This window comes from Streptomyces ziwulingensis (genome assembly GCF_039542605.1).
Classification (GTDB): domain Bacteria; phylum Actinomycetota; class Actinomycetes; order Streptomycetales; family Streptomycetaceae; genus Streptomyces; species Streptomyces ziwulingensis.
The window spans coordinates 1-56,958 of sequence record NZ_BAABIG010000019.1 but is presented as its reverse complement, the minus strand read 5'-3'; the positions used below and the strand labels follow the sequence as shown (position 1 = coordinate 56,958).

Sequence of the window (56,958 nt, the reverse complement as noted above, 5' to 3'; positions counted from 1 at the left end):
CCTGGACGGCGCCGTCGAGACCGCCATCGAGCTTGGTGTCGCCGAGGTCATCGCGGACGTGGTCGAGACCGGCACCTCCCTGCGCAACGCGGGCCTGGAGGTGTTCGGCGAGCCGATCATGAAGTCCGAGGCCATCGTGATCCGCCGGACCGGCGCCGAGCCGGACGCGACCACCGAGCCCAAGGTGCAGCAGTTCCTGCGCCGCCTCCAGGGCGTCCTGGTGGCCCGGACGTACGTGATGATGGACTACGACTGCCGGGTCGAGCAGCTCGAGAAGGCCGTCGCGCTCACGCCGGGCCTGGAGTCCCCGACCGTCTCCCCGCTGCACAACGAGGGCTGGGTCGCCGTCCGCGCGATGGTCCCCGCCAAGGAGGCCCAGCGGATCATGGACGACCTGTACGAGATCGGCGCCCGCGCCATCCTCACCACCGCCATCCACGCCTGCCGCCTCTGACCGGGAGCCGGAGCCACACCATGCCGGACGCCACACCGGGGGCCCAGCCGGAGCCGCCCGCCCTGCCCGTCACCTTCCGGCCGGGCCGTACCCGCGCCGTCCTGGTCGCCGCCGCCGTCGCCATCCTCGTGGTCATCACGGCGGTCGCGCTGGCCCTGCCCGGCCTCGGTCCGGGGGAGCGCCTCAGCTTCGTCCTCACCGCCCTCGTCCTGGACGGCGTGCTGCTCCTGCTGGCCCGGCCCAAGGTCGTCGCCGAGGAGTCCGGGGTCACCGTCGTCAACCTCACCCGCACCCGCCGCCTGGAGTGGGCGGAGATCGTCCGGGTCAACCTCCGCTCCGGCGACCCGTGGGTCTTCCTCGACCTCGGCGACGGCACCAGCCTGCCCGCCCTGGGCATCCAGCCGGGCATCGCCAAGCAGCGCGCCCTCGCCGACGCCCGCGCCCTGCGCGCCCTCGCCGAGGACCGGTCCGCGCCCGGGGCCGGGTCCCGGCAGCACTGATTCCGGGCGCCCCGGGGCACCCCCTGGGGCACTCCGGGGTGTGATCGGGGACTGCCACCCTGCCGCATCCGGCCCGGTCGTGATTAACCTGGTGGACCAGAGGCGCGACCAGAGCGCCTCACACTCCTGTGGCTCCGCCCGGTGCACAGGAGTCCCAGCTATCCGAGGAGTGACTCCCTCCGGCGATGGACGGATCGTCCTGCAGTACCTGCGCCGCCCCCGGTCGTGACACGACACAGTCGGCGGCATCATGACCCTCCCCCTGCTGCTCCTGGCAGCCGCTCTCCTGCTCATCCTCGCCAACGGCTTCTTCGTGGCGGCCGAGTTCGGCCTCGTGACCGTCGAACGCGCGGACGCCGAGCGGGCCGCCGCGGCCGGCGACCGGCGCGCGCGCCGCGTCGTCGAGTCCCTGCGGGAGCTGTCCTTCCAGCTCTCCGGCACCCAGCTCGGCATCACCCTCACCTCCCTCGTCGTCGGCATGCTCGCCGAACCGGCGCTCGCCGAACTGCTCGGCGCCCCCTTCACCGCGATCGGCGTCCCCGACGGCGCGGTCCCCACCCTCGCCGTCGTCGTCGGCATGCTGCTGGCCTCGGCCGTGCAGATGGTGATCGGCGAACTGGTGCCGAAGAACTGGGCGGTCTCCCGGCCGCTCCAGGTGGCCCGGTTCGTGGCCGGCCCGCAGCACGTCTTCGCCCGGCTGTTCCGCCCGGTGATCGCCGCGCTGAACGCCGTCGCCAACCATCTGGTGCGCGCCCTGGGCGTCGAACCCGCCGAGGAGCTGGCCTCCGCCCGCACCCCCGGCGAACTGGTCTCGCTGGCCCGGCACTCCGCCCTGGCCGGCACCCTCGAACAGGACACCGCCGACCTGTTCGTACGGACCCTCTCCCTGGGCGACCTGACCGCGCAGGCCGTCATGACCCCCCGGGTGAAGGTCAGCGCGCTGCACTCCGCGGCCACCGCGGAGGACGTCGTCAACCTGACCCGTGCCACCGGCCTGTCCCGTTTCCCCGTCTACCGGGAGCGGATCGACGAGGTCGTCGGCATGGTCCACCTCAAGGACGCGCTCGCCGTCCGGGCGCACGAACGGCTGCGCACCCCGGTCGCGGGCATCGCCCGCCCGGCGCTGCTCGTCCCCGAGACCCTGCCGGTGCGGCCGCTCCTGGCCCGCCTGCGCAGCGAGCAGCCGATCGCGGTCGTCGTCGACGAGTACGGCGGCACCGCCGGTGTGGTCACCCTGGAGGACATCGTCGAGGAGATCGTCGGTGAGGTCCGCGACGAGCACGACGGTCAGGACCTGCCCGAACTCGCCGCCGCCCCGCCCGAGGACGGCCGCCCCGCCTGGGACGCCGACGGGAGCTGCCGCGTCGACGCCCTGCGCCGCATCGGCCTCCAGGCGCCCGAGGGGCCCTACGAGACCGTCGCCGGGCTCGTCGCCGACCTGCTCGGCCGCATCCCGGCCGTCGGCGACCGGGCGGAGCTGCCCGACTGGCGGCTCTCCGTGCGCCGGGTCGGCCACAACCGCGCCGAGCGCGTCCGGCTGGTGCGGACGGCACCCGCCGCCGTACGGGAGGGTCTTCGATGAATGTGCTCCAACTTCTCCTCGCCGCGCTGCTCGTGCTCGCCAACGGCTTCTTCGTCGGCGCCGAGTTCGCGCTCGTCTCCGTACGCCGCAGCCAGATCGAGCCGCTCGGCACCGCCCGGGCCCGCCAGGTGCTGCACGGACTGGAGCATCTGCCGCAGATGATGGCCGCCGCCCAGTTCGGCATCACCGTCTGCTCGCTGACGCTCGGCGCCGTCGCGGAGCCGACCGTCGCCCGGGTGCTGGAGCCGGTCTTCACCTGGATGCACCTGCCGCACGGGGTGATCCACCCGCTCGGTTTCGTCATCGCGCTGGCCGTCGTCGTCTTCTGCCACCTCGTCATCGGAGAGATGGTCCCGAAGAACCTCGCGATGGCGGCGCCGGAGAAGGCCGCGCTCTGGCTGAGTCCGGGCCTGGTCGCCTTCGCCCGCCTGTGCCGGCCGATCACGGTCGCCCTCGGGGCCTGCGCCCGGGGCATCCTGCGGCTGTTCCGGGTGGAGCCCAAGGACGAGGTCGAGGCCGTCTTCACAAGTGAGCAGCTCAACCAACTGGTCGAGGACGCCGGTCAGGCCGGACTCCTCGACCCCGAGGAGCAGGAGCGCCTGGAGGACGCGCTGGAACTGGGCTCGCGCCCGGTGACGGACGTCCTCCTCGGCCGGGAGTCCTGGGTCACGGTCAGCCCCTCGGTCACCCCGGGTGAGATCGTGGCGCTGACGGCGCGCACCGGTTACTCGCGTTTCCCGGTCGCCGCCGACAACGGGCCCTTCATGGGCTATCTGCACGTGAAGGACGTCCTGGACCTGGAGGACTCCGACCGGGCGGTGCCGCAGCAGGTGTGGCGGCCCATGACGACGCTCCGGCCCGAGCTGCCGCTCGACGACGCGCTCACCGTGATGCGGCGGGCCGCCACCCACCTCGCCCAGGTCGCCGACGCGGGCGGCAGGGTGCTCGGGCTGGTCGCGCTGGAGGACGTCCTGGAACTGCTCGTCGGCGAGGTCCGGGACCCGGCCCACCGCGAGGCGCCGCGGCCGGCCGGGGCCACGGCGGCGGAGCCGAGGGTGAGCGGGTCACCCGAGGGAGTCCTCGCCTGACTCTCTCCGGGCGGCGGGGCGGGGTGCCTACAGGGCCGACGGGTCCTGCGGTCCCCGCCCGGAGAGCACCTCGCCGTACGCCTGCATCAGGTCCGGCAGTCGCAGGGTCGCCAGGTCGTCGCGGGAGAGCGTGCCGGGGTAGCCGGAGAGCCGCAGATCCCGGTACGCGCAGCTCTTCTCGTACAGCGTCCGCAGGAACCGTCCGTTGCCCAGCTCGTCGATCCACCCCTGGTCGACCACGTGCCCGGCGATCGAGCCCAGCTCGTCCAGGGACTCCTCGTCCCACCGGTCGCCGTTCTCGGCGGCCAGCACGCGCCCGATCGCGGTCAGCTCCGAGGGCCGGTACGACGGGAAGTCGACGCGGGAGGTGAACCGGGAGGAGAGCCCGGGGTTGGCGGCGAGCAGGCGGTCCATGCCCTCCGGATAGCCGGCCAGGATCACCACGAGGTGGTCGCGGTTGTCCTCCGCCCGCTTCAGCAGCACCTGGAGGGCCTCGTCGCCGTAGGCGTCGCCCTTGCCGTAGCCCGCGTTGGAGAGCGCGTACGCCTCGTCGACGAAGAGCACGCCGCCGAGCGCGGAGTCGATCAGCTCGTTGGCCTTCACGGCGGTCTGCCCGAGGTACTCGCCGACCAGGTCGGCCCGTTGCGCCTCCACCAGATGGTCGCCGCCGAGCAGGCCCAGGGCGTAGAAGACGCGGCCCAGGATGCGGGCCACGGTGGTCTTGCCGGTGCCGGACGGCCCCGAGAAGACGAAGTGCCGTTTGGGCGGCTGGACCGGCAGCCCCTGCCCGGCCCGCAGCCGGGCCATGTTCAACTGCGCCGACAACGCCTTGACCTGCCGTTTCACCGGTTCCAGCCCGACCATGCGCTCCAGTTCGGCGAGCGCCTCCGCCAGCAGGGCCGGGTCGGTCGGGCCGGTGAGGCCCGCGGGGAGGGCCGGGTCGGCGGGGCCCGGCGCGGCGGTCTTCTCGCGCACCGACCGGTCGCCGGCCGTCGGCAGGGGAGGGGAGGCGGGCTCGGGGTCGGACAGTTTCAGGTCCCGCTCCTCGGTGCCGAAGAGCGGGTCGAGGCCGTCCGGGCCGTCCATGGCGTCCGGTCCGGCGCCGGTCAGGGTCAGCGCGGCGAGGTCGGCGGCGTCCTCGTAGCCGTCCCCCTGGGCGATGGCGGTCAGCCGGGCCGCGGTGTCCATGAACGCCGGGTCGACCCGGTGCACGGCCCGGTACAGCGGCAGGGCGGCGGCGCTGCGTCCGGTGCCCTCGTGCGCCCGCGCCAGCCAGTACCGCAGCTCCTTGCGCTGCGGCTGTTCGCTGCGGCACCGCATCAGCGCCGCCGACAGCAGCGGCTCCGCCTGCCCGTACATCTCCAGCCGGACCCGGGCCATACCGCCGAACAGACCGGCCTCGACGCCCAGCAGCGGATCGCCGAGCAGGGAGTCGGTGTAGCGGACGAGCTGCTCCCAGTCCTTGACGAGATAGGCCCGGCAGGCGTGCAGGAACCGGACCTGCGGGTCGGTGTCGACCGGCGGCAGCCCGGCCAGCGCCCGGTCCAGCTCCGGCACATGGCGTCCGTCCAGCCAGTGCGAGGCGTGCGCGAGCAGCAGGTCGCGGGAGCTCTCCAGCACGGGCTGCACCCACCAGCCCAGCCAGTACCAGGAGTTGAGGGTACGGCGGTGGCGGGAGCGCTGTTCCCCGAAGCGGTCGCGGTGGCGGAACATCCGCAGCAGCGCGGCCGTGGTGTCGATGCGCAGCGCGTGCAGTCCGAGCCAGCCGTCGGCCATCCCGGGATCGATGCGCACCGCGGTGCGGAACTCCTCCTCCGCCTGCGGGTAGGCACCCATCGTGTAGGCGTCCACGCCTCTGAGCCAGGCGAGGTCGGCCGGGGCCGGCGGGCCCTGCGTGCCGAAGTCCATCACGTCCCCCACAAACCGTGCCCCCGTCGGTATGCCGCCGGGCGTCGCCCGCCGGCCGCCTTGGTCGACCGCCGAACCGCCGTGCGGCGGCCCGGAGTTGCCAGGTGCGCGAAGCAGTCGTGAGCAGGCCGCACCGAAGGCATCGTACCCGCGCCCGACTTCCCGCCGAAGGGTGCCGTGACAGGCGGTTTTCGGGGCGTGGAAGCAGACGGGGCGCACGCGGGGCGGTGACCGTAAGTGAGTGTTCCACGGCGGAAAGCGCCCGAAAAAGGGGGCGTGGACAGAACGAAGCCCCCGATCACGGGGGAACAACCGGGGGCTTCGCGTCTGCCGGCGGCGCTCGAAAGGCCGCACCTTGAGAACGTAAGACCTGTACGGCCTTTGGGTCAAGCCGAGTTGGGACGCCCTCGAACGTGCGTGGCAGTGATCTTCACTAGTTCAGCACAACGCGGACAGTTGCTCACTGAGCGTGAGCATCAGGCCCGGTCCTTCCCTCCCCGGCGGGCCCGTCGACCACCTCGTAACCCTCCTGTCGCCTGTGCACCAGGAGGTCTGCATGGGGGCGCGAGGGATCGCGTCCGAAGTGCTCGCGCTCGGCCGGGACCCACCCGTCCCAGAACTCCCGTTGCTCCGCGCCGTCCCGGGCCCGGCCCTGCGCCCACGCCGCCTCGGGAGGTGACTCCATCCACAGCAGCGCCGCCAGCCACGGGCGCACCGCCCGGCGGCCCGCGCCGACCCCCTCCACCAGGATCACCGGAGCGGGCGGCAGGGCGCGCGGCGGTCCGAAGGCGCGGGTCCGCCAGTCGTAAGGGGTGTAGTGGGCCGTCTCGCCCCGGCCGAGCGGCTCGATCACCTGTTCCCGCAGCCGGCCGGTCCAGTCGAACAGTTCGTCGTGGCTGGCGATGTCGTCCAGATGCAGCACCTCCGCCTCCCCGAGCGCCGCGGCCAGCCGGCCGGCGAAGGTGGACTTCCCGGAGCCCGCGTGCCCGTCGACGCCGATCAGCCGGACGGGCCCGCAGGAAGGGGGCAGCCGGCGGAGCCGGGAGGCGAGCGCGCGCATAGGGGTCCTGGGTGTGGTGGTCCGGGAAGGTGAGGGTCGTGCGGGGTCGTGTGAGGGCGTGTGAGGGTGTGTGAGGTGGTGACAGGTAGCGAGAGGTGGTGCGGGGCGTGAGAGGTGGTGCGGAGGGTGAGGGGTGTCGAGGGTTCGCCCAGCACTGTAACCGCGTAACCGTCCCGACCTGCGGCTCCGGGCGGCGCACGCGGGTGCCGCCGGTGGCCGGGACCCATATTGGTCGCCGCGGCGCGGGCCGAATTGCTGGCAGGAGTGCGCGGCTGCGGCCATAGTTGGCGGACAGCCGTGCAACGGACCTGCCCCGAACCCGGACCACCTGGGGGTCTCCCGCCCATGAGCAGAGCCGAACAGCCGTCCCGTAGAACCGTCCTGGCCGCCGCCGTCGCGGTGGCCGTCGCCGGCGGCGCGGCCCCGGCCGCGGCCGACGCCGCGACCGGCGCCGACCCCGAGGACACCGACCCCGTGCCCGCCCGCCAGGTCGACCACCGGTCCTGGACCACCCACCGCGACTGGAGCGGCGGCACCGCGCGCGGTACCCGCGCCGTCGCCGGGGAGCGGCCCGGCGTGGTGATCGGCACACCGCTCGGCACCACCGAGTACACCGACCCGCACACCGGCACCAAGGCCGCCTGGGCCTACGCGACCTGGACCTCGCCCGTGCACCGCCTGGCCGTCCCCGCGACCGAGGTGATCGCCTCTTGGAACGCCGACACCCCGCAGGGCACCTGGATCCAGATCGAGCTGAAGGGCACCTACTCCGACGGCACGGACACGCCCTGGTACGTCATGGGCCGCTGGGCCGCCGGCGACCAGGACATCAAGCGCACCTCCGTCGACGACCAGGGCGACGGCAGGAGCAGCGTCTGGACGGACACCTTCGCCATCGACGACGCCACCACGGGCCTGCGCCTGGCCTCCTGCCGGCTCCGGCTCACCCTCTACCGCCGCCCCGGCGCCCGCACCACCCCGACCGTGCGGCGGCTCGACGTGATGGGCTCCGACGTCCCCGACCGCTTCACCGTCCCCGCCTCGACCCCCGGCCTCGCCCGGGAACTCGCCGTCCCGCGCTACTCGCAGGAGATCCACAAGGGCCAGTACCCGGAGTACGACAACGGCGGTGAGGCGTGGTGCAGCCCCACCTCCTCGCAGATGGTCATCGAGTACCTGGGCGGCCGGCTCACCGAGGAGCAACTCGCCTGGGTCGACCCGTCCTACGCCGACCCGCAGGTGTGCCACGCGGCCCGGTACACGTACGACCACCAGTACTCCGGCTGCGGCAACTGGCCCTTCAACGCCGCCTACGCGGCCACCTTCGAGGGGATCCGGAGTGTGGTGACGCGGCTCGGCTCGCTCACCGACCTGGAGCGGCTCGTCGCGGTCGGTATCCCGGCCATCACGTCGCAGTCGTTCCTGGCGGAGGAGCTGACCGGCGCGGGATACGGCACCGCGGGCCACCTGATGGCCGTGATCGGCTTCACCGCCGACGGCGACGTCATCGCCAACGACCCGGCCTCGGACAGCGACGAGGAGGTGCGGCGCGTCTACAAGCGGCGCGAATGGGAGAACATCTGGCTGCGTACGAAGCGCTACAACGCCGCGGGCAAGGTCGCCTCCGGCACCGGCGGCGTCTGCTACCTGTACTTCCCGGCCGGCCCGGCACCGGGTCAGCGACGGGTTCTGACGTCGCTCGGCCTGCTCTGAGCAGGGGCGGCGTCTCGACCGCCCTCCTCGGGGACCTGTGACCGACCTCTCTGCCGCGACGGCCGCAATCAGTGGCAAAGTGGACGGATCGACGGGGGCCGGGGATCGGGAGATCCGGGGATCGGCGGGGGAGACCAGCCATGACGTCCGAGACCGATGGGTGAGAAACCATGACCGCGCAGAGCGCCGCCACCGCCACCGCCGCCGCCCGGGCCCGCACCGGTGGCCCCCGGGAGGACGGGCCGAAGATCCTGGAACACGTCGTGGGCTGGGCGCTGGTCGTGGTGCTCGCCATGTTCGTGGTCCAGCTCGGCCTGCTGTGACCTGAAACCCCTGTGACCCGGCCCGCCCCGGGCGGGCTGACGGCGGGACGCGGACGGGGCGCGGGCCCTGATCGCCCCCGCCCCGCCCGCCCTGTAAGCCGCGGGTGACTCCGGCCGTCCCGTCGGTCAGTTGATCGCCCGGATCAGCTCACCGCCCGTGGTGTCCCCGCTCAGCTCCCAGAAGAACGTGCCGCCCAGCCCCTGCTGGTTCTTGTACGTCATCTTGGTCGCGATGGTCGCGGGGGTGTCGTAACTCCACCAGTCGCTGCCGCACTTGGCGTACGCGGTGCCGGCCACCGTGCCGTTCGCCGGGCACTTGGCCTTGAGCACCTTGTAGTCCTCGAAGCCGTCCTCGTACGTCCCCTTGGCCGGGCCGGTCGCGCTGCCGCCCGGTGCCGCCTGGGTGACGCCGGTCCAGCCCCGGCCGTAGAAGCCGAGGCCGAGCAGCAGTTTCGCGGACGGGACGCCGAGGCCCTTGAGCTTCGCGATCGTCGCCGAGGTGTGGTTGTCCGCCTTCGGGATGCCGGAGTAGGACGTCAGCGGCGAGTGCGGCGCCGTCGGACCCGTCGCGTCCCAGGCCCCGAAGAAGTCGTACGTCATCGGGTTGTACCAGTCGACGTACTGGGCGGCGCCCGCGTAGTCGGCCGCGTCGATCCTGCCGCCGGCCGAGGCGTCGGCGGTGATCGCCGCCGTGACCAGGCTGCCGGTGCCGAACTTGGCGCGCAGCGCCGACATCAGCTTCTTGAAGGAGTCCCGGCCGCTGGTGTCGCAGGTGAGCCCGCAGGCGTTCGGGTACTCCCAGTCGATGTCGATGCCGTCGAAGACGGCCGCCCACTTGGAGTTCTCGACCAGGTCGTAGCAGGACTGGGCGAACGCGGCCGGGTTCTTCGCGGCCTCGGCGAACCCGCCGGACCAGGTCCAGCCGCCGAAGGACCACAGGATCTTCAGGTTCGGGTGCTTCTTCTTCAGCTTGAGCAACTGGTTGAAGTTGCCCCGCAGCGGCTGGTCCCAGGTGTCGGCGACGCCGTCGACGGACTCGGCCGCCGTGTACGCCCGGTCGGTGGCCGCGTAGGCGTCGCCCATCGCGCACTTGCCGCCGGTGACGTTGCCGAAGGCGTAGTTGATGTGGGTGAGCTTCGCACCGGAGCCGGAGGTCTCGATGTTCTTGACGTAGTACTTCCGGTCGTAGGTGCCCCACTCGGTGAAGTAACCGACGACCTTGGAGCCGGCGGCGGCCTGTTCGGCCGCGGGGGCGGACCGGGGAGCGGTTCCGGCGCTCGCGGTGCCCGCGCCGGCGAGCACTCCGGCGCCGAGGGCGGCGGCACAGAGCGCGGACAGGACGCCCCGCAGACGGGGACGGAGGGGAAGGTGCATCGGAGTGGCTCCTCGTGGGGGGAGAGAGAACGCGCCGATTGGCATGAACGCGGTAATCCGCTGGGCGCTCACCGTAGGAGGACTAGACCAGTCGGGTCAATGGTTCGGACCAATTTTCCGTAGCCGTCACCTCCGGTTGCGCCCCTCGGTGGGGGCCTTCGGCATTTCTTGAAGTAAGCGGTCGTTAACTGGTGACTGGCTGTCTCCGATCGGGCATACTCACTGCGCACAGCCGCTGGTCAGCAGCTTCCGGGACCCGGGAGACCGCTCGGCCCGGGGCTGGAACGACTCGGTGGGGCCGCTCACCCAAGGCGGCGCCCGCCGGTGTGCCCGACAGGGAGGAGAGCGTCGCCATGCCCGACCGCGCCCCGCAGCCGGTGGACCGACAACTGCCCACGGAAGAGGCCCGGGACCTCGTCTCCCTCGTCCGCGACATCGCACAGCGCGAGATCGCCCCGCACGCGGCGGCGGAGGAGGAGGCCGGACGCTTCCCGCGCGAGGTCTTCGCCCTGCTGTCGCGGGCCGGCCTGCTCGGCCTGCCGTACGCCGCGGAGCACGGTGGCGGCGACCAGCCCTACGAGGTCTACCTCCAGGTCCTGGAGGAACTGGCCGCGGTGCGGCTCACCGTCGGCCTCGGTGTCAGCGTCCACACCCTCGCCTGCTACGCGCTCGCCGCCCATGGCACCAAGGAGCAGCGGGTCGAGCACCTGCCCGCGATGCTCGGCGGCGGCCTGCTGGGCGCCTACTGCCTCTCCGAACCCTCCTCCGGGTCGGACGCCGCCTCACTGCGCACGAGGGCGGTGCGCGACGGCGACGACTGGGTGATCAACGGGACCAAGGCGTGGATCACGCACGGCGGCGTCGCCGACTTCCTCACGGTCATGGCGCGCACCGGAGAGGAGGGCCCGCGCGGCATCACCGCCTTCCTGGTCCCCGGCGACGCCGGGGGGCTGAGCGCGGCGGTGCCCGAGCGGAAGATGGGGCTGAAGGGCTCACCCACCGCCCAGCTCCACTTCGACGGCGTGCGGGTCCCCGACAGCCGGCGGCTCGGCGAGCCGGGTCAGGGCTTCGCGATCGCACTGTCCTCGCTCGACTCCGGGCGGCTCGGCATAGCCGCGTGCGCGGTCGGCGTGGCCCAGGCCGCGCTCGACGAGGCGGTCGCCTACGCGCGCGAGCGGCGGCAGTTCGGCCGGGCGATCGCCGACTTCCAGGGGCTGCGCTTCATGCTCGCCGACATGGCCACCCAGATCGAGGCCGGCCGCGCGCTCTACCTGTCGGCGGCGAAGCTGCGGGACGCGGGCCGGCCGTTCGCGCGGCAGGCCGCGATGGCCAAGCTGCACTGCACCGACACGGCGATGCGGGTGACCACCGACGCCGTGCAGATCCTCGGCGGCTACGGCTACACCGCGGACTTCCCGGCCGAGCGGTACATGCGCGAGGCCAAGGTGCTCCAGATCGTGGAGGGCACCAATCAGATCCAGCGGATGGTCATCGCCCGTCACCTCGCGGGACCGGAGGCACGCTGAAGTCGTTCAGCGACCGCGGCGGCGTGGCGAGCCTGATCCACTCGGGGTCGTGGCGCCCCGGCAGGGCGCGGCCGCGGTCGGCCCAGGTCCGCATCAGCTCGCGGTAGATCGGCGGATCCGGCGGCGGCACCGGCGGCAGCGGTCCGTACGGCGCCGGGACGAACACGCGCCGCCGACGCCCGGCCGCCGGGTACGTAGGGGTCATGGCCGGGCAACGCGGAGGAGTGCGGACAGGACACCGGCGTACGCAATCGCGCGTCAGTTCAGCGGGTGCCGTGCGCGCGGGGCGGACGACGTGCGGTGCGGTCCCACACGGCTGTGGAACAACCCTGTTCGGCGTGGCGGGGACCGCGCGCCGGACCGCCTCGCGGGCGGACATGCCGGACCGCACCGCGGCCCGGTACCGAAGGCCGCGGTGCGGTGCGGTTCACGAACGGGACGGCCGGGGCGCGCTCAGGCGGCGTGCCGGCGCATCGTCGGCACCCGCATCGGGCGCGAGCCCGGACCGCCGACGTGGGAGAACGGCTGCGTCCGCCAGTCCAGGCCCTGGGGGAGCGTCAGCAGCAGGGCCGTCTGCTGCTCCTGCGGCTCGAACGACTCGTCGGCGGGGCGGGCCTCGGTGGCCCGGCGACCGGTGCCGGCGCAGACCGTGAGGCCGAACGGGTTCCACGGGGAGGCGCACAGCGCGTGCTCCGGAAGGACCTCCTCGTCGGCCAGCAGCGCGATGGGCTGCGCGCAGTCCGGGCAGATCACCCGGTACATCTCGAAGGTGTCGTAGGCGTCGAGTTCCTCGTCGTCGAAGGCGTCGGGTTCGACGCCCTCCGGCATGAGATCGACCACCAACTGCGGGCGCTTGGCAGCGGTGCGACCGGCGCGCTTAAGACTCTGCATGGGATTCTCCCCCTCGGGCTGGGCCGTGAAGGCACTGCGGCCTCGACCACAGCAAGCACTTCCCTCCGCCCCCGGGCGGTAATCACGAGAACATCACGGAGAGCGTTCGAGTGATGTGGTCTTCGTCACACACCCCTCACGGGTGCCCGCGGCGGCCGGTCCGCGCCCGCCGGGGCCGGCCGCCATCGCGGCACGTCACGAACGGGTCATGACCCACCGCACAGGTGTCCCAGGAGGTCAGACGCACTGTAGGTTCTTGCGCCATGGAGGAGCTGGACAGACAGATCGTGCGGCTGCTCGTCGGGGACGGGCGGATGAGCTACACAGACCTGGGCAGGGCCACGGGGCTGTCCACCTCGGCCGTGCACCAGCGGGTGCGGCGGCTGGAGCAGCGTGGCGTCATCCGCGGGTACGCCGCCGTCGTCGACCCGGAGGCCGTCGGGCTGCCGATGACCGCCTTCATCTCGGTCAAACCCTTCGACCCGAGCGCCCCGGACGACATCGCGGACCGGCTGGCCGACGTCCCCGAGATCGAGGCGTGCCACAGCGTCGCCGGCGACGAGAACTACATCCTCAAGGTCCGGGTCTCCACCCCGCACGAGCTGGAGGAACTGCTCGCCCGGCTGCGGTCCCTGGCCGGCGTGTCGACCCGCACGACCGTCGTCCTCTCCACGCCGTACGAGGCGCGTCCGCCGCGCATCTGAGCGGCCCGGCCGGGCGGCCCGTCAGGTGACGGCAAGCCCCGGTGCGAAACGCCCCGGCCCAGGGGTGAGACTGGTGCCCATGAGTGAGTCCAGCGTGCCGTCCGAGACCGTCCTGCTGCGCCGCGGCGAGGTCCACAGTCCCGCCGACCCCTTCGCCACGGCCATGGTGGTCGAACGCGGCCAGGTCGCCTGGGTCGGCTCCGAGGGCGCCGCGGACGCCTTCGCGGACGGCGTGGACCGAGTGGTCGACCTGGACGGCGCGCTGGTCACCCCGGCGTTCACGGACGCACATGTGCACACCACGGCCACCGGCCTCGCCCTGACCGGCCTCGACCTGTCCGACGCCCCCACACTCCCGGCCGCCCTCGCCCGGGTCCGCGACTTCGCCGCCGCCCGCCCCGCCGACCGGGTCCTGCTGGGCCACGGCTGGGACGCCTCGGCGTGGCCCGAGGGCCGCCCGCCCACCCGGGCCGAACTCGACCGGGCCACCGGCGGCCGCCCCCTCTACCTCAGCCGGATCGACGTCCACTCCGCCGTCGCCACGACCGCGCTGCTCGACCTGGCCCCCGGCGCCGCCGGCCGCGGCGACGGCCCGCTCGTCGACGACGCCCACCACGCGGTGCGCGCCACCGCCCTCGGAGCCCTCACCGTCGCCCAGCGCACCGAGGCCCAGCGCGCCGCCCTCGCCCGGGCCGCCTCCCTCGGTATCGGGACCGTTCACGAATGCGCAGGACCGGAGATCTCCTCCGAGGACGACCTGACCGGCCTGCTGCGACTGGCGGCCGGTCAGGACGGACCGCGCGTCCTCGGCTACTGGGCCGAACAGGATGTCGACAAGGCGACAGAACTGGGCGCGATCGGCGCGGCCGGGGACCTCTTCGTGGACGGCGCCCTCGGCTCGCACACCGCCTGCCTGCACCACCCGTACGCCGACGCGGGCCACACCGGCACCGCCCACCTGGACGCCGGCGCGGTCGCCACCCACGTCGTCGCCTGCACCGAGGCCGGACTCCAGGCGGGCTTCCACGCCATCGGTGACGCCGCGGTGACCACGGTCGTCGCCGGGGTGCGCGCCGCCGCCGAGAAGCTCGGCCTGGCCCGGATCCGCGCCGCCCGGCACCGCGTCGAACACGCCGAGATGCTCACCGCCGAGACGATCGGCGCCTTCGCGGAACTCGGCCTGACCGCCTCCGTGCAGCCCGCCTTCGACGCGGTGTGGGGCGGGGCGGACGGCATGTACGCCCACCGCCTGGGCGCCGAGCGGGCCCGCGCCCTGAACCCCTTCGCCGCCCTGCTGCGAGCCGGTGTGCCGCTCGCCTTCGGCTCGGACAGCCCGGTCACCCCGCTCGACCCGTGGGGCACCGTGCGCGCCGCCGCCTTCCACCGCACACCGGAGCACCGCGTCTCCGTGCGCGCCGCCTTCACCGCGCACACGCGTGGCGGCTGGCGCGCGGTGGGCCGCGACGACGCCGGCGTCCTGGTGCCGGGCGCCCCCGCGGACTACGCGGTGTGGCACACCGGGGAGCTGGTGGTCCAGGCCCCCGACGACCGGGTCGCGCGCTGGTCCACCGATCCCCGCTCCGGCACCCCCGGACTGCCCGACCTCGCCCCGGGCCGTGACCTGCCCGTCTGCCTGCGCACCGTCGTCGGCGGACGGACGATCTTCGTACGGCCGGGCGAGTGATCTCGGCGGCCGACGGGGCGACGATCTTCGCTTGTCCCTGTGTCGCACCACCTGCGTCTCCTCGCCGCTGACCAGCACGTTGATCACAAAACCGCAGGTCGAACGAGTGTTGACAGGCGACGGCGGGGGGCCGGTAGGTTCGGCGGAGTCCACCACCGGACGCCCGACCGGGGAACTCCACGACCCGGCGCGGCGCTGCTGGGTCAGGGACGGTGCGCCGCGATCGGGCACCGCCACTGGGAGCCAGGCTCAGCGCTCGCGTCGAGGCGCGGGATCGTTCCGGCCGGTCGGGAGGTGTGACCCGGATGGGGCCCGAGCGCTCAGTAGACAACGGCTCTCGGTCGACCCGCAGCCAGCGGGCCCCAGGTCGGCCCGAAGGGCGCCGGGCCCCCATCCGTAGTCGATTCCGGGCCGAAACGGTCCCGAAAGGGTAGTAAAAAAGCACTCCTGCCCAACTCTTGTTCAAACGACGCCATCAGACGAACGGCCTGTCACGTCATCGCAGGCCGTGGCCACTATGGTGGTGCCCTGCGTACGGACACGAAGGGGCAGCAGTGAACGACGGCGACGGGACGCGTGCGGCTTCGGACCGGGAGAGACGGTTCGGCCCTCTCGGCACGGCCCTGGTGATCATCCCGACCTATGACGAGGCGGAGAACATCAAGGCGATCGTCGGCCGCGTGCGGGAGGCGGTCCCCGATGCCCACGTGCTCGTGGCCGACGACAACAGCCCCGACGGCACCGGGAAGCTCGCCGACGAACTCGCCGCCGAGGACGACCGGGTCCACGTCCTGCACCGCAAGGGCAAGGAGGGGCTGGGCGCCGCCTACCTCGCGGGCTTCCGCTGGGGGATGGAGCACGACTTCGGCGTGCTGGTCGAGATGGACGCCGACGGCTCCCATCAGCCGGAGGAACTGCCGCGCCTGCTGACCGCCCTGAAGGGCGCCGACCTGGTCCTCGGCTCGCGCTGGGTGCCGGGCGGCCGGGTGGTGAACTGGCCCAAGTCCCGGGAGGTCATCTCCCGCGGCGGCAGCCTCTACTCGCGGCTGGCGCTGGACCTGCCGCTGCGCGACATCACCGGCGGCTACCGCGCCTTCCGGCGGGAGACCCTGGAGGGCCTGGGCCTGGCCGAGGTGGCCTCCCAGGGGTACTGCTTCCAGGTCGACCTGGCCCGCCGGGCGGTCAAGGCCGGCTACCACGTCGTGGAGGTGCCCATCACCTTCGTCGAACGCGAGCTGGGTGACTCCAAGATGAGCCGCGACATCCTGGTGGAGGCCCTGTGGCGGGTCACGTCCTGGGGGGTGGGGGAGCGGGTCGGCAAGATCATGGACCGCGGCAGGCCGGCCAAGCCGCCCGGGCGGACCTCCGGGACTTCCTGAGCCCCTTATCCCGCGCTGAGCCGGGTCCAGGCACACTGGGAGTATGACGACTGGCGCTCATACCTCCGCCTCCCCCGCCCGGCCCCGGCGTTCCCGGCTGCGTACGTTCCTGCCGTTGGGCGTCGCCGTGTGGTTCGTGCTGGAGATCTGGCTGCTGACCCTGGTGGCGGGGGCGTCGGGTGGCCTCGTGGTCCTCCTGGTCCTGCTGGCGGGCCTCGTCCTCGGCTCCGTGGTCATCAAGCGCGCGGGCCGCCGCGCCTTCCGGAACCTGACGCGCACGCTGCAACAGCGGCAGGCCGGCGAGACACCCCCGGACCGGCCGAACAGCGAGGGTAACGGCCTGATGATGCTGGGCGGCCTGCTCCTGATCATCCCCGGTGTGCTGTCGGACGCGCTGGGCCTGCTCCTGCTGCTGCCCCCGGTCCAGAAGGCCGTCAGCCGCTCCGCCGAGCGCACCGTCGAGCGCAGGCTGCGCGAGGCCGGCCCCGGCACTCTGGGTGACGCCTTCCGGCAGGCCCGCATGCGCCGTCCCGACGGCAGGGTGGTCCAGGGCGAGGTCATCAGGGAGGACGGCCACGCCGCCGACGCTCCCCGGGACCCGCGCCCGCCCCTGACGCGCTGAGCCGCACCGGGCCACCGGGGCCCATCGGGTCCACCGGAACGGAGAAAACCGCGGGCGCCGTACTCACGTACGGCGCCCGCGGTTACTCTCGCTGTTCGCTACTTGTCGCTCTCGTGCGCTGAATGCTCGCTCAAGACCCCGCAGGGACTACGCACTCTTACGGCTGTCCCGCGGGTGTACCGCGATGTTCATCGCGCCGGAGCGCAGAACGGCCAGCCGCTCCGCCAGGACCTCTTCGAGTTCCTCGCGGGTGCGTCGCTCCATCAGCATGTCCCAGTGCGTACGCGCGGGCTTGGCCTTCTTTTCCTCAGGGCCGTCGCCGTCCACCAGGAGTGCCTGCGCCCCGCAGACCTTGCACTCCCACTCCGGCGGGATCTCCGCCTCGACCGAGAAGGGCATCTCGAACCGATGCCCCTTCTCGCATGCGTACTCCACGGCCTGGCGCGGGGCCAGGTCGATGCCGCGGTCCGTCTCGTAGCTGGTCACCACGAGGCGCGTGCCGCGAAGAGCTCGCTCACTCATGAATCGTGCCTCCCGGGCTTGTAGCCCACAGGACATGTGTCGCTGTCGTCGTCATCCGGTCAACGTCCGGTCGGCGGTAAAGATTCCCGTACCGGATGTCGTTACGGGGTCGTGCGTCGCCGTCGTATCCGCAGCCTTGTCAAGCAGTGCAGTACCCACCGGCGCCCGGTTTGTCACACCTGGTTCGCAGATGTGACACTGCGTTCCGGCACCTTTGACGCGCAGTAACGGTACGCCTGGCAGGCCAAAGGCGTACACTACCGCCCTTTCGCTCCGAGCGCTAAATCCTTTCGGGTACCGGGTTACCCGCGTCGCGGATCGCACGCCTCACCGGTACCCGCGCCAGGAGCAGGAAGCCCAGGACGAAGAAGACCACCAGCGAGACGATCGCGTCCCGGTAGCTCCCGGTGAGCTGGTAGGTGAGGCCGAAAAGCAGCGGCCCCAGCCAGCTCATGCCGCGGTCGCTGATCTCGTACGCCGAGAAGTACTCGGCTTCCTTGCCCGGCGGGACGAGGTGGGAGAAGAGGGAGCGGGAGAGGGCCTGGCTGCCGCCGAGGACCAGCCCGATCCCGGCGGCCAGGACGAAGAACCACCCGGGCGCGCCGGCCGGCAGGAAGTACCCCGCCGCCAGTGTGACCGTCCACGCGGCCAGCGAGCCGAGGATCGTGCGCTTGGCGCCGTACGCCCGGGCCAGCCGGCCCAGCAGCAGTGCGCCCGCCACCGCCAGCACCTGCACCAGCAGGACGGCGACGATGAGCGTGGACTGTCCGAGGCCCAGTTCCTCGGAGCCGTAGACGGACGCCTGGGAGATCACGGTCTGGATGCCGTCGTTGTAGACGAGGTAGGCCAGCAGGAAGGCCAGGGTCAGCGGGTGGCGCCGCATGTCGCGCAGCGTCGCCGCCACCTGGCGCGGACCGGGGGCGGCCGCCGCCCGCGCGGCGGTGCGGCGGTCGCGCAGCCGCCGCAGGGGGATGAGCGCGAAGGCGCCCCACCACAGGCCGGCCGAGGCCAGGCAGACCCGGACCGCCGCGCTCTCGGTGAGGCCGAAGGAGCCGTGCGCGGTGTACAGCACCAGGTCGGCCACGAGGACCAGCGCGCCCGCCGCGTAGCCGAAGGCCCAGCCCCGGGAGGAGGCCGCGTCGCGCTCCTCGGGCGGGGCGATCTGCGGCAGATAGGAGTTGTAGAGCATCATCGCCACGGACTGCGCCGCGTTGGCGATCACCAGGAGCAGGCCGCCCAGGAGGTACCGGTCGCCGTCCAGGAAGAACATGGCGGCCGTCGCCGCGGCCCCGGTGTAGGCCGCGGCGGCCAGCAAGGGCTTCTTGCGCCCCGTACGGTCGGCCGCGGCGCCCACCAGGGGCATCACCAGCACCGCCACGATCACCGACAGGGAGACCGAGTACGCGAAGAACGACCCGGCGCGCACGGGTAGGCCCAGCGGGTGGACGTACCCGTCCGCGCCCGCGGCGGACTCGGCGACCGAGGTCAGATAGGGGCCGAGGAACACGGTGAGCACGCTCGTCGAGTAGACCGAGCACGCCCAGTCGTACATGTACCAGCCACGCTGCTCGCGCCGGCGCCCGGCGGCTCCGCCGACCGCCTCCGTCCGCACGGTGTCGATGCCCACGCGTGCCCCGCCTCCCCAGAACGCGCGCCGCCCCGGACCCGGCGCGCCGGGCTCAGACCCAGACGCCGCGCTCCTCCATGACCTTGCGCAACGTGTCGATGTGATCGGTCATGATGCCATCCACGCCGAGGTCGAGGAGCCGGTGCATGCGGTCGGGTTCGTTCACGGTCCACACGTGCACCTGGAGTCCGCGCGTGTGGGCGGCGCGCACGAAACGGCGGTCCACCACGGGGACGCCCGCGTGCGACTCGGGCACCTGGGCGGCCACCGCCCCGGCGCTCACCGAGGCCGGCAGACCCCAGGAACGCAGCCGCAGACCGAGGACGCCCCGGGTGCCGTAGGAGGTGGCCAGGCGCGGCCCGGCCAGCCGCCGCGCACGCGCGAGACGTGCCTCGGAGAACGAGCCGAGGCAGATCCGGTCCCAGGAGGCGGTGCGCTCCACGAGGTCCAGGAAAGGCAGGAGGGCCGGTTCCGCCTTGACGTCGACGTTCCAGCGGGTTTCGGGGAACGTCTCCAGCAGTTCCTCGAGGAGCGGCAGCGGCTCGGCGGCCGCCACGCGCGCGTGGCGCACCTCTTCCCACGGCAGGTCCGCGATCCGGCCGTGCCCGTCCGTGACCCGGTCCAGCGTCGCGTCGTGGAAGGCGACGAGACGGCCGTCCCGGGTGGCGTGCACATCGGTCTCCAGATACCGGTACCCCGCCCCGACCGCCCGCCGGAACTGGCGGAGCGTGTTCTCCAGGCCGTCCGCCGCGCCGCCCCGGTGGGCGAAGGCGAGCGGACCGGGGTGGTCGAGGTAGGGGTGGCGTATCGGCGTGGTCACGGGCGCAGTATCGCCGGGCCGGATCGACCGGCGGCGACCACCGTGCTTCCGGCGGATGCCGGCGGGACGGCGAACATCCGCAGGAACATCTGGGCGAGCGGGCCGATGGCCAGCGCGTAGAGCACGGTGCCGACGCCGACCGTGCCGCCGAGGACGAAGCCCGTCGCCACCACCGCGACCTCCAGCGTCGTACGCACCAGGCGCACCGACAGCCCCGTGCGCCGGTTCAGCCCCGTCATCAGTCCGTCGCGCGGACCCGGGCCGAACCGCGCCGCGAGGTACAGGCCGGTCGCCGCGCCGTTCAGGACGATCCCCGCGACCAGCAGTGTCACGCGCGGCGCCGGGCCGTGGGCGTCCGGCAGCACCGTCAGCGTCGCGTCCATCGCCGCCCCGATCACCAGGACGTTGGAGACGGTGCCCAGGCCGGGCCGCTGGCGCAGCGGGATCCAGAGCAGCAGGACGGCCGCGCCGACCAGGGTCAGCACCACACCCATCGACAGGCCGGTCAGCTCCGCCAGGCCCTGGTGCAGCACGTTCCACGGCTCCAGGCCGAGGCCGGAGCGGACCAGCAGCGCGGAGCTGAACCCGTAGAGCGCGAGACCGCCGTAGAGCTGCAGGAGGCGCCGGGTGAGGTGGTCGGTCCGTGGGGTGGGGCGGTCCGTGCGCAGGGTGGGGCCCGTGCGGTGGGTGGGGCGGTCGGGTTCCGGAAGAAGTTCCGGCGTGGACTGCTGTCGCGCGGACAAGTTGGGTCCCCTTGTGGTCATAGTGGCCTGACACATGACACCCTGTGGCGTGGCAGGAGGAGCCATCCATGGCCAATTCCGAGAAGGTGGACCGATTTCAGTGACGCAGTGGACCTCGGCCGTGGGGGCCGCGCAACTCGCCCGGCTGCTGGGCTCCCAGCAGGACCGCCCCGCCGGACCCGGCACCCGCCGTCCGCCGGCCTATCGCGCGCTCGCCGACGGCGTCCGGCTGCTCGTGCTCGAAGGGCGCGTACCGGTCGCCGCCCGGCTGCCCGCCGAACGGGAGCTGGCCCTCGCCCTGTCCGTCAGCCGCACCACGGTCGCCGCCGCCTACGAGGCACTGCGCGCCGAGGGATTCCTGGAGTCCCGGCGCGGCGCGGGAAGCTGGACCGCCGTCCCGGCCGGCAACCCGGTCCCGGCCCGCGGTCTGGAGCCGCTCCCGCCCGAGGCGCTCGGCTCGGTGATCGACCTGGGCTGTGCGGCGCTCCCGGCCCCCGAGCCGTGGCTGACCCGCGCGGTGCGAGGGGCCCTGGAGGAGCTGCCGCCGTACGCGCACACGCACGGCGACTACCCGGCCGGCCTGACCGCGCTGCGCGCGACGATCGCCGACCGCTACACCGCGCGTGGCATCCCGACCATGCCCGAGCAGATCATGGTGACCACCGGCGCGATGGGCGCGATCGACGCGATCTGTCACCTGTTCTCAGGCCGCGGCGAGCGCATCGCCGTCGAGTCGCCCTCGTACGCCAACATCCTGCAGCTCATGCGCGAGGCGGGGGCCCGGCTGGTGCCCGTGGCCATGGCCGACGGGCTGACCGGCTGGGACGTGGAGCGCTGGCGGCAGGTGCTGCGGGAGGCCGCGCCCCGCCTCGCCTACGTCGTCGCCGACTTCCACAACCCCACGGGCGCGCTCGCCGACGAGGACCAGCGGCGGCGGCTGGTCGAGGCGGCCCGGTCGGCCGGGACGGTGGTCGTGGCCGACGAGACGATGAGCGAGCTGTGGCTGGACGAGGACGTGGCGATGCCGCCCCCCGTGTGCGCGTTCGACCCGGCCGGGTCGACCGTCGTCACCGTCGGCTCGGCGAGCAAGGCGTTCTGGGCGGGGATGCGCATCGGCTGGGTCCGGGCGGCGCCCGATGTGATCCGCAGCCTGGTCGCCGCGCGTGCCTACGCCGACCTGGGCACCCCGGTGCTGGAGCAACTGGCGGTGAACTGGCTGTTCGGCACCGGCGGCTGGGAACACGCCGTCGAGCTGCGGCGCGGGCAGGCGCGGGAGAACCGGGACGCGCTGGTGGCCGCGGTGCGGCGGGAGCTGCCCGACTGGGAGTTCGAGGTGCCGCGGGGCGGGCTCACCCTCTGGGTGCGCACCGGTGGCCTGTCGGGGTCCCGGCTCGCCGAGGCGGGGGAGCGCGTGGGGGTGCGGGTGCCGTCCGGTCCCCGGTTCGGGGTGGACGGGGCCTTCGAGGGCTATGTGCGGCTGCCGTTCACGGTCGGCGGCGCGGTGGCCCAGGAGGCCGCGGTGCGGCTGGCCGCGGCGGCGCGGCTGGTCGAGAGCGGACGCGTAGGCTCCGGTCCGGCCGAGGGGCTGCGGACGTTCGTGGCGTGAGACGCCCGTCCCGGGGCGAGGGGTGTGATGGACGGCGCCCCGCTCCGGTGCAGGGAGCGCCGTCGACCGGGGCTGCTGGTCGGTGGTCGGCCGAGGCTACGGTTTGATCAGCGTGGGGACCGATTTCTTGTGCTTCGGCTGCGGTCCGTCCAGCGTCGGGACCGGCTCCCGGGGCGTGGGCCGCGGCCCGTCGAGGGTGGGGACGGGCGCGGAGACCGCGGCCGTCGGCGCGGCCGGAACCGCCTCGGGCACCGTCGCCGCCAAAACGGTCTCCTCCCCCGCGGGGGAGGGCTCGTCCAGGTCCAGGTCCCGGTCCGAGGGGCCCGCCGGGGCGTCCCCACCGCCCGGTTCGCTCGGATCGCCAGGATCACCCGGGACGTGTTCCCCGTCCGCCGGGGTGGTGCGGGGCGGCAGCAGCTCCAGGACCTTCTGCCGCAGCGCGTCGGTCGTGGCGTCGTCGTAGGGGTCCGGGGTGGCCGGCACCTGGAGGCGGAGCACCGGGCCCGTGCCCAGCCGGGCATGACCGCGGCCGGGCGGGAGCTGGTCGCCGGGCGTGGTGGACGGGGGAGCGCCGAGCACGCCGGCCAGTTCGTCCGCACCGGCCGGTCCGAGCACCACACGCGCGCGCGTGTGCTGCCGTACGGCCTCGCTGAGGGCGTCGACGGCGTCGAGCTGTTCGGCGACGACCACCGTGACGAGCGCCGCGCGTCCGTGCCGCAGCGGAATCTGCAGCAGGGCCTGCGGGTCCTTGCGGCCGTCCGCGTCCGCCAGGTGGGTGAAGGCGGTCGGCCGGTCCAGGAGGACCCACAGGGGACGCCGGGTGTCGTCCGGCGGCGGCCGGCCCTCCTGCCGGGCGTGGTTCACGGCGATCAGCCGCCGTTCCGTCTCCTGGGCGGCCCACTCCAGGCCGGCCACCGCCCCGGAGAGCCCGCACTCGACCGCCAGGACGCCGTCGCGTCCGGTCAGACAGGCGTACTCGCCGGTGCCGCCGCCGTCGACGACCACCAGGTCGCCGCCGTGGTGCAGGGCCTGGAGGGCGATCGAGCGCAGCAGCGTCGAGGTGCCGGTGCCCGGCCGGCCGAGGACCAGCAGGTGCGGCTCGGTGGAGCGGACGCCGGTGCGCCAGACGACCGGCGGCACGTCCCGCCGCTCCTCGCCGTGGGTCAGCGGAAGAGTGCGCTGCACCTGCGTGGGGTCGGTCAGGCCGAGGACCGTCTCACCGGGCGCCGTGACGAACCGCTGGGCGGCGACGTCCGTGGGCAGCGGCGCGAGGACGGTCAGGGTGAGGTGGTTGGCCTCCCCGTCCCACCCGAAGTGGTACTCGCGGCCCCGGCCCGCCTTGGCCGTGAGCAGGTGCTCGATCCGGGCGCGCGAGGCGGCCTCGCCGTCCTTGAAGTAGGCCGGGTAATGGATCACCAGACGGGAGAAGCGGCCGGTGTCGTCGAACTCATAGGCCGGGAACGCCTTCTCCCAGGAGCCGCCGTGGGTGTACAGCGGGTCGGGGTCCTCGGCGAGGAAGAAGTACGGGACCAGGGCCTCGTAGAGCGCGGTGAGGCGCTGCGCCCCGGAGTCGCCGGGGCCCTCGGGCTCCCGCGGCGGCCGGTCGCGGCCGTGCCAGGCCGCCGCCGCCATCAGCGCGACGGCGGCGAGCAGCGGGCCGTACGGCATCAGGGCCACGACCAGGAGCACCGAGGCGACCAGGAAGAGCAGCGCGCCGCGCCGTTCCCTCGGCGTCCCGGTCCATCTGCGCCGGGCGGCCGAGGCCATCCGGCGCAGGCCGCGGGCGATCGTGATCAGCGGCTGGAGGACGTCGGTGGCGCTGTCGGACGCCGTCCGGGCCAGCTCCCGGCTTCGGGCGAGCCGCGCGCCGCCGTTGCTCAGAATGCGGGGGAGGGGGCGCCGGGCCACTGCTGCCTCCTGAGGGTGCTCACAGGGATGAGGGCGATCAGAACTTGAGGCCGCCGAGGAGCCCGGCGAGGCTCTCGCCGCCCGCCTTGATGCTCGGCGCGATGGCGGTGCTGGCCAGGTAGAAACCGAACAGCATGGCGACCACCGCGTGCGACGCCTTCAGGCCGTCCTTGCGGAAGAAGATGAAGACGACGATGCCGAGCAGGACCACGCCTGAGATCGAGAGGATCATGTGAGTTCTCCTGGTTTGCGGGGACAGTCACCATGAGTACTTCCAGGATCACAGGATGTGTCTATACGATAAAAGGTGCAACTGGGTGGAAAAAGGACGTTTAACGCCACCTGGTGGAGCAGTCCTTGAGCCGGTCGAGCCGGGTGGTCGCCTCCCGCGGTGGCCGCAATGATCCCTACCGCGGTCGCGTCGGGTCATGTGCCGCACGAGCCAGTACCCTGGCGATTCACTCGCACGGCCGCACCGCTCGCGGACGTGCGCCACGATTCCCCAGCGTTCGTACGTTCGTAGTGACGCGTAGTTGAGAGGCGGTCCGGCCGATGACCGACACCCCCGACCCCGAGGTCGTGGAGCTGGCGACCAAGATCTTCGACCTGGCCCGGCAGGGGCGGACGGAGCCCCTCGTGGCGTATGTGGACGCGGGGGTCCCGGCCGACCTCACCAACGACCGCGGCGACTCCCTCGTGATGCTCGCCGCCTACCACGGCCACCCCGACGCGGTCCGGGCCCTGCTGGCCCGCGGCGCCGACGCCGACCGGATCAACGACCGCGGCCAGACCCCGCTCGCCGGCGCCGTCTTCAAGGGCGAGACCGAGGTGATCGAGGCCCTCCTGGAGGCCGGCGCGAACCCCGCGGCGGGTACCCCCTCGGCCGTCGACACCGCTCGCATGTTTGAACGGACGGAGCTGCTGAAGCTGTTCGGCGCGCAGTGACCCGGAGGGCGATCACGACCTCCCGGCCCGGCATCGACCAGGCGTCGAGCACGCGGTGACCGGGCGGTGACCGGGCAGGGCGGGGAAAACGGGGGAGGCGGTGCGGGGCCGCCGAAATTTCGGTCGCGGTGGGACGAAGCGCCGGGTCATCATGACGACGTGGTTCACGGTCGTGACGGCAGGGCAGAAGCTGCCGCACCGCGCGGGCCGTGACCCCGGTCCGCAAGGGCCACCGACGAGAGGCAGAGAGAAATGGTCTTCGGCAAGCAAGAGACGGTGGACGCTCCGACGTGTTGTCACGCGGGCGGATAACGCGTGTTCACCGGTTGCGTCGACGCTTGATGTGAGGCTGTTTCCCATGTTCGATCCGGTCATAGCGCCCAGCGGTACGCTGCTCGGCCTGCTTCAGCGGGGTCGCGGCGACGGCACGCTGCACGCGCTCACCGCGCCGCGTGCCGAAGCGCTCGCGGCCCTGCACCACTGCGTGCTCCGGGATCCCCGCCACGACTGGCAGGTGGAGAACCGCTCCCTCTACTACGCCCGTCTCTTCCTCGACCTCGACGGTGGCCTCGACACCATCGAGGCCCACCTCTTCGACGCCGCGGACGTCCTCGACGGCGAGGAGTCCCGCACCGGGCTCGCCCTGGCGGTCCTCGGCCACCTCGCCTCCTACGGCCGGCGGGACGCGCTGCCGCTGCTGCGCAGGTACGCCGCCCACGGCTCGAACTGGGCCTGGGCCCTGGACGAGCTGGCGCTGCGGGACGACGACGCCGGGCTGCGCGCCCTCGCCGAACCCGTCCTCGCGCGCTTCCCCACCGACCCGCGGGGCGAGGCGGAACTCGCCGTCGCCGTACGCGACGCCTTCGAGCCGAGGCCCTGGCGGCTGTGGGCCGACGATCCGCGCCCGGCGATCGCCGCGCGTGTGCGTGCCGCCCGGGAGACCGGCTCCTTCGACCGCTGGCAGCGGCAGATGCGACCCGCCGGACCCCGCCCGGGGTGGAGCGTGCGGGCCGTCTTCGACTGGGCCCAGCAGGGCCTGGACCGCGGCTCCGCGCTGCACGTACCGGCCGCCCGATGCCTGACGGCCGTCGCCGGTCCCGACGACCGGGCCGAGATCGTCGAGGCCGCCCGGTCCGGCACCGACGGCGCCCGCTGCACGGCCCTGCGCTATCTCGCCGACGGCAACGACCCCGAGGCCCTCGGCCTCATCGAGAACGCCGCCGCCACCGGTTCCACGGTGGTGGCGGAGGCCGCCGTCGATGCCTTCGAACGCATGCGCGGGCCTGCCGCCGTGGAGCGGGCGCGCCGCTGGGCCCGCCGGCCCGACCCCCTGGGCGCCGCCGCCGGACGCGTCCTCGCCTGCCGGGGCTCCACCCGCGACACCGACCTCGTCCTCGCGGCGCTGCGCGAGGCGGTCCGCGGCGAGGGGCCGGACGCGCCCACGCTGTGGACCCTGGTCGACGGCACCGGACGGCTCGGCATCGTCTGCGCCGCGCCCGTGCTGCGGCACATCTACCGCGAGACCGCCTCCTCCCACCTGCGCGGCCGGGCCGCGCGGGCACTGGCGGCCACCGACCCCTCCTTCGCCGCGGGTTTCGCCGTGGAGTGCCTGTGGGACTGCGAGGAGACCACCCGCGAAGTCGCCGCCCGGCACGCCGAGACCGGTGACAACCGCGTGGTCGAGCGGCTGCGCAGGCTCGCCGCCGACCCCGCGGAGGAGGCCGAGGTGCAGACGGCGGTACGGAGCCGGTTCGGACCGGACGCCTCCGCGGTGTGAGCGGGCGGCGACACCGAAGCCGGACGCGCCGGGCGCGCGAGCGGGCGGGAAGGCGATGCGGCCGCGTCGGGGCGCGCCGTGCGGGCGGGCGTGAGCGGGGGAGTGCGCGGGGATTGCGCCGGGTCGGCCGGGGGCTCACGGGAACGCCGGGCCGGCCGGAGGTTCACGTCCGGCGAGGCGGACCCGCGCGCGCTGTGTGAACGAGGGGTGACCCGCGGGGCAGCCGGGCGTGGACACCGGCCGACCTGCTCGGGTGGGCAGTTCAACGCTCATGGGCCGTTCCTCGGCCGGACAGATCCACGTCGACGCGACCACGTCCAGCCCGGCGACAACACCGGTATGCGTGTCGTCATCGTGACCGAATCCTTTCCCCCCGATGTGAACGGCGTGGCCCACTGCGCGCTCCAGACCGCCCGGCACCTCGTCGATCGCGGTCACGCTCCCCTCGTCGTCGCCCCGGCCCCGGCACCCGGCAACAAGCCCGACGCCGACGCCCCGTGCCCGGTCGTCCACGTCCCCTCCCTCCCGCTCCCCGGCTACCCCCAGGTCCGGGTCGCCCTCCCCAGCAGGCGCCTGGCCGCCGCGCTCACCGACCACCGCGCGGACGTCGTCCACCTGGCCAGCCCCTTCGTCCTCGGCGTCCGCGGCATGGCCGCCGCCGCCCGGCTCGGCGTGCCCGCCGTGGCCGTCTACCAGACCGACCTCGCCGGCTACGCCCGTACGTACATGGGTGCCGGGGAGGCGACGGCCTGGCGGCGCATCCGCTCCGTGCACTCCGCCGCCGACCTCACCCTCGCCCCGTCCAGCGCCGCGCTGAACGACCTGCGCGCCCACGGCGTGCCCCGCGTGACGCTCTGGCCGCGCGGCGTGGAATCCACCCGCTTCCGGCCCGGCCTGCGCGACGAGGCACTGCGCCGGGAACTCGCCCCGAACGGCGAACTGATCGTCGGCTACGTCGGACGGCTCGCCCCCGAGAAGCACGTCGAGGTGCTGGCCGAGGTCTGCCGCCTGGCCGGCGTGCGCGTCGTGATCGTCGGCGACGGGCCCAGCCGGACCGGCCTGGAGCAGGTGCTGCCGGGGGCGGTCTTCGCGGGCCGCCGCACCGGTGCCGACCTGGCCCGCTACTTCGCCTCCCTGGACGTCTTCGCCCACACCGGGCCCTTCGAGACGTTCTGCCAGACCGTGCAGGAGGCCATGGCCAGCGGCGTGCCGGTCGTCGCGCCCGCCGCGGGCGGCCCCCTGGACCTGGTCGACCACGGCCGCACCGGGCTGCTGGTGCCACCGGACGACCCCGGCGCCCTGCGGGACGCGGTGCGGGCGCTGGCCTGCGACCCCGAGTTGCGCGCCGCCTACGGGACCGCCGCACGCGCGGCCGTCGAGGGACGCACCTGGGCGGCCGTCGGCGACCGGCTGATCGAGCACTACACGGACGTACTGGCCGGACGCAGGGCGGTGCTGGCGGCATGAGCGCACTTCGGATCGTCCGGCTCGCCAACTTCGTCACCCCGGCCTCCGGCGGCCTGCGCACGGCGCTGCGCGAGCTGGGCAAGGGGTACCTGGCGGCCGGGCACGAACCCGTCCTCGTGATCCCCGGGCAGTACGCGAGCGACCGCGAGACCGAGCAGGGCCGGGTGATCACCGTGCCCGGCCCGCTGCTGCCCGGCACCGGCGGCTACCGCGTCCTGACCGCCGGGCGACGCGTCGCCGCACTGCTGGAGGAACTGGCCCCCGACCGGCTGGAGGTGTCCGACCGCACGACACTGCGCTGGACCGGCAAGTGGGCCCGGCGGGCCCGGGTGCCCGCGGTGATGGTCTCCCACGAGACCGCCGACGGGGTGCTGCGCACCTGGGGGCTGTCCGAGGAGGCCGCCCGGCGCACCGCCGACGCGCTGAACGTCCGTACCGCGCACACCTACGCACGCGTGGTGTGCACCACCGAGTTCGCCGAGCGGGAGTTCCTGCGGATCGGCGCCCGCAACGTCGTACGCGCCCCCCTGGGCGTCGACCTGGTCGCGCGGCATCCGGCACTGCGCGATCAGGCCGTGCGGGCGGCGCACGCGCGGGGGGCCGAGACGCTCCTGGTGATGTGTTCCCGGCTCTCCGTGGAGAAGCGGCCCGGGACGGCACTGGACGCCGTGGAGGCGCTGCGCCGGCGCGGCCGGCGGGTGGCCCTGGTGGTCGCGGGGGACGGGCCCCTGCGCTCCCGGCTCGAACAGCGGGCACGGGAGCGGGCACTGCCCGTCTCCTTCCTCGGGCACGTCCGCGACCCCGGCGTGCTCGGCGCGCTGCAGGCGTCCGCCGACGTGTGCCTGGCGCCGGGGCCGGCCGAGACGTTCGGGCTCGCCGCGCTGGAGGCGATGGCGTGCGGCACCCCTGTGGTGGCGAGCACGTCCTCGGCGCTGCCGGAGGTGATCGGCTCCGCCGGGGCCGTCGCCGCCGACCACGGGGAGGGGTTCGCCGACGCCGTCGACCTGCTGATGGCACGCGCGGAGACGGAACGCCGCCGGGCGGCACGCGCGCGTGCGGAGTGCTTCGGCTGGGACACGGCGGTGACCGCGTTCCTCGCGGCGCACGACGCGACGGCCGTGCGGCGTCCGCGTCCGGCCGTGCCGGAGGGCGTGTCCTGAGGCGGCTGCGGTTTGCGGCCCCCGGCGACTCGCTCACCGAGGGCATCGGCGGGCCCGAGTACCCGGCGCCCGCCCGCGCGGCGAGCCTGAGGTGGCCGGCGACCGCAGGCACCGGGTGGCCGGCCCGGCGCCGCACCGGCCTGTTGTCGCGGCTCCTGACGCCCGCCGCCGGCGAACCGCGTCACCCCGCGCGGGGGACGAGCGTCCGGCTCGACCCGCGCGCCGCCGCGGCGGTGCCGACGGCGCTCGCGGCCCCGCCGAGGGCCGACCACGCGGAGGCCGCCTGACCGGACGGGCGCGAAACGGCCCGGTGAGGTCCGGGCACCCCGCCGCCGCTCGGACACCCGGGCCCCGCACGCCGCCCGGCGGGTCACACCACGCGGTACTGCTCGTCGCGCGCGTCGGTGAGGAACATCCGCCCCGGCGCGTGGGTGAGCGCGAACGGCGGACGCGAGGCCACCACCGCCGCCTGCGCGGTGACCCCGCACGCCCAGAACACCGGGATGTCGTCCGGTTCCGGCTCCACCGCGTCACCGAAGTCGGGGCGGGCCAGATCGGTGATGCCGAGCGCCGACGGGACGCCGCAGTGCACCGGGCCGCCGTGGACCGCCGGCAGCAGACTGGTCTCCCGGATCGCCGCCGACAGGTGCCGCGGCGGCACCTGACGCATCGACACCACCATCGGGCCGTGCAGCCGCCCGGCCGGACGGCACTGCCGGGAGGTGACGTACATCGGCACGTTGCGGCCCTGCTCCACATGGCGGATCGGGACGCCCGCCGCGCTCAGCGCCCACTCGAAGGTGAAACTGCACCCGATGAGGAACGACACCAGGTCGTCCCGCCAGTACGCGCGGGTGTCCGTCGGCTCCGCCACCAGCTCACCGTGGCGCCACACCCGGTAGCGCGGCAGGTCGGTGCGGAGGTCGGCCCCGTCGGCGAGCGGTGTCGTCCACGCTCCGGCGTCCGTCACGTCGAGCACCGGGCAGGCCCGCGGGTTGCGGGTGCAGAACAGCAGCATCTCGTAGGCCCAGTCGGCGGGCACCGAGATCAGGTTGGCCTGGGTGTGGCCGGCCGCGACGCCGGCCGTGGGGCCGCTCAGGCCCTCCCGGAAGCGCAGGCGGGCCGCCTCCGGTCGCCACGCGTGCGCACGGTCGTCGACGAGGGTGACCGCGCGGTCCTCCGTCGCCTGGTCGGTCCTGGTCATGCCAGCTCCTTTCCGCGCGTCTCGGGCAGTCCGAGCAGCGCCACCGCCGCGATGCCGTACCCGATCGCGCCGAAGACCAGTGCGCCGCCGACCCCCCAACTGCCGGCCAGGAAGCCAACCGTCGTGGGGAAGACGGCGCCCACCGCGCGTCCGGTGTTGTAGGTGAAGCCCTGGCCGGTGCCGCGCACCGCCGTCGGATACAGCTCGGCCAGGTAGGAGCCGAAGCCGCTGAAGATCGCCGACATGCAGAACCCGAGCGGGAAGCCGAGCACCAGCAGCAGGGTGTCGGCGCCGCCCGGGATGTTCGCGTACGCCAGGACGCAGACCGCCGACAGCAGGGCGAACAGCCAGATGTTGCGCCGGCGGCCCAGCCGGTCGGTGAGGTGACCCCCGGTCAGGTAGCCGAGGAAGGCGCCCGAGATGAGGAACGTCAGATAGCCGCCGGTGCCCACCACCGACAGGCCGCGTTCCTCCTTCAGATACGTCGGCACCCAGGTGGCGAGCGTGTAGTAGCCGCCCTGCACGCCCGTGGAGAGCAGCCCGGCGAAGAGCGTGGTGCGCAGCAGGCCCGGGGTGCCGGCCGTCCCCGTCGCGAAGATCGCCCGGAACGATCCCCGGTCGGCATCGTTCGCACGCGCGGCGCTCGCCTCGGGCGCGTCCCGCACGTTGCGCCGCACCCACAGGACGAACAGCGCGGGCAGCGCACCGGTCCAGAACATGATCCGCCAGGCCAGGTCCTCGTCGGCCACCGAGAACACCAGCGTGTACACGAGCGCGGCCAGCGCCCAGCCCACCGCCCAGGCACTCTGGACCGCGCCCAGCGTGCGGCCCCGGTGCTCGGCCCTCGCGTACTCGGCGACGAGGATCGCGCCGACCGCCCACTCGCCGCCGAAACCGAGGCCCTGAAGGGCCCGGAAGACCAGCAGCGTCTCGTAGTTCGGCGCGAAACCGCAGGCCACGGTGAACACGGCGTACGTGATCACTGTCAGGAGCAGGGCCTTGACCCGGCCGACCCGGTCCGCCAGCACGCCCGCGAGGGCGCCGCCGACCGCCGAGACGACCAGCGTGACGGTCGTGAACAGGCCGGTCTGGCCGCTGTCCAGGCCGAAGTACGCGGCCAGCGCGACCATGCTCAGCGGCAGCGTGAAGTAGTCGTAGGAGTCGAGGGCGTAGCCGCCGAACGCGCCGGCGAAGGCGCGGCGGCCCCGGGGCCCCAGGGCGCGCAGCCAGCCGGAGGCGCCGCTGTCGGCGGCGCTTTCACCGGTGCCGGGGCGGGGGTGCTGTGCGGCGGTCAGGGACCGCGGGGGTGGGGTCGTGCTCATGGGCACCTCGCAGAGGGAGGACGGAGGGTGCTTGCCGAGTGAGCCGGTCGGTGCGACAGCGGGCGGCGGCACGGTGAGCGCGGCAGCGCCGTGGTGGGGCACCGCCGGGGACAGCACCGCCGTGGGAAGCACCGTAGAGGATCGTTCAACGATTCCTCAATACCCCTGTTGTTTCGTTCTTCTGTCTGCGGTTGAATTCCGGGCATGGCAGACCAGCTCGCGCAACTCGCAGACGACCGGGCCCTGCTGGGGCGCACCAGCACCGCCGAGCGGGTCTCGGACATCCTCAGGAGCCGTATCGCCGACGGCTTCTTCCCGCCCGGCACCCGGCTGTCGGAGGACAGCATCGGAGGCGCGCTCGGCGTCTCCCGCAACACGCTGCGGGAGGCGTTCCGGCTGCTCACCCACGAGCGGCTGCTCGTCCACGAGCTGAACCGGGGCGTCTTCGTACGGGTGCTCACCGTCGACGACGTCGAGGACATCTACCGGACCCGGACCCTCGTCGAGTGCGCCGTGGTCCGCGGTCTGGGCGAGCCGCCGTACGCGCTGGACGCGCTCGCCGCGGCTGTCGAGGAGGGGCACGGGGCGGCCCGCGAGGGTGACTGGAAACGGGTGGGGACGGCCAACATCCACTTCCACCGGGAACTGGTGGCGCTGGCCGGCAGCGAGCGCACCGACGAGGTGATGCGCAGCGTCTTCGCCGAACTGCGCCTCGCCTTCCACGTGGTGGACGACGCGCACCGCCTGCACGAGCCGTACATCGCCCGCAACCAGGAGATCCTGCGGGCGCTGCGGACCGGCGAGCGGGGAGCCGCCGAGCAACTGCTCGCCGTGTACCTCGCCGACTCCCTGGAACGCGTCCTCGAGGTCTACCGGCGGCGGGTCGGCGCGGAGACGTAGGCGCGGAGGGGCGGACGCGGAGAAGCAGGCGCGGAGCCGCGGGCGTCCCGCACCCGGCGGGCGACGGCGTGGCGCGCCCTCACCCGGCCGCCGGGTGGGGGCGTCTGCGGTCGTTTGGGCCGATGTCAGACCTAGGACCTAGTCTGTGCACCGTGACTTCGCCTGCATCGACGGACAGCGTTCCGCCCCAGCTCAGCGCGGGGCCGCGCCCCGCGCCGGGCCCGGCCGCCGACGAGGGACTGGCGCGGCGGCTGCGCGCGCTCGCCTGCACCGCGCCGCTGCACGACCTCGACGTGCGCAAGGCGAATCTCGCGGGCGAGTACTCGGTCTACGGCATGGCGGAGGTCGCCCTCGCCGCCATCGACCTCGTCACCCTGAACATGGACTTCGACACGGGCGCGGACCACGACCAGATAGTGGCCAGGCTCGTCCCGCGCGTCGCCGCCCAGACCCCCGCCCGGCCCGCCGCCGAGCACGAGCGGGTGGCCCGCTGGGTCCTGGAGAACCTGATCAACGTGGGCAGTGTCGACCGCGGCTTCCGCGCGGTCTACGGCACCTTCGCCCCCGACGGCTCCTACGTCCGCCGGGACTACGACTTCAAGCTGATCGAGGAGGTCCCGGGCCCCGGCGGCACCGTCTACCTGCGCACCACCGACGAGGCGGTCAACGTCCTCGTCGGCGCTCTGGACACCGACGTCACCAGCGCCCAGATCGCCGCCGAGGTCAAGCTGGAGGCGCTGATCAGCCGCGGCCGGCTCGCCGACGCCCAGCTCGCCGCGGAACAGGCCCGGTACCGGACCGTGCAGTACTCGGAGACCCTCCGCCGGGCCCTGGACGCCACCCGGCGCAACGTCCGCGCGGTGGACTGGCTCCAGACCGTCCCCGACATGATCGCCGAGGCGCTCGACCACGTCGCCGACCGGTACCGCCACGAGAACGCGATCCTCACCAACATCCGCAAGGCCCGCGACGAGTCCGAGGAACCGGAGAACAAGCGCCGCGCGGCCGAACTCGTCGACATCGTCAAGGACTGCATCCGCCGGCACACCCAGCTCCAGTCCCGACTGCTGGAGGCCGGGCCGCTGTTCCGCGCCGAGCAGGACCGGCAGGCGTTCGCCGCTCCGCTAGCCACCAGCGGCATTGACCTCTACGGCCACCTCGTCGCGCCGGTCCTGCCGCTGCCCGTGGAGGAGGCGTCGCGCGTCACCGACGCCTGGTTCGCCCGCGGTACGGGCCTGCGCACGCCGGTCTCCGTCCGGGTCGGCGACCTCGTCGAGATCCTGCTGACGCCGCCCGTCGAGCGCGAACACCTGGGTGCGGAGATGCCGGAGCCGGACCTGATCGCGACCCCGGACGACAGCCGCTTCAGCGAGGCGCAGCTCGCCGCCGCCATGGAACTGCTCGACCTGCCGCACGACGCGCCGCGTCGGCTCTCCGGCCTGCTGGCCGACGCCCGCCGGCGCGACCGCGAGCTGCCGTACCTCGTCGCCCTGCTGGCGGTGCACGCCGCCAGCCCGCCGGTCGGCACGGCCTACCGGCAGGGTGAGGAGAAGCTGCTGTTCGCCGTGGACGACGGGACGGAGCTGGACGACGAGGAGTTCGGCGGCGCCGACCTCGTCGTGGGCACCGCCCTGCTGGACGCCGCCGGTATGGCGGCGGACCGGACGGAGGCGGCGTGAGGAGCGGTCCGGAGGGCCGGCGCGGGCCGGCGGCCCCCGGGCACCGGCAGCCCCCGGGAGACACCGAACGGAAGCGGCCCCGGCACCGGCACCACATGCACTCGCTCCTCCAGCCCCACCGGCACCAGTCCTTCCAGCCCCACCGGCACCAGTCCTTCCAGCACCAGTCCTTCCAGCCCCACCAGCACCCCCATCGGCACCAGCCCCTCCAGCCTCACCACCAGCCCCTCCAGCCCCACCACCAGCCCCTCCAGCCCCACCACCGGCACCAGCCCCACCACCGGCACCAGCACCAGCACCAGCACCAGCACCAGCACCAGCACCAGCATCGACCCCAGCGCATCGAGGAGCCCCGACCGTGACCGACCACGCCGACCGGAGCGAACCGGAGCCCGTGACGGCCGGGCCGGCCGCCGCGGCCGTCACGCCCGCCGACGCCGCCGACGCGGCCCGGCTCGTCGCCTTCGGCCTCCAGCCCAAAGCGCTCCCCGCCCGCGACCAGGAGTACGCCGACCTGCTGCGCCGCTACCGCGAGGACCCGGCGTTCGCCCGGCTCGCGGACGCCGTCGCCACCGGCCTCGGACTGATCGTGCTCGAAGTCTCCCCCCGCGCGGGGATGGCCGTGACCGCCGCCGAGGACTCCGTCTTCGCCGTCCGCATGGGCGACTACGCGCGCCGGGCCGCCTCCGACTCCGGCGACCGCTTCCTGCACGGACTGGCCCACCTCGCCGTCGCCGCCATGGCCTTCCCCCGCCCCGAGGACCTCGCCGACGACGGCTACATCGGCCGTGTCACCGTCAACGGGGTCGACGGCTTCGTCCGCCAGGCGTGCCGGCGCCTGGAGGAGCGCGCCGCCGAACAGGGCGAGAACACCGACCCCGCCAGCGACGCCCCCGGCCTGGAGGCGGCCTGGCGGATCTGGGCCAGACGCAGTGCCACCGGCGCCACCAAGGACGCCCGCCGCCTGCCCGGCTCGACCACCGGCATCATCGGCAAGGCGGTCGCCTTCCTCACCGAATCCGGCTTCCTCCAGCGCACCGGCGACGACCACGGCGGCACCTACCGCACCACCGCCCGCTACCAGCTCCAGGTCCGCGACCTGGCCGGCGCCGCCGCCCTGGCCGAACTGCTCGAACTGGGCGTCGTACCCGTCACCGACGGCACCCCCACCCTGCTCCCCGCCGAGGACACCGACGCCCTGGAACTGGTGGCCGACGCCGGGCTGCCGTTCCACTCCTCCTGACCGCCCCGCCCCCCCACCGACCTCACCGAGACTTACGAGAGTCCGCCATGTACGAGCTGTCCCGGGTCCGCCTCTACTCCATCGGACCCGCCGGTGCGCGCTACGCCGACACCGTGCTTGACCTGCGCGGCGTGGGCGACATCGTGCCCAACCCCGCGCCCACGCAGGCGGAGTTCTTCGCGGCGGAGCCGGTCGGCCCGCCCCGTCGGCCCGCCCCCGCCGGCGTGCTCTTCCTGGAGAACGGCGGCGGCAAGTCCGTCCTGCTGAAGCTGATCTTCTCGGTGATGCTGCCCGGCCACCGCAACACCCTCGGCGGCGCCAGCTCCGGAGTGCTCCGCAAGTTCCTGCTCGCCGACGACTGCGGGCACGTGGCCCTGGAGTGGCAGCACGTCCAGACCGGCGAGTGCGTCGTCGTGGGCAAGGCCAGCGAGTGGCGCGGACGCCAGGTCTCCAATGACCCGAGGAAATTCGCCGAAGCCTGGTACTCCTTCCGGCCCGGCCCCGGACTCTCCCTGGACAACCTGCCGGTCGCGGAGTCCACCGCCGTCCGTCCGAGCGCCGAGGGCGCCTCCGGAGCACACGGCCGCCGGCGCACCATGAAGGGGTTCCGCGACGCGCTGACGGAGGCCGGGAAGGCGTACCCGCACCTGGAGGTGCACTGGGAGGAGATCCACGACCGCTGGATCGAACACCTCGGCGACCTCGGCCTCGATCCCGAACTCTTCCGCTACCAGCGCGAGATGAACGCCGACGAGGGCGAGGCGGCCGGCCTCTTCGCGGTCAAGAAGGACTCCGACTTCACCGACCTGCTGCTCCGGGCCGTCACCGACACCAGAGACACCGACGGACTCGCCGACCTCGTCGGCGGCTTCGGCAGCAAACTGGGCCGACGCGCCGAACTGATCGCCGAACGGGACTTCACCGCCGGCAGCGTCGACCTGCTCGGCCGGATCGTCGAGGCCGCCGACGCCCGCGCCCGCGCCCGCGACATCCACACCGCCGCCGAACGCCGCACCAGGAACCTCGCCCGCCGGCTCTCCGCGCGTGGCCTGGTGGAACGCTCCCGCGCCGCCGACCTGGCCCAGCGGGTCACCGGCACCGCCCACGACGTCACCCGCACCGAATCGATCCGGGAGCGCGGCGCCCTGGTCGCCGCCGAACTCGCCTACCGGCACGCCTCGCTGGCCCTCGCCGCCGCCGAGAAGTCCGCCGCCGCGCAGAAACGCGAGCTGGCCGACGCCCGCACCCTGCACTCGGCGTGGCAGGCCGCCGAGGCCGTACTGCGCCACCGCGCCGCCACCGACCGCGCCACCCGTGTCTCCGCCGCGATCCAGGAGGCGGAGCGGGACGCCGCCCCCGCCCTCGCTGCCCGCTCCAGGGCCGCCGTCGACCTGGTCCGCGCCCTGCACGCGGCGACCGGCAAGGCCGAGAGCCACGCCGACGAGGAGGAGGAGCGGTCCGCCGCCCTCCAGGAGATCGGCGACGTCGCCCACCGCGACTCCACCGCCGCCGCCACCGAGGCGCAGCGCGCCCGCAGCGAGGCCGGACACCTGCGGCAGCGGCTGACCGAGGTGGAGCAGGAGACCGCCGAGGCGGTGCGCGCCGGCTGGCTCGACGACAGCGCCCCCGACGCCGACCCCGCCCGCGCGGCCCTCGCCGCCAGCGACGCCGAGAAGACCACCGTCGCCGGCTGGGACACCGCCCGCGAAGCGGCCCGGCGGGCCACCGAGCACGCGCGTGAGGCGGCGGGCGCCGAGTCCCGCGCCGAACTGACGGCCGCCCGCGCGGCGGACGCCGCCACCGCCGCCACCCGCGCGTACGATGCCGAGCGCCGCACCGCCGAGTCCCTGGCGGCCGAGGAGCGCCTGACGGAACTGCTCGGCCTGGACCCCGGCACCCGGCCCGGTATCCCGCAGCCCCGCCAGGACGCCGACCACGACACCCGGGGCGAGACCGCCCCGGCCGGCGCGGCGGCACTCACCGCCGAGGAACTCGACCGGTTCGCCGAAGAGCTGCGGGAACTGCTGGACGGCTCCGTCACCTCCGCCGAACGCCAGCTCTTCGAGCTGCGCACCGCCGCCGCCGACGACGCCCGCATCCTCGGCGCGCTGGGCGACGGCGGGCTGCTGCCGCCCGGCCCCGACGTGCTGGCCACCGTGGAGTTCCTCGGCGAGCACGGCATCCCCGCGCTGCCCGGCTGGCGCTACCTCGCCCAGGCCGTCGACCCCGCCGACCACGCGCGTGTCCTGGCCGCCCGGCCCGAACTCGTCGACGGCGTGATCATCACCGATCCGGCCTCACACCTCCGCGCCCGCGAGGCCCTCGGCGAGGCCGCCCTGCTGCCGCGCTCCGCCGTCGCCGTCGGCACCGCCGCCGCCCTGCTCGCCCCCGCCCCGGCCGCGGGCTCCGGCGACGAGAGCGTCTTCCTCGTCCCGCCCAACCCCGCCATGCACGACGAACACGCCGCCGACGCGGAGCGGCAGACGCTGCGCGCCCGGGCGGCCGAACGGGACGAGGAGATCCGCGCGCTCGCCGCCCGCCTCGGCAAGGACCGCGAGCTGACCGCCCGCCTCGCCTCCTGGCGCACCGGCTGCCCGGCCGGGCGGCTCACCGAACTGGCCCGGCTCGCCGCGGCGGCGCACACCTTCGCCGAGGAGTCCGAGGCGGCACTGGCCGAGGCCCGCACCGCACGCGCGGAGGCCGAGGAGACCGCCGCCGAGGCAGTCCGGGTACGCGACGAACGGCAGGAGGCCGCGCAGCAGGCCCGCCGCGCCGCCGACGCCCTCGCCGGACTCGCCTTCCGGCTGCGCGAACGCGCCGGCTGGCAGGCGCGACTGCGGGAACTGGCCGACGAGGCGACCGAGGCCGAGGCCCGCGCCCAGGTCTGCCTGGACCGGGCCCGCGCCGCCGACGAGGACCGCCGCGCCGCCCAGCGCGCCGCCGACGACGCCCGCCGCACCGCCCGCGCGCTGCGCGCCGAGCGCTCCGAGATCGCCGGCGCCCCCGACGACGTACCGGAGGACGGCACGGAACCGCACCGGTCCTCGCTGCCCGCGCTCCGCGAGGCGTACCGGGCCGCCTCCCAGCTCTACGAGAAGGTCGGGGTGGACGCCGACCTCCGTGCCGAGCAGGCCCGCGCGGAGAGCGACGAGAGCGCGGCCCGCGCCGATCTGGACCGGCTCAGCAACAAGGTCCGCACCCGCGCCGAGCAGCTCCTCGAATCACCCGACGGCTCCGACGGACCCTCCCGGCAGGCCGCCGCGGCCCGCGCCGAGGAGCTGGTCCAGTTGCTGGAGAGCCGCGTGTCGACCGCGAGCGAGCAGCTCGGCCGGCTGCGCGGCGAGACGGAACGGCTCGCCCCCGAGGAGGCCGAGGCGCACACCGAGCTGCCCGAGGAACTGGTGCCGAAGGACGCCGAGCACGCCCAGACCCTGCTGCGCACGGCCACGACCGAACTGAACACCCGTACCGAGGCGCTGGCCCGGGCCCGCGAGGCGCACGCCGGACTGCTCCAGCAGCACCGCGCGGCCGAGGACGCGGCCGGCGGTTTCGACGAGATCGCCGCCCTGCTGCGCGACCTGCTGCGCGAGCACACCGCCGAGGACGAGCAGGAGGAGACCGAGCCGTACCCGGGCAGCCCGGAGGAGGCCAGGCAGGCCACCGCCGAGACCCGCCGGTCGCTGCGCGGCTGCTCCGCCGACCTGTCCGCCGCCGAGGCCGCCGTGCGCGAGACGAGCGACATCCTCGTCCGGCACGCCAACTCCACCCGCTACGAGCAGGTGCGCACCCCGGCCCGCCAGCAGATCCGCGAACTGCCCGCCGTCGCCCTGCCCGAGCACGCCCAGCGATGGGCGGACGCCTTCGCGCCCCGGCTGCGGGTGCTCACCGACGAACTGGCGCAACTGGAGCGCAACCGCGACTCGATCGTGGACCGCCTGCGCGGCCTGGTCGAGTCGGCGCTCGCCACGCTCCGCTCCGCCCAGCGGCTCTCCCGCCTCCCGGAAGGGCTCGGCGAGTGGTCCGGGCAGGAGTTCCTGCGCATCCGCTTCGAGGAACCCGACCAGGCCACCCTCACCGAGCGGCTCGGCGAGGTGATCGACGAGGCGACCCGGGCGGCCGTCAAGAAGAACTCCGACCTGCGGCGCGATGGCATGTCCCTGCTGCTGCGCGGCGTCGCCGCCGCCCTCCGGCCCAAGGGCATCGCCGTGGAGATCCTCAAGCCGGACGCGGTACTGCGCGCCGAACGCGTCCCCGTCGGGCAGATGGGCGACGTCTTCTCCGGCGGCCAGTTGCTCACCGCGGCCATCGCCCTGTACTGCACGATGGCCGCCCTGCGCAGCAACGACCGCGGCCGCGACCGGCACCGCCACGCCGGCACGCTCTTCCTCGACAACCCGATCGGCCGCGCCAACGCCACGTATCTGCTGGAACTGCAGCGGGCCGTCTCCGACGCCCTCGGCGTCCAGCTCCTCTACACCACCGGCCTCTTCGACACCACGGCGCTGGCCGAGTTCCCGCTGGTCATCCGGTTGCGCAACGACGCGGACCTGCGGGCCGGACTGAAGTACATCAGCGTGGAGGAGCACCTCAGGCCCGGACTTCCCCAGCAGGCCCCGGCCGGCGAGGGAGAGGAAGCGGTGCGCAGCGAGATCACCGCGACCCGGATGTTCAAGCGACCCAACTGACCACCCCGCGGCGGCGGGCCGCTCCCACGCTGGGCCGCTGCCGCGCTGGGCCGCTCCCGCGGTGGTCTCAGACCGTTCCGGCGGCGAACCGCGCCGGGTCGAACAGCCCGATGGGGTGGGCCGTTGCGCCGGTGAGGGCGAGGTCGGCCAGGATCTCGCCCACGACGGGCACGAACTTGAAGCCGTGCCCGGAGAAACCGCAGGCCACGGTCACCGAGTCCGGGTGCGCGGGATGCGGGGCGATCACGAAGTGCTCGTCCGGGGTGGTGGTGTACATGCAGGTGGCGGCCTTCAGGAAGTGGCCCGGCAGATCCGGCAGGAGACCGGACACCTGCTCGGCCATGGCCCGGACCTCGTCGTCGTGCACGGTCCGGTCGATGGTCTCGGGGCTCGTGGGTGTCGCCCCCTTGCGGAAGAAGGCGACCTTGGCGCCTCCTTCCGGGCCGTCGAGGGCGGGGAAGCCGTAGACCTGGACACCGGCGGCGTCCTCCCAGATGTAGACCGGGTGCCGCTCGGGGCGGAAGGGCTCGATGCCGCCGTCCGGCTGGAACCAGTACATGACCTGCCGTTCGATCACGCAGTCCACCCCGATGTCGGCGAGCAGCCGAGGGGCCCACGCGCCGGGACAGATCACCAGCCGGCCGGCCGTGTAGGTGCCCTTCGCCGTGTGCACGCGCACGCCGTCGCGGTACGGCTCCCAGCCGGTCATGGGTTCGTCGAAGTGCAGGTCGGCGCCCTGGCCGGTGGCGAGCTGGAGATGGGCGGCGACCGTGTTCTCCGGACGGAGCAGCCCCGCCTTGGCCTCGTACAGTCCGACCTCGTCGGCCGCGGGCGTGAGCGTCGGGAAGCGGCGGCGGACCTCGGCGGCGTCCAGCATCTCGTGCGGCAGGTCCCACTCGCGCGCCGAACGCAGCGAGCCGGAGACCGCCCGGGTGCCGGGCCGCCCGATCATCACCCCGCCGCACAGCGTGGCGATCTCACGGCCGGTGGCCCGCTCCAGGTCCTCGTACAGCTCGTAGGCGCGCAGCAGCAGCGGCACGTACGCCGGGTCCTCGAAGTACGACTGCCGGGTGATCCGGGAACCACCGTGGCTGGAGCCCCGGTCGTGCACCGGGCCGAACTTCTCCAGGCCGAGCACGCGCGCTCCGCGGGCGGAGAGGTGGTGGGCGGCGGCGCTGCCCATCCCGCCGAGACCGATCACGATGACGTCGTAGGTGGGGGACATGCGCGGGGCCTCCTGTCGGCGGACACGGGTCCGTCCTCTGACGGCCGGGAAGGCAACCCTACGACGCGCAGGTCACGGCGTCGCAGGCCGGGACCTCAGGACCGGGGGATCCGCCGCGCCCAGGGCCCGCGGAGCGCGGACCTCGGAACCTCGGGACCTCGGGGCGTCACGGGTGGGACAACTGTCCGGCGCCGCCCCTGCGGCGTATCCGCTCCTGGGACCGCGCCGCGGACCGGGCGTGCCGACGGGAGCGGCGACGCTCGCGGCGCAGCGCCCGCGCCGTGCTGCTGGGCATCGACACCACGCCGTGCCGCTGGTTCCAGACCTGGCGCGTCACCCAGACGTCGAGCACGCCCCAGGTGGCGACCACCGTGCTCGCCACGCTGCTGATCACCATCGGGAACGCCAACCAGGATCCGGCCAGCGTGGACAGGAAGGCCACCATCGCCTCGATCAGCGTCACCGAGACGATCAGCACCGCGCGGACCGCCGCCGTCCGTACCGGGTCGGGCAGCCGCCGGCGCCGGGCCGGTTCCTCCAGCCACAGCGGCCGGTAGCCCGACCGTTCCTCCGGCCGGTAGCCCGGCCGCTCTCGCGACCGGTACCCCGGCCGCCCGTCGTGTTCCACCGGATTGTCGGTCTCCGGTTCCGGGAGCCGGCCGGCTCCCGGCGCCCCGGGACGTACCTCGGCTCTCGGCCGGGTGATCCCACCCCGCTCAGGCGCCTCTTGCCGCTCCACCGTGCTCATCAATGTGTCACTCCCCACCGCCAGCAGACCGCTCGCCCGTCCCCGAAGGGTCCCCCTGTGGTTGCCCGGCTTGCGCTGTTCTACGCCGCTCGGGTGCGGCACCCGGCTCCTGTGGCCGGTTCCGTCCCCGTATCCCGTAGAGAAAGACGATCGACGCCTCCACAAGATTCCCGGCCGGGAACAGAATTCCGGCCAATCGGGCCACCACCGCGGGTGCCCGCGCCCCTGCCGCTCTCCGATCCGAGAGGGTGATCTCCCGTAATAGCAGGACAACTGGGTATGTCTGGTCAGGGGTACGGAAGTTCAGCTTCCGGTCCTGTTTTCGGGTTACCCGCGCGTCAGTAGTAGGCTCGCGCCGTTTGTTGACGCACATGTGTGCCTCCGGCCGGATCGGGGGGCGAGCTGGGGGAGGCCATGCGCTTTCGCGGGAAGTCCATCCGCCGGAAGATCGTGGCGCTGCTGCTCGTGCCGCTGGTTTCCCTGATGGCGATCTGGGCCTTCGCCACGGTGCTCACCGGACGCGAGGCCGGCCGTCTGTTCAGCGTCTCCACCATGGTGGAGAAGGTCGGTTATCCGGTCGAGGACACCGTCCGTGTCCTCCAGCAGGAACGCCGGCAGACCCTCGTCTACCTCGCCGACCCCCGCGCCTCCAACGGCCTCTCCGCCCTCCGGCGCAGCCGCGTCCTCACCGACGAAGCGCTCGCCGGGATACGTGAGAGCGCCGCCGACCCCGACGTCCAGGACGCCCTCAGCGAGTCCGAGTCCGAACGCCTGACGGCTGCCCTGGACGCCTTCGCCGGCATCGGCTCCCTGCGGCGCGGCGTCGAGGACGGCACCGTCGACCGCGCCCAGGCCCTCGGCCTGTACAACCGCCTGGTCGACCCCTGCCACGCCCTGCTCACCCACCTCGACGTCGTCGACAACGTCACCCTGGACAAGCAGTACCGCGCCCTCGTCAACCTCTCCCGCGCGCGCGAACTGCTCGCCCGCGAGGACGCCCTCCTCGGCTCCGCCCTGGTCACCGGGGAACTCTCCCGCACCGAGGTCCGGCAGGTCTCCGACCTGGTGGCACAGCGCACCCTGCTGTACGACGTCAGCCTCGCGCTGCTGCCCGCCGCGGAACGCAACCGCTACGAGCACTTCTGGAAGAACGCCGCCTCCGCGCCCCTGCGCACGGCCGAGGAGGCGGCCGTCGCCGCGGACCCGGGCGGGACCGGCAGCGTCAGCGCCGAAAGCTGGGACACCGCGGCGGGGAGCGTGCTCAACGACCTGGGCGCCCTCGACGACCAGGCCGCCGACAGCTATCAGAACCGCGTCCAGCCGGTCGCCATGGCCGTGATCGCCAAGGCGGTCGTCGCCGGCGCGCTCGGTCTGATCGCCCTGCTGTTCTCCCTCTTCCTCTCCGTACGCGTCGGCCGGACCCTCATTCGCGACCTCAACCAGCTCCGCCTGGAGGCGCACGAGGCGTCCGGGGTGCGACTGCCCAGCGTGATGCGCCGCCTCTCGGCGGGCGAACAGGTCGACGTCGAGACCGAGGTCCCGTACCTGGAGTACGACAAGAACGAGATCGGCGAGGTCGGCCAGGCGCTCAACACCCTCCAGCGCGCCGCCGTCGAGGCCGCCGTGAAACAGGCCGAACTCCGCTCCGGCGTCTCCGAGGTGTTCGTCAACCTCGCCCGCCGCAGCCAGGTCCTGCTGCACAAGCAGCTCACCCTGCTGGACACCATGGAACGCCGAACCGAGGACACCGAGGAACTGGCCGACCTCTTCCGGCTCGACCACCTCACCACCCGCATGCGCCGCCACGCCGAGGGCCTGGTCATCCTCTCCGGCGCCGCCCCCTCCCGGCAGTGGCGCAAGCCCGTACAGCTCATGGACGTGGTGCGCGCCGCCGTCGCCGAGGTCGAGGACTACGAGCGCATCGAGGTGCGCCGGCTGCCCCGGATCGCGGTCACGGGACCGGCGGTGGCCGACCTCACCCACCTGGTCGCCGAACTCCTGGAGAACGCCACGGTGTTCTCGCCGCCGCACACCGCCGTGCAGGTGCTCGGCGAGCGGGTCGCCAACGGCTTCACCCTGGAGATCCACGACCGCGGCCTGGGCATGGCGGCCGACGCCCTGCTCGACGCCAACCTCCGGCTCGCCGAGACCCCGGAGTTCGAACTCTCCGACACCGACCGGCTCGGCCTGTTCGTGGTCAGCCGGCTCGCCCAGCGCCAGAACGTCCGCGTGTCCCTGCAGCCGTCCCCGTACGGCGGTACCACCGCGGTCGTCTTCGTACCGGACTCGCTGCTGACGGAGGACGCGCCCGACACCAACGGCGTCGGATTCCGCCTGGACCGCCCCGACCGCGGCAGGGAGGGCGAAGGGGAGCGCGGCCGTCGCTCGGCCCTGTCCCGGACGCCCGCGCGCTCGGCCGGTCTGCCCGGCTCGCTCCTCGACGGACCGGTCGAACTGGAGGCGCCCGTCGACCTGGACGCCCCGGGCGGGCTCCCCGGCGTCCTCGGCGAGCGGGAGGGCGAACGCGGCGCGCTGTTCCGGCAGCGGCGCTCCGGTGTGTCCGGGCCGGACGGGCCGACGGGCCGGCCGGGCGAGCGTCCCGGCGACCACCCGGGCGACCGGGCCGGCCGGGTCGACCCGAACGGTCCGGTCCCGCTGCCCCGCCGTCGGACCCCGAAGCTGGTCAGCTCGCACGGCCGCCCGGTCTCCGACCGGCCCCGCCGAACGGACGGAACTCCTTCGCCCGCCGAGCAGCCCGCCGCGCCCAGCACGCCCACCGGCGAGCTGCCGCCCCGCGAGCGCCGCGAGACCCCGGACGCGCTGCCGGCGCTGCCGGCCCGCCGCCGGGGCACCCCGCAGGCGGGCGAGGAGCCCACGGCCGGTGCCGGTGCCGGAGGTTCGGACGCACTGCCCCGGCGAGTACGCCAGGCCAACCTGGCCCCTCAGCTCCGGCAGGGAGTGGAGCCGCGCACCGACGAGCGGGCCGCGACCGCCGAACGGGACGCCGACGAAGTGCGCAGCCGCATGGCCTCGTTGCAGCGAGGCTGGCAGCGCGGCCGCAGGGAGAACACCGCGACCGACGACACAGCCGGCGCAATAAAGTCATCAGGACCATCAGCACCATCAGCACCATCAGCACCAAAAACACCACAGCCACCTGAAGAACCCCAGGCACCACAGGCACCACAGGCACCACAGGCACCACCAGCTCCATACGCTCCACACGCACCAAACGCATCACAACGAACGACAGAGGGAGACGGTCGATGACCGCACCGAAGGCGACCGGCCACTCCGCGACCATCGTCGGGGAGCTGAACTGGCTTCTCGACGACCTGGTGGAGCGCGTCGCGAGCATCCGTAAGGCCGTCGTGCTCTCCGGGGACGGCCTGGCGACCGGAGCCTCCCGTGACCTGAGCCGGGAGGACAGCGAGCACCTCGCCGCCGTCGCCTCCGGCTTCCACAGCCTCGCCAAGGGCGTGGGCCGCCACTTCGAGGTGGGCGACGTCCGGCAGACGGTCGTGGAGCTCGACGAGGCATTCCTCTTCGTCACGGCGGCCGGCGACGGCAGTTGCCTCGCCGTCCTGTCCGACGCGGACTCCGACATCGGCCTGGTCGCCTACGAGATGACCCTCCTCGTCAAGCGCGTCGGCGTACACCTGGGCACCGCCCCGCGCACCGATCTGCCCTCAGGCGGGTAGTGGGATGACATGAGCGCAGACGGTCAGGGAAGACACCACTGGTTCGACGACGAGGCCGGTCCCGTCGTCCGTCCGTACGCCATGACGCGGGGCCGCACCACCAGCGCGGCCCAGCACCGCCTCGACCTCATCGCGGTGGTCGTCACCGAGGCCCGCGCGGACGAACCGGAAGCGGACACCTCCCTCTCCCCGGAACATGTCGACATCGTCGGGCTGTGCCAGGAGAGCCCGCAGTCGGTCGCCGAACTCGCCGCCGGACTGGACCTGCCGATCGGGGTGGTGCGCGTCCTCATCGGCGACCTGGTGGACGCCGAACTCGTGCACGTGAACCGGCCCGTACCCCCGGCGGAACTGCCGGACGAGAGCATTCTCCGCGACGTGATCAGCGGCCTCCGGGCGTTGTGAGCGGCGCGGCCCACCGGACCCCGTACGGCAAGGCGCGTCGCCCCGCCGCGTCTCCCCAACCAGCAGCAAGCAGGAGAAGAGACCGATGATCTTCGGGCGTTCTGAGCGCGGCAAGCCCCCGGTCGAACCCGTCACGCTCAAGATCCTGGTGGCAGGCGGCTTCGGCGTGGGCAAGACCACCCTGGTCGGCGCGGTCAGCGAGATCAGGCCGCTGCGCACCGAGGAACGGCTCACCGAGGCCGGGCGTCCCGTCGACGACCTCAGCGGTGTCGAGAGCAAGCACACCACCACCGTGGCCATGGACTTCGGCCGCATCACCCTCCGCGAGGACCTGGTGCTGTACCTGTTCGGCACGCCGGGCCAGGAACGGTTCTGGTTCATGTGGGACGAGTTGTCGGAGGGCGCGCTCGGAGCCGTGGTGCTCGCCGACACCCGCCGCCTGGAGGACTGCTTCGCCGCCGTCGACTACTTCGAACGGCGGGCGATCCCGTTCGTCATCGGCATCAACAACTTCGAGGGTGCGGCCCGCTACCCGGCCGACGACGTCCGCCGGGCCCTGGACCTCGACGGTGACGTCCCGCTCATGATGTGCGACGCGCGTGACCGCGAGTCGGTGAAGGCGGTCCTCGTCGGCGTCGTCCAGCACGCGATGACGAGCGCCGCCCACCAGCGCAGCAGCGTCACCACCTGACCGGTCCGGCGGCGCCCCCGGGGCGCCCGCTTCCGTCGAGCCGCCTGTTCCTGATAGACGCAGGGGACATGACACGAATCGCCGTCTCGCTCCGAGGACTGCTCACCACCCTCGCCGTACTGCTCGCCGTGACCACGCTCCCCGCCACCGCGCACGCGGGGACCGACCCCAGGGCGCCCGGGGACTTCGTCGCCCTCCGCAGCGTCGCCCCGACGATCCTCCAGGAGATCCGTTACTTCACCCCGCACAACTTCGTGGGCGTGCCCATAGCCGGCTACCGGCAGCCCCGCTGCCTCCTCACCCGCCCCACCGCCGAGGCCCTGCGCGAGGCCCAGACCCGGCTCCTGCGCCAGGGCTACTCCCTCAAGGTCTACGACTGCTACCGCCCGCAACGCGCCGTCGACCACTTCGTCCGCTGGGCGCGGGACCTCGACGACCAGGCGATGAAGGCCGAGTTCTATCCGGACGTCGACAAGAGCCGCCTCTTCGCGGACGGCTACATCGCCGAGAAGTCCGGCCACAGCCGCGGCTCCACCGTGGATCTCACCCTTGTCGAACTGCCCGCCCGGCCCACCCGCCCGTACCGGCCGGGCGAGCCCCTCGTGCCCTGCACCGCGCCCCAGGGTGAGCGCTTCCCCGACAACTCCGTGGACACCGGCACGGGCTTCGACTGCTTCGACACCCTCTCCCACACCCTCGACCCGCGCGTCCAGGGCCCCCAGCGCGCCAACCGGCTGCTGCTGAAGAACACCTTGGAGGACCTCGGCTTCGGAAACCTCGCCGAGGAGTGGTGGCACTACACGTACCAGGCCGAGCCCTACCCCGACACCTACTTCGACTTCCCCCTCTCGACGGAGTCGCTCACCGGCCGCCCCTGACCGGCCGCACCGAAGAGGCCCCTCTCCTGATCGGATACAGTCCGCGCGTGTCCGAATCTCAAACCTCCGTGTCCAACCCCGCGCCGAATTCCCACTGTTCGAGCTGCGGCGCGCCCTTCGGAGAGGGCGTCTCCGGCTGGCCCCGCACCTGCCCGGCGTGCGGCACCGTCGCCTACCGCAACCCGCTGCCGGTGGTGGTGGCCCTCCAGCCCGTCTACGACACCCAGGGCACCGCCCTGGTCGTCATCACCCGGACCGTGTCACCCGCACACGGAGGCACGGCGCTGCCCGGCGGCTACGTCGACGACCGCGAGGACTGGCGGCAGGCCCTCGTCCGTGAACTCCGCGAGGAGACCGGCATCGACGCGGCGAGCCGGGACGTACGCCTGGTGGACGCCCTCAGCGCGCCCGACGGCCACCTGCTCCTCCTCGGCGTCCTGCCCGAACGCCCCGCCGAGGACCTCCCGCCGTCCGCCCCCACCGACGAGACCGACGGCTGGCACCTCCTGCGCCGGCCCGAGGAACTCGCCTTCCCCCTGCACACCCTCGCCGCACACGCCTGGTTCGAAGGCCGCTACGCCTGACCCACCCCACCCCACCCCACCCTGTCCGCCCGTCCCGCCCCGGTCTCGCCAGGTCCCGTCGCGCCACCCCCGCTCCGTCCGACCCGTCACCCCTCCGACGGGGCCTCGGCCAGCCCCCGCACCCGCACCGGCCAGGACGACTCCACCGCGCCCCCCTCGCCCTCCCGCTCGACCACCACGCCACGGCCCTGCCACCGCGCGGTGTACCGCTCGACCTCCGGCTCGTCCCATCCGTCGCCCGCGTCCGGCACCACCAGCCCGCCCCCGGTCCGCCCCCGGGCGGGCGCCCACACCTCCAGCTCCAGCCCGCCGTCCGCACCGCGCACGGGAATCACCGCACCCGCGCGTGCGAACACCGGGATCCGAGCCGCCGGGGCGTCGACCAGCACCTGCCCCGGCCCCTCGTACGCCCGTTCCGTCGCTGTGTCGTACCACCGCCCCCGGGGCAGCCGCACCGCACGCCGGTCCGCCCCCGGGCCGAGCACCGGCGCCACCAGCAGGCAGTCCCCGAGCAGGAAGGCGTCCGCGCAGTCCCGCAACGCCCGGTCCTCCGGCGCCGCCCACCACAACGGCCGCGCGCCGGGCGCTCCGGTACGCCGGGCCAGATGCGCCAGCGTCAGGAAGTACGGTGACAGCCGTCGGCGCTCGACCAGTGCCGCACGCGCGTGCGCCAGCACCTCGTCCCCGAACTCCCACGGCTCCCCGCGCCCCTCCCGCGCATCCCCGCGGGTCCGGAACAACGGCAGATACGCGCCGAGCTGGAGCCGCCGCAGGTACAGCTCCGGCGACACACTCCCGTCGACGCCCCCCACGTCCGCACCCGAGTACGGCACCCCGCACAGCCCCAGCCCGAGCACCAGCGCCAGCGACGCCCGCAGCCCCGGCCAGCCCGGCGCCACCGCGCCCGACCAGACGCCGCCGTAGCGCTGCGAACCGGCCCAGCCCGAGCGTGACAGGACCGACGGCCGCTCCCCGGGCTCCAGCCGCCGCAACGCCTCATGACCGGCCCGGGCCATGCACAGCGCGTACACGTTGTGCGCCTCGCGATGGTCACCGCCGCGCCCCTCCAGGGCGTGCCGCGCCGAACGCGGCAGCGTCGACTCACCGAAGGCGGCGAACGACGTGGGCTCGTCCATGTCGTGCCAGAACCCGGCGAACCCCTGCCCCAGCCGCTCCTCGTACAGCTCCCCCCACCACGCACGCACACGCGCGTGCGTGAAGTCCGGGAAGACCGCCTCCCCGGACCACGCCACCCCCCGCACGTCCCGGCCGGCCGCGTCCCGCACGAACGCCTCCTCGGTGACACCGCTGTCGTACACCCGCTCACCGGGCACGGCCGCCACCGCCGGGCCGACGACCGAGACCAGCCGGATCCCGTCCCGCCGCAGCTCCTGCGCCAGTTGCGGCAGCTTGGGGAACCGCTCCTGATCGACGGTGAACACCTCACGGCCGTCGTGGTGACCGACGTCCAGGTGCACGGCGTCCAACGGGAGCCCGCGCTCCTGGTAGCCGGCGACCGTGCGCCGCACCTCCCGCTCGTCGCCGAAGCTCCGCGCGTGGTGATGACCGAGCGCCCAGGCGGGCGGCAACGCCGGCGCCCCGGTCAGCGAGGCCCAGGCGAGCAGCACCCGCGCGGGCGTCCCCACGATCACCCAGCAGCGCAACGGCCCCCCGTCCATCCGCAGCACACTCGTCCCCGGCCGGTCGTGCCCCGACCCGGCCCCCTCCTCGCCCTCCCGCAACGCCACCGTGCCGTCCCAGGAGCTGTCGTAGAACACCAGGTGGGTGCCGGCGTCGGCGACCACCGTCTGCACCGGCATCGTGACGGACAGCGGACCGTCCCCGGGGCCGAAGGGTGTGGCCGGACCGGTGTTCCACAGCCGGTACCGGCCGTCTCGCAGCCTCGGCCCCGAGGCCCGGCCCCCCAGACCGAAGAACCGCGCGTCCGCCGCCACCTCCGCGCGCTGCATCCAGCGCGCCCCGCCGCCCCCGGCCGGCTCCCACCACCGCGGCGGCAGATCACGCCGCAGCGTCACCCCGCCCGGCGTGCGCACCTCGATCGCGCCGTGCCGGGAGACGGCCACCGTCATCCGCTCGGCCACCACCCGCCAGCCGCCGTCCTTGTCCGGCTCCAGCGCCGCCCGCGGATCCGGCTCCGGGCACCGGCCGGCCAACGCGTACGAGGGCTCCGGCCCGGCCCCGTCCCAGCCCCAGAACACCGCCCCGTTCACACACACCAGGATCCGCAGTTCCGAGCGGTCGAACCGTACGACACCGCCCCCGGGCCCGGACTCCACCTCCCGCAGGATCCCCGGCACCCGTGCCCGCTCCGCGCCCCGCGTCGGCAGCCCCGCCGCGTCCGCGCGCCGCCGCCGCCAGGCCGCCCGTACGGTCCGCAACCCCTGAGCCGTCCCCACCGAACCGACCGCCTTTATCGAACGCACCAGGTCACGACCGTCCATGCTGCTCACCCTGCCACTGCCCCCCTGCCACAACGGCACCGTTCAACTGCCGTTCACCCGTGCCGACGGCACATCTTCACGACACGGACCGAGTGGGGCGCACTCTGGTGCAGAAGTCGATCACATGGCATCGTCCGTGTCAGCCGCGTCCTGCGCACACCCCGAGGCCGAGCCCGTAGGACGCATCCGACGCGCAGAGCCCGGGAGCCGACCCATGACGACCGCGAACCCCCAGCCGCTCTGGCAGCCGGACGCCCCGCGCATCGCCCGAGCCAGGATCACCGCCTTCCGGACCTGGGCCGCCGCACACCACGGCGCCCCCGCCGACGGCGACTACGCGGCCCTGCACCGCTGGTCCGTCGACGAACCCGAGACCTTCTGGAAAGCCGTCGCCCAGTGGTTCGACATCCGGTTCTCCACCCCCTACGCGCGCGTGCTGGGCGACCGGACCATGCCCGGCGCGCAGTGGTTCCCCGGCGCCACCATGAACTACGCCGAGCACGCCCTGCGCACGGCGGCCACCCGCGCGGACGAACCGGCCCTGCTCCACGTCGACGAGACCCACGAACCCCGCCCCGTCACCTGGGCCGAGCTGCGCCGCCAGGTCGGCTCCCTCGCCGCCGAGCTGCGCTCCCTCGGCGTGCGCCCCGGGGACCGCGTCAGCGGCTACCTCCCGAACATCCCGGAAGCCGTCGTCGCCCTCCTCGCCGCCGCCGCGGTGGGCGCCGTATGGACCTCCTGCGCTCCCGACTTCGGCGCCCGCGGCGTCCTGGACCGCTTCCAGCAGGTCGAACCCGTCGTCCTGTTCACCGTCGACGGCTACCGCTACGGCGGCAAGGAACACGACCGCCGCGACACCGTCGCCGAACTCCGCCGCGAACTGCCCACCCTGCGCGCCGTCGTCCACATCCCGCTGCTGGGCACCGAAGCCCCCGAAGGCACCCAGCGCTGGTCGGCCCTGACCTCCGCCGACACCGAACCCGTCTTCGAACAGGTGCCCTTCGACCATCCCCTGTGGGTGCTCTACTCCTCCGGCACCACCGGCCTGCCCAAGGCCATCGTCCAGTCCCAGGGCGGCATCCTGATCGAGCACCTCAAACAGCTCGGCCTGCACTGCGACCTCGGCCCCGACGACCGCTTCTTCTGGTACACGTCGACCGGCTGGATGATGTGGAACTTCCTCGTCTCCGGCCTGCTCACCGGCACCACGATCGTCCTCTACGACGGCAGCCCCGGCCACCCCGGCATCGGCGCCCAGTGGAGCATCGCCGAACGCACCGGCGCCACCCTCTTCGGCACCTCCGCCGCCTACGTCATGGCCTGCCACAAGGCCGGCGTCCACCCGGCCCGCGACCACGACCTCTCCCGGATCCAGTGCGTCGCCACCACCGGCTCCCCCCTCCCGCCCGACGGCTTCCGCTGGTTGCACGAGGAGTTCGCCGAGAGCGGCGCCGACCTGTGGATCGCCTCCGTCAGCGGCGGCACCGACGTCTGCTCCTGCTTCGCCGGAGCCGTCCCCACCCTCCCCGTGCACATCGGCGAACTCCAGGCCCCCGGCCTCGGCACCGACCTTCAGTCCTGGGACCCCGACGGCCGGCCCGTCATCGACGAGGTCGGCGAACTGGTCGTCACCAACCCCATGCCGTCGATGCCGATCCGCTTCTGGAACGACCCCGACGGCAGCCGCTACCACGACAGCTACTTCGCCACCTACCCCGGCGTCTGGCGGCACGGCGACTGGATCACCGTGACCTCCCGGGGCTCCGTCGTCATCCACGGCCGCTCCGACTCCACCCTCAACCGCCAGGGCGTCCGGATGGGCTCGGCCGACATCTACGAGGCCGTCGAACGCCTCCCCGAGATCAAGGAATCCCTGGTCATCGGCGTCGAACAGCCCGACGGCGGCTACTGGATGCCCCTCTTCGTCCACCTGGCGCCGGGCGCCGCCCTCGACGAGGCGCTCCTGGGCCGCGTCAAGCGGACCATCCGTGAACAGCTCTCCCCGCGGCATGTCCCCGACGAGATCATCGAAGTGCCCGGCATCCCGCACACCCTCACCGGCAAACGCATCGAGGTCCCCGTCAAACGCCTCCTCCAGGGAACCCCCCTGGCCAAAGCGGTCAACCCCGGCTCCGTCGACAACCTCGACCTGCTCCGCTTCTACGAGGACCTCGCCCGCGAACGAGCCTGACCCCGAACCCCGAACCCCGAACCCCGAACCTCGAACCCCGTACGGGCCGGCCGGTACCCCCTCGGCCGACCCGTTGTCAGTGGGCGCGGTTACTGTGAGTGAGCATTGATCGACCGCGCACAGGGGGAAACATGGCGCACACCGACCAGACCGTCCGACGCGTCCTGCACCGCGAGATCGCCGGCACCATCGGCCTGCTCACCGACGAACACGACTTCCGCACCATGCGGCACTACCGCACCTTCACCTTCGACGACCACCCGGCATACCTGCGCCACGTCGAAGCCGTCCTGCGCACCCGCGCCGCGCAGGGCACCCACACCACGATCGCCCTCTTCGACCCGGAGGAGTACGCCGACTACTGCACGGAGACGGACCTCGACCCCGACCTCCCCTCCAGCCGCACCCGCTTCACCGCCGAACTGGCCGCCACCGGCACCACGGTCCCCTACGAGGGCCAGCCCCTCACGGATCTTCTGCCGACCCTCGTCGACGAGGCCGTCCGCCAGGCCACCTGGGAGTACGCCACCACCCTGCTGGCCCGCCTCGGCTCCTGCTCCTCCTGCGGCCAGGACCTCGGCCGAGCCGCCTACGCCCGCGCCTCCGCCCTCCTCACCCGCATCCTTGACACGTCCCCCGCGGGCAACCGGCACCTCGTCTGCAGCGTCTCCGAAACCCCGGAACCCCTCCTCGCGGTCCTCCACGCCGACGAGGACACCGACGGCACCACGCGCCTGGACGAGGTCGAGGCGCTCGAATTCACCAGCGTTCTCGCGCTCGGTCTCGCCACCCACCTCCCCGGCGGACTCGTGATGCGCACCAGCGCCCCCGGCAGCCCGGACCGCGTCCACGGCTGGCGCCTGCGCGGCTACGGCCTCGAAGCCCTCACCGCCGCGGAGGTCTTCGACGCCTACTGCACCGACGCCCAGTCCGGCGATCTCATCTCACCGGAGTCCAACGTCGACTACTGCGCACCGCCGGACCTCGGCGACGAGGGACCACCCCCGGGGCACCACCACTGAAAAGCCTGGGGGCGCCCCACCCACCGGTGGGGCGCCCCGAGGGACGGCGACGGCGAACGGCTACTCGCCGGAGAGCACGGCCTGCGCCGCGCCCCGCGCCTCCTCGGCACTGTCCGTGGCACGGGCGGCGGCCGCGGCGCGCTCGCACTGGGCGAGCGTGAACTTCGCCAGCGTCGCCCGGACGTACGGCAGCGAGGCGGCACCCATGGAGAGGGAGGTGACACCCAGACCGGTCAGCACACACGCCAGCAGCGGGTCGGACGCGGCCTCACCGCAGACCCCGCAGCTCTTGCCCTCGGCCCGCGCCGCCTCGGCGGACAGCGCGACCAGGTCGAGCAGCGCGGGCTGCCAGGGGTCCTGGAGCCGGGAGACCGCACCCACCTGGCGGTCGGCGGCGAAGGTGTACTGCGCGAGGTCGTTGGTCCCCAGCGAAAGGAACTCGACCTCCCGCAGGATCGAGCGCGCCCGCAGCGCGGCGGACGGGATCTCGACCATCGCACCGAACTTCGCCCGCAGACCGGCCGCACGGCAGGCGTCGGCGAACGCCTTGGCGTCGGCCCGGTCCGCCACCATCGGCGCCATGACCTCAAGGTGGACCGGAAGCCCCTCGGCCGCCTTCGCCAGCGCCGTCAGTTGAGCACGCAGCACCTCGGGGTGGTCGAGCAGCGAGCGCAGCCCGCGCACGCCCAGCGCCGGGTTCGGCTCGTCGGCCGGGGTGAGGAACTCCAGCGGCTTGTCCGCGCCGGCGTCCAGGACCCGCACCACGACCCGGCCGCCGGGGAACGCCTCCAGCACCTGCCGGTAGGCCGCGACCTGCTTCTCCGTACCCGGCGCGCTCCTGCTGTCGTCGAGGAAGAGGAACTCCGTGCGGAAGAGACCGACGCCCTCGGCCCCGGCCTCCACCGCGGCGGCCAGGTCCGCGGGTCCACCGATGTTGGCGAGCAGCGGCACCTTGTGACCGTCGGAGGTGGCACCCGGCCCGGTCGAGGCGGCGAGCGCCGCCTTGCGCTCGGCGGCCCGCGCCGTCAGCTCCGCCTTCTTCTCCGCGGCGGGGTTCACGAAGATCTCGCCCGTGGAACCGTCGACGGCGATCACGGTGCCCTCGGGCAGCTCACCGGCGCCGGGGAGGGCCACCACGGCGGGTACGCCGAGCGCCCGCGCCAGGATCGCGCTGTGGCTGGTCGGCCCGCCCTCCTCGGTGACGAACCCCAGGACCAGGGCGGGGTCCAGCAGCGCGGTGTCGGCCGGCGCCAGATCACGCGCGATGAGCACATAGGGCTCGTCGCTGTCCGGAACACCCGGCATGGGCACCCCGAGCAGCCGGGCGACGATACGGTTCCGCACGTCGTCGAGGTCGGCCACCCGACCGGCGAGGTACTCCCCGGCACCGGCGAGCAGCGCACGGTAGGCGGCGAACGCGTCGTACACCGCACGCTCGGCGCTGCTGCCGACGGCGATGCGCCGCTCCACGTCCGTCATCAGCTCGGGGTCCTGAGCCATCATGGCCTGCGCGTCCAGCACCGCCTGCGCCTCGCCACCGGCGAGGTTGCCGCGCGCCGTCAGATCGGCAGCCACAGCCTCGACGGCCTGACGGGCGCGCCCCTGCTCCCGTTCCGTGTCCTGTGCGGGGATCTGCTTGGCCGGCGGTTCCAGCACCGCCGTCCCCATGTGCCGAACCTCGCCGATCGCCACCCCGTGGCTCACGCCGACGCCTCGCAGCGTTGTCTCCATCTCACCCGTCTCCGATAGCGCGGCGAGTCCTGCCGCCGCGGTGCTTTGTCCTGCCTGCCGCCGCAGGGCGGCGCTGCCGTCACTGGCTCAGCACGTCACTGCCAGAGAAAGAGACTCTCGCCGGCCTTCACTTCGCCGTCCTCCCGCAGAGCGGAGAGGGACTCGGCCGTGGCCTCCAGCGCGACCACCGGGCACACCGGGGACTTGCCGGCGGCCTCGACGGCGGCCGGGTTCCAGCGCACGACCGCCTGGCCGCGCGTCACGGTGTCCCCCTTGTTCACCAGCAGCTCGAAGCCCTCGCCGTTGAGCTGCACGGTGTCGATGCCGAGGTGGGTGAGCACGCCGTGTCCGCTCTCGTCGACCACGACGAAGGCGTGCGGGTGCAGGGAGACGATGACCCCGTCCACGGGGGAGAGCGCCTCCGACGGCTCACGGACGGGGTCGATCGCGGTGCCCGGGCCGACCATGGCCCCGGAGAAGACCGGATCGGGCACGGCGGCCAGTCCGATGGTGCGTCCGGCCAGCGGGGACGTCACGGTGGTCATGGGAAGCCTCCCAGAGAAGTGGAGTCAGAGGGGCCGTCCCTGCCTGTCCCGGACGGCATGCTGAGCAGCAGCGTATGTCATAGGAAGTACCGGTTCCGCATGAGTGCTCCCGGTAAGAGGTCTAGACCACACTCGCCATGGATTTGCACCTGTTCCCGGAGTGCGTGTAGAGTCTTTACTCCTGCCTGAGGTTGAGCGGTGCCAGTGAGCATCCCGACCTGGCGGAACTCCAATCTGTCAGATCCTATCTCTGGATCCGCTTCTGCGTGCTCGCAGGAGGGTGGTCAGGGAGGTCGGGAAATCCTGATAGTGTTGGAAACACCGAAGGGAAGCGCCCGGAGGAAAGCCTGAGAGAGTCT

General features: G+C 73.6%; 46 protein-coding genes (1 of these 46 only partly in view). 28 read left to right on the top strand and 18 right to left on the bottom strand.

The genetic code is table 11. The features are described 5' to 3' along the window. The 4 genes from hisG to ABEB00_RS09310 form a co-directional block, all read left to right on the top strand. Window positions 1-454: the 3' portion of an ATP phosphoribosyltransferase gene (hisG, locus tag ABEB00_RS09325; protein ID WP_345618692.1), read on the top strand. Its footprint begins 404 nt before the window's first position; only the last 454 of its 858 coding nucleotides appear in the window; the start codon falls outside the window, past its left edge; its stop codon occupies window positions 452-454. Between the two features lie 20 nt (window positions 455-474). Then, window positions 475-954 (top strand): PH domain-containing protein, encoded by a 480-nt coding sequence (locus ABEB00_RS09320; RefSeq protein ID WP_345618690.1) that lies wholly within the window; start codon window positions 475-477, stop codon window positions 952-954. Window positions 955-1,204: 250 nt separating this feature from the next. Continuing rightward, on the top strand, window positions 1,205-2,536 hold the full coding sequence (locus ABEB00_RS09315; RefSeq protein WP_345618688.1) for a hemolysin family protein: 1,332 nt from the start codon (window positions 1,205-1,207) through the stop codon (window positions 2,534-2,536). Next, on the top strand, window positions 2,533-3,624 hold the full coding sequence (locus tag ABEB00_RS09310) for a hemolysin family protein (protein ID WP_345618686.1): 1,092 nt from the start codon (window positions 2,533-2,535) through the stop codon (window positions 3,622-3,624). The genes ABEB00_RS09315 and ABEB00_RS09310 overlap by 4 nt, the downstream gene beginning before the upstream one ends. A gap of 27 nt (window positions 3,625-3,651) precedes the next feature. On the opposite strand, the gene ABEB00_RS09305 is transcribed toward ABEB00_RS09310, so the two are convergent. Then, window positions 3,652-5,532 (bottom strand): AAA family ATPase, encoded by a 1,881-nt coding sequence (locus ABEB00_RS09305; RefSeq protein ID WP_345618684.1) that lies wholly within the window; start codon window positions 5,530-5,532, stop codon window positions 3,652-3,654. Window positions 5,533-5,992: 460 nt separating this feature from the next. Continuing rightward, window positions 5,993-6,592, bottom strand: a complete 600-nt coding sequence (locus tag ABEB00_RS09300) for a uridine kinase family protein (protein ID WP_345618682.1) — start codon at window positions 6,590-6,592, stop codon at window positions 5,993-5,995. Window positions 6,593-6,937: 345 nt separating this feature from the next. Here ABEB00_RS09300 and ABEB00_RS09295 point away from each other — a divergent pair, with 345 nt between their 5' ends. After that, window positions 6,938-8,305 carry a peptidase C39 family protein gene (locus ABEB00_RS09295; protein WP_345618681.1) on the top strand — a complete coding sequence of 456 codons (1,368 nt, stop codon included), beginning with the start codon at window positions 6,938-6,940 and terminating at the stop codon, window positions 8,303-8,305. A 170-nt stretch (window positions 8,306-8,475) separates the two neighbouring features. Further along, the gene (locus tag ABEB00_RS09290; protein WP_345618680.1) at window positions 8,476-8,628 is read left to right on the top strand and encodes an SCO1431 family membrane protein; all 153 of its coding nucleotides are present in this window, start codon (window positions 8,476-8,478) and stop codon (window positions 8,626-8,628) included. A 126-nt stretch (window positions 8,629-8,754) separates the two neighbouring features. On the opposite strand, the gene ABEB00_RS09285 is transcribed toward ABEB00_RS09290, so the two are convergent. After that, window positions 8,755-10,002, bottom strand: a complete 1,248-nt coding sequence (locus ABEB00_RS09285) for a glycoside hydrolase family 18 protein (RefSeq protein ID WP_345618679.1) — start codon at window positions 10,000-10,002, stop codon at window positions 8,755-8,757. Window positions 10,003-10,355: 353 nt separating this feature from the next. Between ABEB00_RS09285 and ABEB00_RS09280 the strand changes: the two genes are divergently transcribed. After that, complete coding sequence (locus ABEB00_RS09280; protein ID WP_345618677.1) at window positions 10,356-11,528, top strand: acyl-CoA dehydrogenase; 1,173 nt, start codon at window positions 10,356-10,358, stop codon at window positions 11,526-11,528. Here ABEB00_RS09280 and ABEB00_RS09275 read toward each other — a convergent pair. Both ABEB00_RS09275 and ABEB00_RS09270 read right to left on the bottom strand, forming a co-directional pair. Next, window positions 11,491-11,733, bottom strand: a complete 243-nt coding sequence (locus ABEB00_RS09275; RefSeq protein ID WP_345618676.1) for a hypothetical protein — start codon at window positions 11,731-11,733, stop codon at window positions 11,491-11,493. The two genes, ABEB00_RS09280 and ABEB00_RS09275, sit on opposite strands and share 38 nt — an antisense overlap. Window positions 11,734-11,981: 248 nt before the next feature. Next, entirely contained in the window at window positions 11,982-12,419 is a 438-nt protein-coding gene (locus tag ABEB00_RS09270; protein ID WP_345618675.1) for a hypothetical protein, read from the bottom strand. A gap of 263 nt (window positions 12,420-12,682) precedes the next feature. On the opposite strand from ABEB00_RS09270, the gene ABEB00_RS09265 reads away from it, so the two are divergent. The 4 genes from ABEB00_RS09265 (at window position 12,683) to fxsA (ending at window position 16,808) form a co-directional block, all read left to right on the top strand. Further along, window positions 12,683-13,123: an Lrp/AsnC family transcriptional regulator gene (locus ABEB00_RS09265; protein WP_345618674.1), complete on the top strand. Its 441-nt coding sequence runs from the start codon at window positions 12,683-12,685 to the stop codon at window positions 13,121-13,123. 79 nt (window positions 13,124-13,202) lie between these two features. Then, the gene (locus ABEB00_RS09260; RefSeq protein WP_345618673.1) at window positions 13,203-14,807 is read left to right on the top strand and encodes an amidohydrolase; all 1,605 of its coding nucleotides are present in this window, start codon (window positions 13,203-13,205) and stop codon (window positions 14,805-14,807) included. Window positions 14,808-15,361: 554 nt separating this feature from the next. Beyond that, window positions 15,362-16,186, top strand: coding sequence for a polyprenol monophosphomannose synthase (locus ABEB00_RS09255; protein ID WP_345618672.1), 825 nt, complete (start codon window positions 15,362-15,364; stop codon window positions 16,184-16,186). A 43-nt stretch (window positions 16,187-16,229) separates the two neighbouring features. Further along, complete coding sequence (gene fxsA, locus ABEB00_RS09250; RefSeq protein WP_345618671.1) at window positions 16,230-16,808, top strand: FxsA family membrane protein; 579 nt, start codon at window positions 16,230-16,232, stop codon at window positions 16,806-16,808. 147 nt (window positions 16,809-16,955) lie between these two features. On the opposite strand, the gene ABEB00_RS09245 is transcribed toward fxsA, so the two are convergent. The 4 genes from ABEB00_RS09245 to yczE form a co-directional block, all read right to left on the bottom strand. After that, window positions 16,956-17,330, bottom strand: a complete 375-nt coding sequence (locus ABEB00_RS09245) for an RNA polymerase-binding protein RbpA (RefSeq protein WP_030677841.1) — start codon at window positions 17,328-17,330, stop codon at window positions 16,956-16,958. 280 nt (window positions 17,331-17,610) lie between these two features. Further along, window positions 17,611-18,957, bottom strand: coding sequence for an MFS transporter (locus ABEB00_RS09240; protein WP_345618670.1), 1,347 nt, complete (start codon window positions 18,955-18,957; stop codon window positions 17,611-17,613). Window positions 18,958-19,009: 52 nt separating this feature from the next. Beyond that, the gene (locus tag ABEB00_RS09235; protein ID WP_345618667.1) at window positions 19,010-19,777 is read right to left on the bottom strand and encodes a glycerophosphodiester phosphodiesterase family protein; all 768 of its coding nucleotides are present in this window, start codon (window positions 19,775-19,777) and stop codon (window positions 19,010-19,012) included. Continuing rightward, window positions 19,774-20,556, bottom strand: a complete 783-nt coding sequence (gene yczE / locus ABEB00_RS09230; protein ID WP_425586464.1) for a membrane protein YczE — start codon at window positions 20,554-20,556, stop codon at window positions 19,774-19,776. The genes ABEB00_RS09235 and yczE overlap by 4 nt, the downstream gene beginning before the upstream one ends. Window positions 20,557-20,620: 64 nt before the next feature. On the opposite strand from yczE, the gene ABEB00_RS09225 reads away from it, so the two are divergent. Next, complete coding sequence (locus ABEB00_RS09225) at window positions 20,621-22,126, top strand: SCO1417 family PLP biosynthesis transcription factor (RefSeq protein WP_345618663.1); 1,506 nt, start codon at window positions 20,621-20,623, stop codon at window positions 22,124-22,126. A gap of 96 nt (window positions 22,127-22,222) precedes the next feature. Here the strand turns inward: ABEB00_RS09225 and ABEB00_RS09220 are convergent, their stop codons facing one another. Together ABEB00_RS09220 and ABEB00_RS09215 are read right to left on the bottom strand one after the other, a co-directional pair. After that, a complete protein-coding gene (locus ABEB00_RS09220) occupies window positions 22,223-24,034 on the bottom strand; it encodes an ATP-binding cassette domain-containing protein (RefSeq protein ID WP_345618661.1) in 1,812 nt (603 codons plus the stop codon). A 37-nt stretch (window positions 24,035-24,071) separates the two neighbouring features. Further along, window positions 24,072-24,266, bottom strand: coding sequence for a hypothetical protein (locus ABEB00_RS09215; protein WP_345618659.1), 195 nt, complete (start codon window positions 24,264-24,266; stop codon window positions 24,072-24,074). Between the two features lie 320 nt (window positions 24,267-24,586). Between ABEB00_RS09215 and ABEB00_RS09210 the strand changes: the two genes are divergently transcribed. From ABEB00_RS09210 to ABEB00_RS09195, 4 genes are all read left to right on the top strand, one after another. Continuing rightward, window positions 24,587-24,979, top strand: coding sequence for an ankyrin repeat domain-containing protein (locus ABEB00_RS09210; RefSeq protein ID WP_345618657.1), 393 nt, complete (start codon window positions 24,587-24,589; stop codon window positions 24,977-24,979). A 358-nt stretch (window positions 24,980-25,337) separates the two neighbouring features. After that, a complete protein-coding gene (locus ABEB00_RS09205; protein ID WP_345618656.1) occupies window positions 25,338-26,756 on the top strand; it encodes a HEAT repeat domain-containing protein in 1,419 nt (472 codons plus the stop codon). A gap of 339 nt (window positions 26,757-27,095) precedes the next feature. Then, window positions 27,096-28,223 carry a glycosyltransferase family 4 protein gene (locus ABEB00_RS09200; protein WP_345618655.1) on the top strand — a complete coding sequence of 376 codons (1,128 nt, stop codon included), beginning with the start codon at window positions 27,096-27,098 and terminating at the stop codon, window positions 28,221-28,223. Beyond that, complete coding sequence (locus tag ABEB00_RS09195) at window positions 28,220-29,383, top strand: glycosyltransferase (RefSeq protein ID WP_345618654.1); 1,164 nt, start codon at window positions 28,220-28,222, stop codon at window positions 29,381-29,383. The genes ABEB00_RS09200 and ABEB00_RS09195 overlap by 4 nt, the downstream gene beginning before the upstream one ends. Window positions 29,384-29,753: 370 nt before the next feature. Here ABEB00_RS09195 and ABEB00_RS09185 read toward each other — a convergent pair whose 3' ends face one another. Then, a complete protein-coding gene (locus ABEB00_RS09185; RefSeq protein ID WP_345618653.1) occupies window positions 29,754-30,587 on the bottom strand; it encodes a putative hydro-lyase in 834 nt (277 codons plus the stop codon). Next, window positions 30,584-31,909, bottom strand: coding sequence for an MFS transporter (locus tag ABEB00_RS09180; RefSeq protein ID WP_345618651.1), 1,326 nt, complete (start codon window positions 31,907-31,909; stop codon window positions 30,584-30,586). The genes ABEB00_RS09185 and ABEB00_RS09180 overlap by 4 nt, the downstream gene beginning before the upstream one ends. 204 nt (window positions 31,910-32,113) lie before the next feature. Between ABEB00_RS09180 and ABEB00_RS09175 the strand changes: the two genes are divergently transcribed. The 4 genes from ABEB00_RS09175 (at window position 32,114) to ABEB00_RS09160 (ending at window position 40,416) form a co-directional block, all read left to right on the top strand. After that, window positions 32,114-32,809: a GntR family transcriptional regulator gene (locus ABEB00_RS09175; RefSeq protein ID WP_345618649.1), complete on the top strand. Its 696-nt coding sequence runs from the start codon at window positions 32,114-32,116 to the stop codon at window positions 32,807-32,809. A 152-nt stretch (window positions 32,810-32,961) separates the two neighbouring features. Next, window positions 32,962-34,488, top strand: a complete 1,527-nt coding sequence (locus ABEB00_RS09170; protein ID WP_345618648.1) for a hypothetical protein — start codon at window positions 32,962-32,964, stop codon at window positions 34,486-34,488. A gap of 358 nt (window positions 34,489-34,846) precedes the next feature. Further along, on the top strand, window positions 34,847-35,731 hold the full coding sequence (locus ABEB00_RS09165; RefSeq protein WP_345618647.1) for a hypothetical protein: 885 nt from the start codon (window positions 34,847-34,849) through the stop codon (window positions 35,729-35,731). Between the two features lie 47 nt (window positions 35,732-35,778). Further along, window positions 35,779-40,416 (top strand): hypothetical protein, encoded by a 4,638-nt coding sequence (locus ABEB00_RS09160; RefSeq protein ID WP_345618646.1) that lies wholly within the window; start codon window positions 35,779-35,781, stop codon window positions 40,414-40,416. A gap of 67 nt (window positions 40,417-40,483) precedes the next feature. Here the strand turns inward: ABEB00_RS09160 and solA are convergent, their stop codons facing one another. Next, window positions 40,484-41,641: an N-methyl-L-tryptophan oxidase gene (gene solA / locus ABEB00_RS09155; protein ID WP_345618645.1), complete on the bottom strand. Its 1,158-nt coding sequence runs from the start codon at window positions 41,639-41,641 to the stop codon at window positions 40,484-40,486. Window positions 41,642-41,807: 166 nt separating this feature from the next. Further along, window positions 41,808-42,389 carry a hypothetical protein gene (locus ABEB00_RS09150; protein ID WP_425586463.1) on the bottom strand — a complete coding sequence of 194 codons (582 nt, stop codon included), beginning with the start codon at window positions 42,387-42,389 and terminating at the stop codon, window positions 41,808-41,810. A gap of 414 nt (window positions 42,390-42,803) precedes the next feature. Here ABEB00_RS09150 and ABEB00_RS09145 point away from each other — a divergent pair, with 414 nt between their 5' ends. From ABEB00_RS09145 to ABEB00_RS09120, 6 genes are all read left to right on the top strand, one after another. After that, window positions 42,804-45,659, top strand: a complete 2,856-nt coding sequence (locus ABEB00_RS09145) for a sensor histidine kinase (protein WP_345618644.1) — start codon at window positions 42,804-42,806, stop codon at window positions 45,657-45,659. Continuing rightward, a complete protein-coding gene (locus ABEB00_RS09140; RefSeq protein ID WP_345618642.1) occupies window positions 45,656-46,090 on the top strand; it encodes a roadblock/LC7 domain-containing protein in 435 nt (144 codons plus the stop codon). Before ABEB00_RS09145 ends, ABEB00_RS09140 begins: the two co-directional genes overlap by 4 nt. Window positions 46,091-46,099: 9 nt before the next feature. Continuing rightward, complete coding sequence (locus ABEB00_RS09135; RefSeq protein WP_345618641.1) at window positions 46,100-46,495, top strand: DUF742 domain-containing protein; 396 nt, start codon at window positions 46,100-46,102, stop codon at window positions 46,493-46,495. An 85-nt stretch (window positions 46,496-46,580) separates the two neighbouring features. After that, entirely contained in the window at window positions 46,581-47,186 is a 606-nt protein-coding gene (locus ABEB00_RS09130; protein ID WP_345618640.1) for a GTP-binding protein, read from the top strand. 68 nt (window positions 47,187-47,254) lie between these two features. After that, entirely contained in the window at window positions 47,255-48,064 is an 810-nt protein-coding gene (locus tag ABEB00_RS09125) for a M15 family metallopeptidase (protein WP_345618639.1), read from the top strand. A 47-nt stretch (window positions 48,065-48,111) separates the two neighbouring features. Then, on the top strand, window positions 48,112-48,648 hold the full coding sequence (locus ABEB00_RS09120; RefSeq protein ID WP_345618638.1) for an NUDIX domain-containing protein: 537 nt from the start codon (window positions 48,112-48,114) through the stop codon (window positions 48,646-48,648). 86 nt (window positions 48,649-48,734) lie between these two features. Here ABEB00_RS09120 and ABEB00_RS09115 read toward each other — a convergent pair whose 3' ends face one another. Further along, the gene (locus ABEB00_RS09115; RefSeq protein ID WP_345618637.1) at window positions 48,735-51,110 is read right to left on the bottom strand and encodes a glycoside hydrolase family 31 protein; all 2,376 of its coding nucleotides are present in this window, start codon (window positions 51,108-51,110) and stop codon (window positions 48,735-48,737) included. 214 nt (window positions 51,111-51,324) lie between these two features. Here ABEB00_RS09115 and ABEB00_RS09110 point away from each other — a divergent pair, with 214 nt between their 5' ends. Beyond that, window positions 51,325-53,301 (top strand): acetoacetate--CoA ligase, encoded by a 1,977-nt coding sequence (locus ABEB00_RS09110; protein WP_345618636.1) that lies wholly within the window; start codon window positions 51,325-51,327, stop codon window positions 53,299-53,301. Window positions 53,302-53,432: 131 nt separating this feature from the next. Further along, complete coding sequence (locus ABEB00_RS09105) at window positions 53,433-54,323, top strand: hypothetical protein (RefSeq protein WP_345618635.1); 891 nt, start codon at window positions 53,433-53,435, stop codon at window positions 54,321-54,323. Between the two features lie 60 nt (window positions 54,324-54,383). Here ABEB00_RS09105 and ptsP read toward each other — a convergent pair whose 3' ends face one another. Further along, window positions 54,384-56,054 carry a phosphoenolpyruvate--protein phosphotransferase gene (gene ptsP / locus ABEB00_RS09100; RefSeq protein WP_345618634.1) on the bottom strand — a complete coding sequence of 557 codons (1,671 nt, stop codon included), beginning with the start codon at window positions 56,052-56,054 and terminating at the stop codon, window positions 54,384-54,386. Between the two features lie 95 nt (window positions 56,055-56,149). Next, window positions 56,150-56,599 carry a PTS sugar transporter subunit IIA gene (locus ABEB00_RS09095; protein ID WP_345618632.1) on the bottom strand — a complete coding sequence of 150 codons (450 nt, stop codon included), beginning with the start codon at window positions 56,597-56,599 and terminating at the stop codon, window positions 56,150-56,152. Window positions 56,600-56,958 lie beyond the last annotated feature (359 nt).

What these genes read in the sequence shown, in the direction of transcription:
- ptsP (WP_345618634.1), bottom strand. Translation starts at nt 56,054, where the DNA reads ATGGAGACAACGCTGCGAGGCGTCGGCGTGAGCCACGGGGTGGCGATC.
- ABEB00_RS09320 (WP_345618690.1), top strand. Translation starts at nt 475, where the DNA reads ATGCCGGACGCCACACCGGGGGCCCAGCCGGAGCCGCCCGCCCTGCCC.
- ABEB00_RS09175 (WP_345618649.1), top strand. Translation starts at nt 32,114, where the DNA reads ATGGCAGACCAGCTCGCGCAACTCGCAGACGACCGGGCCCTGCTGGGG.
- ABEB00_RS09160 (WP_345618646.1), top strand. Translation starts at nt 35,779, where the DNA reads ATGTACGAGCTGTCCCGGGTCCGCCTCTACTCCATCGGACCCGCCGGT.
- ABEB00_RS09185 (WP_345618653.1), bottom strand. Translation starts at nt 30,587, where the DNA reads ATGACCAGGACCGACCAGGCGACGGAGGACCGCGCGGTCACCCTCGTC.
- ABEB00_RS09245 (WP_030677841.1), bottom strand. Translation starts at nt 17,330, where the DNA reads ATGAGTGAGCGAGCTCTTCGCGGCACGCGCCTCGTGGTGACCAGCTAC.
- ABEB00_RS09315 (WP_345618688.1), top strand. Translation starts at nt 1,205, where the DNA reads ATGACCCTCCCCCTGCTGCTCCTGGCAGCCGCTCTCCTGCTCATCCTC.
- ABEB00_RS09125 (WP_345618639.1), top strand. Translation starts at nt 47,255, where the DNA reads ATGACACGAATCGCCGTCTCGCTCCGAGGACTGCTCACCACCCTCGCC.
- ABEB00_RS09195 (WP_345618654.1), top strand. Translation starts at nt 28,220, where the DNA reads ATGAGCGCACTTCGGATCGTCCGGCTCGCCAACTTCGTCACCCCGGCC.
- ABEB00_RS09095 (WP_345618632.1), bottom strand. Translation starts at nt 56,599, where the DNA reads ATGACCACCGTGACGTCCCCGCTGGCCGGACGCACCATCGGACTGGCC.
- ABEB00_RS09130 (WP_345618640.1), top strand. Translation starts at nt 46,581, where the DNA reads ATGATCTTCGGGCGTTCTGAGCGCGGCAAGCCCCCGGTCGAACCCGTC.
- ABEB00_RS09135 (WP_345618641.1), top strand. Translation starts at nt 46,100, where the DNA reads ATGAGCGCAGACGGTCAGGGAAGACACCACTGGTTCGACGACGAGGCC.
- ABEB00_RS09265 (WP_345618674.1), top strand. Translation starts at nt 12,683, where the DNA reads ATGGAGGAGCTGGACAGACAGATCGTGCGGCTGCTCGTCGGGGACGGG.
- ABEB00_RS09285 (WP_345618679.1), bottom strand. Translation starts at nt 10,002, where the DNA reads ATGCACCTTCCCCTCCGTCCCCGTCTGCGGGGCGTCCTGTCCGCGCTC.
- fxsA (WP_345618671.1), top strand. Translation starts at nt 16,230, where the DNA reads ATGACGACTGGCGCTCATACCTCCGCCTCCCCCGCCCGGCCCCGGCGT.
- ABEB00_RS09290 (WP_345618680.1), top strand. Translation starts at nt 8,476, where the DNA reads ATGACCGCGCAGAGCGCCGCCACCGCCACCGCCGCCGCCCGGGCCCGC.
- ABEB00_RS09110 (WP_345618636.1), top strand. Translation starts at nt 51,325, where the DNA reads ATGACGACCGCGAACCCCCAGCCGCTCTGGCAGCCGGACGCCCCGCGC.
- ABEB00_RS09140 (WP_345618642.1), top strand. Translation starts at nt 45,656, where the DNA reads ATGACCGCACCGAAGGCGACCGGCCACTCCGCGACCATCGTCGGGGAG.
- ABEB00_RS09105 (WP_345618635.1), top strand. Translation starts at nt 53,433, where the DNA reads ATGGCGCACACCGACCAGACCGTCCGACGCGTCCTGCACCGCGAGATC.
- ABEB00_RS09300 (WP_345618682.1), bottom strand. Translation starts at nt 6,592, where the DNA reads ATGCGCGCGCTCGCCTCCCGGCTCCGCCGGCTGCCCCCTTCCTGCGGG.
- ABEB00_RS09200 (WP_345618655.1), top strand. Translation starts at nt 27,096, where the DNA reads ATGCGTGTCGTCATCGTGACCGAATCCTTTCCCCCCGATGTGAACGGC.
- yczE (WP_425586464.1), bottom strand. Translation starts at nt 20,556, where the DNA reads ATGTGTCAGGCCACTATGACCACAAGGGGACCCAACTTGTCCGCGCGA.
- ABEB00_RS09215 (WP_345618659.1), bottom strand. Translation starts at nt 24,266, where the DNA reads ATGATCCTCTCGATCTCAGGCGTGGTCCTGCTCGGCATCGTCGTCTTC.
- ABEB00_RS09205 (WP_345618656.1), top strand. Translation starts at nt 25,338, where the DNA reads ATGTTCGATCCGGTCATAGCGCCCAGCGGTACGCTGCTCGGCCTGCTT.
- ABEB00_RS09305 (WP_345618684.1), bottom strand. Translation starts at nt 5,532, where the DNA reads ATGGACTTCGGCACGCAGGGCCCGCCGGCCCCGGCCGACCTCGCCTGG.
- ABEB00_RS09275 (WP_345618676.1), bottom strand. Translation starts at nt 11,733, where the DNA reads ATGACCCCTACGTACCCGGCGGCCGGGCGTCGGCGGCGCGTGTTCGTC.
- ABEB00_RS09310 (WP_345618686.1), top strand. Translation starts at nt 2,533, where the DNA reads ATGAATGTGCTCCAACTTCTCCTCGCCGCGCTGCTCGTGCTCGCCAAC.
- solA (WP_345618645.1), bottom strand. Translation starts at nt 41,641, where the DNA reads ATGTCCCCCACCTACGACGTCATCGTGATCGGTCTCGGCGGGATGGGC.
- ABEB00_RS09150 (WP_425586463.1), bottom strand. Translation starts at nt 42,389, where the DNA reads ATGAGCACGGTGGAGCGGCAAGAGGCGCCTGAGCGGGGTGGGATCACC.
- ABEB00_RS09145 (WP_345618644.1), top strand. Translation starts at nt 42,804, where the DNA reads ATGCGCTTTCGCGGGAAGTCCATCCGCCGGAAGATCGTGGCGCTGCTG.
- ABEB00_RS09270 (WP_345618675.1), bottom strand. Translation starts at nt 12,419, where the DNA reads ATGCAGAGTCTTAAGCGCGCCGGTCGCACCGCTGCCAAGCGCCCGCAG.
- ABEB00_RS09115 (WP_345618637.1), bottom strand. Translation starts at nt 51,110, where the DNA reads ATGGACGGTCGTGACCTGGTGCGTTCGATAAAGGCGGTCGGTTCGGTG.
- ABEB00_RS09280 (WP_345618677.1), top strand. Translation starts at nt 10,356, where the DNA reads ATGCCCGACCGCGCCCCGCAGCCGGTGGACCGACAACTGCCCACGGAA.
- ABEB00_RS09260 (WP_345618673.1), top strand. Translation starts at nt 13,203, where the DNA reads ATGAGTGAGTCCAGCGTGCCGTCCGAGACCGTCCTGCTGCGCCGCGGC.
- ABEB00_RS09210 (WP_345618657.1), top strand. Translation starts at nt 24,587, where the DNA reads ATGACCGACACCCCCGACCCCGAGGTCGTGGAGCTGGCGACCAAGATC.
- ABEB00_RS09180 (WP_345618651.1), bottom strand. Translation starts at nt 31,909, where the DNA reads ATGAGCACGACCCCACCCCCGCGGTCCCTGACCGCCGCACAGCACCCC.
- ABEB00_RS09295 (WP_345618681.1), top strand. Translation starts at nt 6,938, where the DNA reads ATGAGCAGAGCCGAACAGCCGTCCCGTAGAACCGTCCTGGCCGCCGCC.